The organism is Altibacter sp. (genome assembly GCF_019913785.1).
Lineage (GTDB): Bacteria > Bacteroidota > Bacteroidia > Flavobacteriales > Flavobacteriaceae > Altibacter.
Map to the genome: position 1 here is coordinate 115,344 of NZ_JAIOHK010000060.1, position 57,671 is coordinate 173,014.

At 41.2% G+C, this 57,671-nt stretch carries 56 protein-coding genes (2 of these 56 cut by a window edge); 27 read left to right on the forward strand and 29 right to left on the reverse strand.

What is annotated here, in order from left to right; genetic code table 11:
* The 10 genes from K8F54_RS10795 to K8F54_RS10840 form a co-directional block, all read left to right on the forward strand.
* Positions 1-541: the final stretch of an NADH:ubiquinone reductase (Na(+)-transporting) subunit B gene (locus K8F54_RS10795; protein WP_290790708.1), read on the forward strand. It extends 668 nt beyond the left edge of the window; the window shows 541 of its 1,209 coding nt (coding positions 669-1,209); its start codon lies off the left edge, out of view; its stop codon occupies positions 539-541.
* Positions 542-543: 2 nt separating this feature from the next.
* Entirely contained in the window at positions 544-1,293 is a 750-nt protein-coding gene (locus K8F54_RS10800; protein ID WP_290790710.1) for a Na(+)-translocating NADH-quinone reductase subunit C, read from the forward strand.
* Positions 1,294-1,296: 3 nt separating this feature from the next.
* Positions 1,297-1,944: an NADH:ubiquinone reductase (Na(+)-transporting) subunit D gene (locus tag K8F54_RS10805; protein ID WP_290790712.1), complete on the forward strand. Its 648-nt coding sequence runs from the start codon at positions 1,297-1,299 to the stop codon at positions 1,942-1,944.
* 27 nt (positions 1,945-1,971) lie between these two features.
* On the forward strand, positions 1,972-2,709 hold the full coding sequence (nqrE, locus tag K8F54_RS10810) for an NADH:ubiquinone reductase (Na(+)-transporting) subunit E (protein ID WP_290790714.1): 738 nt from the start codon (positions 1,972-1,974) through the stop codon (positions 2,707-2,709).
* A gap of 1 nt (position 2,710) precedes the next feature.
* Entirely contained in the window at positions 2,711-4,018 is a 1,308-nt protein-coding gene (nqrF, locus tag K8F54_RS10815; RefSeq protein WP_290790716.1) for an NADH:ubiquinone reductase (Na(+)-transporting) subunit F, read from the forward strand.
* 179 nt (positions 4,019-4,197) lie between these two features.
* Positions 4,198-8,958 (forward strand): S8 family serine peptidase, encoded by a 4,761-nt coding sequence (locus K8F54_RS10820; protein WP_290790718.1) that lies wholly within the window; start codon positions 4,198-4,200, stop codon positions 8,956-8,958.
* A 149-nt stretch (positions 8,959-9,107) separates the two neighbouring features.
* A complete protein-coding gene (locus K8F54_RS10825; RefSeq protein WP_290790720.1) occupies positions 9,108-13,130 on the forward strand; it encodes a T9SS-dependent M36 family metallopeptidase in 4,023 nt (1,340 codons plus the stop codon).
* Positions 13,131-13,230: 100 nt separating this feature from the next.
* Complete coding sequence (locus tag K8F54_RS10830; protein WP_290790722.1) at positions 13,231-14,103, forward strand: DUF4846 domain-containing protein; 873 nt, start codon at positions 13,231-13,233, stop codon at positions 14,101-14,103.
* Positions 14,100-14,462, forward strand: coding sequence for a Na(+)-translocating NADH-quinone reductase subunit F (locus K8F54_RS10835; protein WP_290790724.1), 363 nt, complete (start codon positions 14,100-14,102; stop codon positions 14,460-14,462). The genes K8F54_RS10830 and K8F54_RS10835 overlap by 4 nt, the downstream gene beginning before the upstream one ends.
* Positions 14,459-15,487 (forward strand): FAD:protein FMN transferase, encoded by a 1,029-nt coding sequence (locus K8F54_RS10840; RefSeq protein ID WP_290790726.1) that lies wholly within the window; start codon positions 14,459-14,461, stop codon positions 15,485-15,487. Before K8F54_RS10835 ends, K8F54_RS10840 begins: the two co-directional genes overlap by 4 nt.
* Here the strand turns inward: K8F54_RS10840 and K8F54_RS10845 are convergent.
* From K8F54_RS10845 to pepE, 7 genes are all read right to left on the reverse strand, one after another.
* A complete protein-coding gene (locus K8F54_RS10845) occupies positions 15,464-16,228 on the reverse strand; it encodes a class I SAM-dependent methyltransferase (protein ID WP_290790728.1) in 765 nt (254 codons plus the stop codon). The genes K8F54_RS10840 and K8F54_RS10845 overlap by 24 nt on opposite strands.
* A gap of 11 nt (positions 16,229-16,239) precedes the next feature.
* The gene (map, locus tag K8F54_RS10850; RefSeq protein ID WP_290790730.1) at positions 16,240-17,058 is read right to left on the reverse strand and encodes a type I methionyl aminopeptidase; all 819 of its coding nucleotides are present in this window, start codon (positions 17,056-17,058) and stop codon (positions 16,240-16,242) included.
* 9 nt (positions 17,059-17,067) lie between these two features.
* The gene (locus K8F54_RS10855) at positions 17,068-17,472 is read right to left on the reverse strand and encodes a BT0820 family HAD-type phosphatase (protein ID WP_290790861.1); all 405 of its coding nucleotides are present in this window, start codon (positions 17,470-17,472) and stop codon (positions 17,068-17,070) included.
* Between the two features lie 101 nt (positions 17,473-17,573).
* On the reverse strand, positions 17,574-19,088 hold the full coding sequence (gene gpmI, locus K8F54_RS10860; protein ID WP_290790732.1) for a 2,3-bisphosphoglycerate-independent phosphoglycerate mutase: 1,515 nt from the start codon (positions 19,086-19,088) through the stop codon (positions 17,574-17,576).
* Positions 19,089-19,161: 73 nt separating this feature from the next.
* On the reverse strand, positions 19,162-19,926 hold the full coding sequence (locus tag K8F54_RS10865) for a M48 family metalloprotease (protein ID WP_290790735.1): 765 nt from the start codon (positions 19,924-19,926) through the stop codon (positions 19,162-19,164).
* A gap of 24 nt (positions 19,927-19,950) precedes the next feature.
* Positions 19,951-20,694, reverse strand: a complete 744-nt coding sequence (locus tag K8F54_RS10870) for a M15 family metallopeptidase (protein WP_290790737.1) — start codon at positions 20,692-20,694, stop codon at positions 19,951-19,953.
* Positions 20,695-20,728: 34 nt separating this feature from the next.
* Entirely contained in the window at positions 20,729-21,436 is a 708-nt protein-coding gene (pepE, locus tag K8F54_RS10875; RefSeq protein ID WP_290790739.1) for a dipeptidase PepE, read from the reverse strand.
* A gap of 83 nt (positions 21,437-21,519) precedes the next feature.
* Here pepE and K8F54_RS10880 point away from each other — a divergent pair, with 83 nt between their 5' ends.
* The 10 genes from K8F54_RS10880 to K8F54_RS10925 all read left to right on the forward strand — a co-directional run bounded on the left by K8F54_RS10880 (position 21,520) and on the right by K8F54_RS10925 (position 29,898).
* Positions 21,520-22,329: a carboxypeptidase-like regulatory domain-containing protein gene (locus K8F54_RS10880; protein WP_290790741.1), complete on the forward strand. Its 810-nt coding sequence runs from the start codon at positions 21,520-21,522 to the stop codon at positions 22,327-22,329.
* A complete protein-coding gene (locus K8F54_RS10885) occupies positions 22,316-23,089 on the forward strand; it encodes a carboxypeptidase-like regulatory domain-containing protein (RefSeq protein ID WP_290790743.1) in 774 nt (257 codons plus the stop codon). Before K8F54_RS10880 ends, K8F54_RS10885 begins: the two co-directional genes overlap by 14 nt.
* 54 nt (positions 23,090-23,143) lie before the next feature.
* The gene (locus K8F54_RS10890; RefSeq protein ID WP_290790745.1) at positions 23,144-23,647 is read left to right on the forward strand and encodes a DUF6702 family protein; all 504 of its coding nucleotides are present in this window, start codon (positions 23,144-23,146) and stop codon (positions 23,645-23,647) included.
* Positions 23,648-23,714: 67 nt separating this feature from the next.
* The gene (locus tag K8F54_RS10895) at positions 23,715-26,021 is read left to right on the forward strand and encodes a M1 family metallopeptidase (protein ID WP_290790747.1); all 2,307 of its coding nucleotides are present in this window, start codon (positions 23,715-23,717) and stop codon (positions 26,019-26,021) included.
* An 83-nt stretch (positions 26,022-26,104) separates the two neighbouring features.
* On the forward strand, positions 26,105-26,392 hold the full coding sequence (locus tag K8F54_RS10900) for a twin-arginine translocase TatA/TatE family subunit (RefSeq protein ID WP_290790749.1): 288 nt from the start codon (positions 26,105-26,107) through the stop codon (positions 26,390-26,392).
* Positions 26,393-26,953: a phosphatase PAP2 family protein gene (locus tag K8F54_RS10905; protein ID WP_290790751.1), complete on the forward strand. Its 561-nt coding sequence runs from the start codon at positions 26,393-26,395 to the stop codon at positions 26,951-26,953. It abuts the gene before it with no gap.
* A gap of 435 nt (positions 26,954-27,388) precedes the next feature.
* A complete protein-coding gene (locus tag K8F54_RS10910; protein ID WP_290790753.1) occupies positions 27,389-27,874 on the forward strand; it encodes a hypothetical protein in 486 nt (161 codons plus the stop codon).
* A 7-nt stretch (positions 27,875-27,881) separates the two neighbouring features.
* Entirely contained in the window at positions 27,882-28,523 is a 642-nt protein-coding gene (locus K8F54_RS10915) for a hypothetical protein (protein ID WP_290790755.1), read from the forward strand.
* Positions 28,493-29,257 carry an ATP-binding protein gene (locus K8F54_RS10920; protein ID WP_290790757.1) on the forward strand — a complete coding sequence of 255 codons (765 nt, stop codon included), beginning with the start codon at positions 28,493-28,495 and terminating at the stop codon, positions 29,255-29,257. The genes K8F54_RS10915 and K8F54_RS10920 overlap by 31 nt, the downstream gene beginning before the upstream one ends.
* Before the next feature lie 2 nt (positions 29,258-29,259).
* Positions 29,260-29,898 (forward strand): response regulator transcription factor, encoded by a 639-nt coding sequence (locus K8F54_RS10925; protein ID WP_363299700.1) that lies wholly within the window; start codon positions 29,260-29,262, stop codon positions 29,896-29,898.
* On the opposite strand, the gene K8F54_RS10930 is transcribed toward K8F54_RS10925, so the two are convergent.
* The 7 genes from K8F54_RS10930 to kynU all read right to left on the reverse strand — a co-directional run bounded on the left by K8F54_RS10930 (position 29,899) and on the right by kynU (position 37,029).
* On the reverse strand, positions 29,899-30,540 hold the full coding sequence (locus tag K8F54_RS10930) for an O-methyltransferase (protein WP_290790759.1): 642 nt from the start codon (positions 30,538-30,540) through the stop codon (positions 29,899-29,901). It abuts the gene before it with no gap.
* On the reverse strand, positions 30,540-31,622 hold the full coding sequence (locus K8F54_RS10935; protein WP_290790761.1) for an amidohydrolase family protein: 1,083 nt from the start codon (positions 31,620-31,622) through the stop codon (positions 30,540-30,542). Before K8F54_RS10935 ends, K8F54_RS10930 begins: the two co-directional genes overlap by 1 nt.
* 9 nt (positions 31,623-31,631) lie before the next feature.
* Entirely contained in the window at positions 31,632-32,417 is a 786-nt protein-coding gene (locus K8F54_RS10940; protein ID WP_290790763.1) for an SDR family oxidoreductase, read from the reverse strand.
* 79 nt (positions 32,418-32,496) lie between these two features.
* Complete coding sequence (locus tag K8F54_RS10945; RefSeq protein WP_290790765.1) at positions 32,497-33,942, reverse strand: aldehyde dehydrogenase; 1,446 nt, start codon at positions 33,940-33,942, stop codon at positions 32,497-32,499.
* Positions 33,939-34,361: a RidA family protein gene (locus tag K8F54_RS10950; RefSeq protein ID WP_290790767.1), complete on the reverse strand. Its 423-nt coding sequence runs from the start codon at positions 34,359-34,361 to the stop codon at positions 33,939-33,941. Before K8F54_RS10950 ends, K8F54_RS10945 begins: the two co-directional genes overlap by 4 nt.
* 5 nt (positions 34,362-34,366) lie before the next feature.
* Entirely contained in the window at positions 34,367-35,767 is a 1,401-nt protein-coding gene (locus K8F54_RS10955) for an NAD(P)/FAD-dependent oxidoreductase (RefSeq protein ID WP_290790769.1), read from the reverse strand.
* On the reverse strand, positions 35,764-37,029 hold the full coding sequence (kynU, locus tag K8F54_RS10960) for a kynureninase (RefSeq protein WP_290790771.1): 1,266 nt from the start codon (positions 37,027-37,029) through the stop codon (positions 35,764-35,766). The genes K8F54_RS10955 and kynU overlap by 4 nt, the downstream gene beginning before the upstream one ends.
* A 117-nt stretch (positions 37,030-37,146) precedes the next feature.
* Between kynU and K8F54_RS10965 the strand changes: the two genes are divergently transcribed.
* A complete protein-coding gene (locus tag K8F54_RS10965; protein ID WP_290790773.1) occupies positions 37,147-39,303 on the forward strand; it encodes a T9SS type A sorting domain-containing protein in 2,157 nt (718 codons plus the stop codon).
* Here the strand turns inward: K8F54_RS10965 and K8F54_RS10970 are convergent.
* Both K8F54_RS10970 and K8F54_RS10975 read right to left on the reverse strand, forming a co-directional pair.
* Positions 39,300-39,641 carry a hypothetical protein gene (locus K8F54_RS10970; RefSeq protein ID WP_290790775.1) on the reverse strand — a complete coding sequence of 114 codons (342 nt, stop codon included), beginning with the start codon at positions 39,639-39,641 and terminating at the stop codon, positions 39,300-39,302. The genes K8F54_RS10965 and K8F54_RS10970 overlap by 4 nt on opposite strands.
* A gap of 6 nt (positions 39,642-39,647) precedes the next feature.
* Positions 39,648-40,325, reverse strand: coding sequence for a hypothetical protein (locus K8F54_RS10975; RefSeq protein WP_290790777.1), 678 nt, complete (start codon positions 40,323-40,325; stop codon positions 39,648-39,650).
* Positions 40,326-40,392: 67 nt separating this feature from the next.
* Here K8F54_RS10975 and K8F54_RS10980 point away from each other — a divergent pair, with 67 nt between their 5' ends.
* Genes K8F54_RS10980 through K8F54_RS10990 form a run of 3 tightly spaced genes read left to right on the forward strand, consistent with a single transcriptional unit; the run spans position 40,393 to position 41,919 of the window.
* Positions 40,393-40,809 carry a (4Fe-4S)-binding protein gene (locus tag K8F54_RS10980; protein WP_290790779.1) on the forward strand — a complete coding sequence of 139 codons (417 nt, stop codon included), beginning with the start codon at positions 40,393-40,395 and terminating at the stop codon, positions 40,807-40,809.
* Between the two features lie 2 nt (positions 40,810-40,811).
* On the forward strand, positions 40,812-41,102 hold the full coding sequence (locus K8F54_RS10985; protein WP_290790781.1) for a GNAT family N-acetyltransferase: 291 nt from the start codon (positions 40,812-40,814) through the stop codon (positions 41,100-41,102).
* Positions 41,103-41,121: 19 nt separating this feature from the next.
* Positions 41,122-41,919, forward strand: a complete 798-nt coding sequence (locus tag K8F54_RS10990) for a class I SAM-dependent methyltransferase (protein WP_290790783.1) — start codon at positions 41,122-41,124, stop codon at positions 41,917-41,919.
* Between the two features lie 6 nt (positions 41,920-41,925).
* On the opposite strand, the gene msrA is transcribed toward K8F54_RS10990, so the two are convergent.
* From msrA to K8F54_RS11005, 3 genes are all read right to left on the reverse strand, one after another.
* Positions 41,926-42,609 (reverse strand): peptide-methionine (S)-S-oxide reductase MsrA, encoded by a 684-nt coding sequence (msrA, locus tag K8F54_RS10995; RefSeq protein WP_290790785.1) that lies wholly within the window; start codon positions 42,607-42,609, stop codon positions 41,926-41,928.
* A gap of 107 nt (positions 42,610-42,716) precedes the next feature.
* Positions 42,717-43,499, reverse strand: a complete 783-nt coding sequence (locus K8F54_RS11000) for a C4-type zinc ribbon domain-containing protein (protein ID WP_290790787.1) — start codon at positions 43,497-43,499, stop codon at positions 42,717-42,719.
* 3 nt (positions 43,500-43,502) lie between these two features.
* Positions 43,503-44,618: a Nif3-like dinuclear metal center hexameric protein gene (locus tag K8F54_RS11005; RefSeq protein ID WP_290790789.1), complete on the reverse strand. Its 1,116-nt coding sequence runs from the start codon at positions 44,616-44,618 to the stop codon at positions 43,503-43,505.
* Between the two features lie 126 nt (positions 44,619-44,744).
* Between K8F54_RS11005 and lpxK the strand changes: the two genes are divergently transcribed.
* Positions 44,745-45,758 carry a tetraacyldisaccharide 4'-kinase gene (gene lpxK / locus K8F54_RS11010; RefSeq protein WP_290790791.1) on the forward strand — a complete coding sequence of 338 codons (1,014 nt, stop codon included), beginning with the start codon at positions 44,745-44,747 and terminating at the stop codon, positions 45,756-45,758.
* Here the strand turns inward: lpxK and K8F54_RS11015 are convergent.
* Genes K8F54_RS11015 through K8F54_RS11045 form a run of 7 tightly spaced genes read right to left on the reverse strand, consistent with a single transcriptional unit; the run spans position 45,755 to position 53,066 of the window.
* The gene (locus tag K8F54_RS11015) at positions 45,755-48,010 is read right to left on the reverse strand and encodes a response regulator (RefSeq protein ID WP_290790793.1); all 2,256 of its coding nucleotides are present in this window, start codon (positions 48,008-48,010) and stop codon (positions 45,755-45,757) included. The genes lpxK and K8F54_RS11015 overlap by 4 nt on opposite strands.
* Positions 48,011-48,061: 51 nt before the next feature.
* Positions 48,062-49,060 (reverse strand): type I glyceraldehyde-3-phosphate dehydrogenase, encoded by a 999-nt coding sequence (gap, locus tag K8F54_RS11020; protein WP_290790798.1) that lies wholly within the window; start codon positions 49,058-49,060, stop codon positions 48,062-48,064.
* Positions 49,061-49,065: 5 nt separating this feature from the next.
* Positions 49,066-49,938 (reverse strand): lipoyl synthase, encoded by an 873-nt coding sequence (gene lipA / locus K8F54_RS11025; RefSeq protein ID WP_290790800.1) that lies wholly within the window; start codon positions 49,936-49,938, stop codon positions 49,066-49,068.
* A gap of 41 nt (positions 49,939-49,979) precedes the next feature.
* Positions 49,980-51,188, reverse strand: a complete 1,209-nt coding sequence (locus tag K8F54_RS11030) for an Nramp family divalent metal transporter (RefSeq protein ID WP_290790802.1) — start codon at positions 51,186-51,188, stop codon at positions 49,980-49,982.
* Positions 51,185-51,757 carry a sigma-70 family RNA polymerase sigma factor gene (locus K8F54_RS11035; RefSeq protein WP_290790804.1) on the reverse strand — a complete coding sequence of 191 codons (573 nt, stop codon included), beginning with the start codon at positions 51,755-51,757 and terminating at the stop codon, positions 51,185-51,187. Before K8F54_RS11035 ends, K8F54_RS11030 begins: the two co-directional genes overlap by 4 nt.
* Entirely contained in the window at positions 51,748-52,842 is a 1,095-nt protein-coding gene (locus K8F54_RS11040) for a glycosyltransferase (RefSeq protein WP_290790806.1), read from the reverse strand. The genes K8F54_RS11035 and K8F54_RS11040 overlap by 10 nt, the downstream gene beginning before the upstream one ends.
* A gap of 20 nt (positions 52,843-52,862) precedes the next feature.
* Positions 52,863-53,066: a membrane or secreted protein gene (locus tag K8F54_RS11045; RefSeq protein ID WP_290790808.1), complete on the reverse strand. Its 204-nt coding sequence runs from the start codon at positions 53,064-53,066 to the stop codon at positions 52,863-52,865.
* A gap of 90 nt (positions 53,067-53,156) precedes the next feature.
* Between K8F54_RS11045 and K8F54_RS11050 the strand changes: the two genes are divergently transcribed.
* Positions 53,157-53,771, forward strand: a complete 615-nt coding sequence (locus K8F54_RS11050; protein WP_290790810.1) for a fasciclin domain-containing protein — start codon at positions 53,157-53,159, stop codon at positions 53,769-53,771.
* Here the strand turns inward: K8F54_RS11050 and murB are convergent.
* On the reverse strand, positions 53,768-54,784 hold the full coding sequence (murB, locus tag K8F54_RS11055; RefSeq protein ID WP_290790812.1) for a UDP-N-acetylmuramate dehydrogenase: 1,017 nt from the start codon (positions 54,782-54,784) through the stop codon (positions 53,768-53,770). The genes K8F54_RS11050 and murB overlap by 4 nt on opposite strands.
* Entirely contained in the window at positions 54,784-55,974 is a 1,191-nt protein-coding gene (locus tag K8F54_RS11060; protein ID WP_290790814.1) for a pyridoxal phosphate-dependent aminotransferase, read from the reverse strand. The genes murB and K8F54_RS11060 overlap by 1 nt, the downstream gene beginning before the upstream one ends.
* Positions 55,975-56,068: 94 nt before the next feature.
* Here K8F54_RS11060 and K8F54_RS11065 point away from each other — a divergent pair, with 94 nt between their 5' ends.
* Positions 56,069-57,421, forward strand: a complete 1,353-nt coding sequence (locus K8F54_RS11065; protein ID WP_290790817.1) for an aspartyl protease family protein — start codon at positions 56,069-56,071, stop codon at positions 57,419-57,421.
* A 53-nt stretch (positions 57,422-57,474) separates the two neighbouring features.
* Here the strand turns inward: K8F54_RS11065 and K8F54_RS11070 are convergent, their stop codons facing one another.
* Positions 57,475-57,671, reverse strand: partial view of a DUF1573 domain-containing protein gene (locus tag K8F54_RS11070; RefSeq protein WP_290790819.1) — the final stretch only. 199 nt of this gene lie beyond the right edge of the window; the window shows 197 of its 396 coding nt (coding positions 200-396); its start codon lies beyond the right edge, outside the window; it ends in the stop codon at positions 57,475-57,477.

The following is a 57,671-nucleotide window of genomic DNA, read 5'->3' on the forward strand; positions in this document are numbered from 1 at the left end:
TTTAGGTAGTCTGGCACAGAGTCAGCCAGTTGCTTACGATGTCATGGATATGTTCTTAGGATTTATACCGGGTTCCATCGGGGAGACTTCAACCCTCTTAATTGTATTGGGAGGCCTATTTTTATTATTTACGAAAATTGGCAGTTGGAGAATTATGCTTTCGTCTATCATTGGAGCCTTAGCAATGGGACTTATTTTTAACGGTGTGGTGGATGCCGGATGGATTGGTGAAACGAGTAAGTTTTACGGGTTGATGAGTTTAGATTTCTGGCAGCATTTACTAATTGGAGGATTGGCATTTGGTATTGTTTATATGGCGACCGATCCGGTTACCGCATCACAAACCAACAAAGGAAAGTGGATCTATGGATTCTTTATTGGGTTTATTTCGATCTTGATACGAGTGTTTAACCCGGCCTATCCGGAAGGGGTAATGCTCGCAATATTATTAATGAACGTCTTTGCACCTACGATTGATCATTATGTGTTGCAAGGAAACATTAAAAGAAGATTAAAACGTATAAAAGTTAAAACAGCTTAACAATGGCAATTAACACAGATAAGAATAGTTATACCGTCATTTTTGCCATTGTCATGGTAATAGTGGTTGGATCACTTTTAGCAGGATTTGCCAGCGGTTTAAAACCTTTGGTGAAAGCTAACGAGCGTTATGAAAAGCAGCAGAACATTTTGTACGCCATGGGTGTCAACAATAATGAAGGTGCTAATGATGTAAGCTTTATATCAACAGATAAGGTTGAAGCTGAATTTGAAAAATATATTACCAAGCAGCTGGTTATCGAAGGAGATAAGGTCACAGAAGATAGTAATGCCTACTTGATCGATCTTAAAAAAGAAGAGACCAAAGCAAAGGATAAAAGCTACACCAGAAGACTTCCGTTGTTTATTGGTGAAAAGGACGGTAATGAGGTCTATGTAATTCCTGTGCGAGGAAAAGGACTCTGGGATGCCATTTGGGGATTCGTTGCCGTGGATAAATCGATGACCGTTCAAGGCGTTTATTTTGATCATAAAGGAGAGACACCTGGATTGGGAGCCGAGATAAAGCAACGCTATTTCATGGACGATTTTACAGGAGAAAGTTTCTTGGTTGAAGGTAACTTTGAAGGGATTCGAGTGGCCAAAGGAAATAACGATCCGAAAAATACCGATACTACAGACAACGAGGTGGATGCGTTGGCCGGAGCCACAATTACCGGCGACGGAGTTTCAGCCATGCTTAAAAAAGATATTAGAATGTACGTGCCTTACTTTAAAAAATTAAACCAATAAGCGATGGGACTATTATCAAAGAAAGACAGCAAATTAATATTAGACCCATTAGCAGATAATAATCCGATTACCATTCAGGTATTGGGAATTTGTTCCGCATTGGCAATTACTGCACAATTAAAGCCATCTATTGTAATGGCCATTTCAGTAGTATTTGTTTTAGGGGTTGGGAATGTGGTTATTTCGCTTATGCGGAATATTATCCCATCGAAAATTAGAATCATTGTACAGTTGATCGTGGTCGCCACCTTAGTAATTATTGTGGATCAAGTTTTGAAGGCCTTCGCCTATGAATTGAGCAAAGAGCTTTCGGTATTTATTGGATTGATCATTACCAACTGTATCATTATGGGACGTTTTGAAGCCTTTGCACTAGGGAACGGCCCTTGGCGCTCTTTCCTCGACGGAATTGGAAATGCAGCCGGTTACGGAATCATATTGATCATCGTCGGTTTCTTTAGAGAATTGTTGGGGTCGGGTACCTTATTCGGATTTAAGGTATTGGGAGATCCCGTAGAGAAATCGGGATTGTACGCTATTGGGTACGAAAACAACGGATTTATGGTGTTACCTCCAATGGCATTGATAGTAGTTGGAATTATCATTTGGGTTCAACGTAGTAAAAATAAAGCACTAATCGAAGAAAACTAGTAGGCTGAAAGGCTGAAACCTAAGAATATGGAACATTTAGAATTGTTTTTTAAATCGGTTTTTGTAGACAACATGGTCTTTGCATACTTCCTTGGAATGTGCTCCTATCTTGCTGTTTCCAAAAAAGTGAGCACGGCAGTAGGATTAGGTGCTGCGGTTATTTTTGTATTAACCGTAACAGTACCACTTAACTGGCTTCTCGATCAGTATATCTTGCGCGAAGGTGCCTTGGTATGGTTGGGCGAAGGATATGCAGATTACGATCTAAGCTTTTTGTCCTTTATCTTGTTTATTGCCACCATTGCTACCATGGTACAATTGGTAGAGATTATAGTAGAGAAATTTTCACCGGCACTTTATAACTCGTTGGGTATTTTTCTTCCGTTAATTGCCGTAAACTGTGCCATCTTAGGAGGTTCCTTATTTATGCAGTCAAGAGACATTGAAAGTTTTACACTGGCATTGAATTACGGCTTCAGTTCGGGGATTGGCTGGTTCTTGGCAATTGTTGCGATAGCGGCAATTCGTGAAAAGATACGTTACAGCAATGTACCACCACCGCTTCGGGGATTGGGGATAACCTTTATCATCACCGGTTTAATGGCGATAGGATTTATGAGCTTCGGAGGAATGTTAACCGGAGGTGACGAACCCGTAGAGGTTTCTGAAGTGAAAACAGCGGATGTAGAATATACTTCCGAAGAAAATAATGAAAATACAGCTTTGACCGAAGTGGTTGAAGCTTCAGAAAAAACACAACAATAATATGTTTTTAGCAGCGAGCACATTAGGCGTTATCATTGCAACCGTTGTTGCCTTCTTGGTTTTAACCTTGCTTTTAGTCGCGTTATTGCTTTTTACAAAGCAGAAGTTATCTCCTTCAGGTCCGGTAAAGATTACCATCAACGACGAAAAGGTGATCGAAGTGGAATCCGGCAACACCCTTTTATCTACTTTGGGAAATCAAAAAATATTCTTGCCCTCCGCTTGTGGAGGTGGTGGAACCTGTATTCAGTGTGAGTGTCACGTACTTTCAGGGGGTGGCGAAGCGCTACCTACAGAAACCCCGCACTTTACCAGAAAAGAGTTAAAAGAAGGTGCGCGCCTGTCCTGTCAGGTAAAAGTAAAACAGGATATGAATATTCGTATTCCGGAAGAAGTCTTCGGAATTAAAAAATGGGAAGCAACTGTCGTGAGAAATTATAATGTGGCTTCTTTTATTAAGGAATTTGTTGTTGAAATTCCGGAGGATATGAATTACAAAGCAGGGGGTTATATACAAATAGAAATTCCTCCCTGTGAAGTGAAATTCGCCGATATGGACATTACCGCGCATCCGGAAGAACATGAAACTCCGGATAAGTTTCAAGCCGAGTGGGATAAATTTGGTCTTTGGCCCTTGGTCATGAAAAACACCGAAACGGTAGAACGCGCCTACTCAATGGCTTCGTATCCTGCCGAAGGAAGAGAGATCATGCTGAACGTTCGTGTGGCCACACCACCATGGGATCGTACAAGAAACCAATGGATGCAGGTAAATCCGGGAATTGCGTCCTCGTATATATTTAATGCGAAAAAAGGTGATAAGGTAACGATTTCAGGGCCTTATGGTGAATTCTTTATCAATCCATCCGAATCGGAAATGCTCTACGTGGGAGGAGGAGCCGGAATGGCACCGATGCGTTCGCACCTGTATCATTTGTTTAGAACCTTAAAAACCGGTCGTAAAGTGACGTATTGGTATGGCGGACGTTCTAAAAGAGAGCTTTTTTATATCGATCATTTCAGAAATTTGGAGAAGGATTTTCCTAATTTCAAGTTTTATATGGCACTTTCTGAACCACTTCCAGAAGATAATTGGAAGGTGAAAAAAGACATTGAGGACGCAGGAGATGGGTTTGTAGGATTTATTCACCAGGTGGTAATAGACAACTATTTGAACCATCACGAATCTCCTGAAGATATCGAACTGTATTTCTGTGGTCCTCCATTGATGAACCAGGCCGTTCAGAAGATGGGAGAGGATTTTGGTATTCCGGATGAAAACATCCGATTCGACGATTTCGGAGGATAAACCACCAGTTTTATTAAAAAGATTAGCCGTTTCAGCCCTCTGAAACGGCTTTTTTTATGGAATATGTTAAAAAAATACGCATTTCATCGTATAAATATTGCTTTTATCGGATTAAATTATATTTTTGAAGATTATGTTAAAATAAAAATACGAAGTATAGTCCCCAAGACCCCCAACTTATGAAAAATTTTATTCTCTCCATTTTTCTGTTATCTTTTTTTATTGGCTTCGGTCAGCAACGTACCAGCACCCAAGTCGGTTTTCAAAAAATTGCAGATACCACCAAGTATGCAACAGCAGTTAATGCGATTGTCGCAGGTTACGATCAAGCCAAATTGAACGCGCTTTACAATACGTTTAGTGAACGACAAACTTCCGAAAAGGAGGAAGCCGTTGCCTATGCCCTTATCAATAATATTCCCATCGAAAAATACAACGAGGATGGTTCCTTTGATGAGTTACAACGAATTACGTCTTATGGCGCTCCTATCTACTATAAACTGCACAATGCCAATGCTTCCATATCTACTCGAGCCAACTATCTGAACACGGGTGGTGGTTTAGGCCTAACAGTAGATGGTGATAATTTAACTGCGCATGTTTGGGATGGTGGACCTACGCGGCCTACCCACCAAGAATTCGATGGTGCTGGCGGAAGTAACCGGGTGACTATCAATGATGGGGTAACTACCATAAATGGAAATAGTTTTCATGCACAACACGTTACAGGAACCATAGTTGCTTCAGGTTTTGTTGCAGCAGCAAAAGGGATGGCATGGCAGGCTAATGCCTTAACACATGACTGGAATAACGATTTAACCGAAGCCACCTCCGAAGCCTCTTCAGGAATGTTACTCTCCAACCACTCATATGGATTTGATGCAACTGCCATTCCGGATGCTTGGTTCGGTCAATATGGATCGGATGCTCGCGACTGGGATCTATTAATGAATAGCGCGCCTTATTATTTGATGGTGAATTCGGCAGGAAATGACGGTAATGATAATACCGCAAACGGAAATCCATTGGCTGGAAACGCTGCATTTGATAAATTAAACGGAACAGCAACCGCTAAGAATAATTTTGTAATTGCCAATGGTCAAGATGCCAGTATTGATGGAAGCGGTAATTTAATATCTGTCAATCGAAACTCAGGAAGTAGTGAAGGACCAACAGATGATTATCGAATCAAGCCCGACATAATGGGAAATGGTACCAGTTTGTATTCTTCGTTAGAGACCAGTAATAGCGCCTATGGAAACCTTACCGGAACCTCTATGTCGGCGCCCAATGTTACAGGGACTTTACTGCTGCTGCAAGAACATTATTTTGATATCAATGCAGCCTTTATGAAAGCGGCGACGCTTAAAGGCTTGGCACTACACACAGCAGATGATACCGCAGCCCTAGGGCCCGATGCCGAAACAGGTTGGGGCTTGTTAAATGCAAAATTTGCAGCCGAAACAATAACAGCCAATCCTGCGTCTGCAGTGATTTCCGAATTAACTATATCACAAGGTCAAACCTATCAAGTGACAATCCAATCTGATGGGGTGAATCCCTTAAAGGCTTCTATTTCATGGAATGATCCTGCGGGAGCCATCAATAGTGGAACCAATAGTAGTACGCCTGCTTTAGTAAACGACCTGGATCTTCGATTGAATAACGGATCAACATTTACACCATGGAGGCTCACTGGAGTGAACTCGAACGGTACCGGGGATAATACGGTGGATCCTTATGAGCGAATTGATATTAGCGGAGCTTCGGGACAATATACACTAACAGTAACTCACAAAGGGACACTTTCAGGTGGAGCTCAAGATTTCTCTCTGGTTGTAACCGGCGGGAATATTGCTGCGAGTACGCCTCAAATTTCGTATGGAACAACGACTTCTTCATTAACCGAACAAACCGATTGTAGTTATACAGATGTCACTATTCCTCTAAACATAGCCATGGCGCCTTCACAGGATGCCGATGTGAATTTTGCAGTAGCCGGTGGTACTGCCACTGATGGTGTCGACTTTGATCTTATCACAACTTCAGTAACCTTTTTGCAAGGTCAGACCACTTCACAAAATATGACGGTACGTATCTATCACGATGCCTTTGTGGAAAGTACTGAAACGGCTATCATCGAATTTACCGTAAATCCCAATGGAGGCGATGCAACGGCAAATACGAATGCAAATTCTTTGACCATTACGATTAATGATAACGATGTAGCACCAACAGTCACCCAAAATTTGAACATATTATTTGAAGATTTTGAAGTGCCTACAGGATGGACTAGCATAGATGCAGATGGAGATACCTTTGATTGGGTTATTTCCAACCTTGATGGTATACATGGTTATGTAGGAAATGCGGCTAGGAGTTTTTCGTGGAACGGTTCAAATTACACACCGAATAATTACTTGATGAGCCCACAGTTTACAATTCCAGCTGGAGCAACAGCGGCTTCGGTGAGTTACGAAATTGGATCAGCAACCGATCCAAATTTTTTTAGTGAACATTATTCGGTATACTTTGTAACAGACATTTCGAATGAAGCAGCCATATTGTCGAGTACCTTATTAGTCTTGGAAAATGACCGGACGATTCCAGCCGTTGGTTCTGAAACCAGAAGTCATAATTTAAATGCAGTAATTGGTACACCGGGTTATTTTGTGGTGAGACACCATAACGTAACGGGTGAATGGTATTTGGGTCTTGATACGGTAAGTGTTGACGCAACAGTCAATACAGCAGTGCAAACAGCTGTGAATAACGGAACGAGCGATCAAAAGTTGCTAATGGGTGCAGGGACAATCTATACTGCCGACGCTAGTAGTGGTGATGTCATGTTGGATATTACGAATAACAATTCGGAAAACTATGGCTGTGTAGATGTTGCTGTTACGAGAGCAGGAACAGGAGCACAACCCTACGATGGAAGTACTTCTCCAAATTTGGTGATGGATAAAACCTTTGCTATTACACCTGCAAATACATCTGGTGCCGGCAATACAAATGTTGCCTTTTATTTTACCGAAGCCGAAATTGCCGGTTGGGAGACCGCAGTGGGTGGCACGGTAGGAGTCACAAGAAATTCTTTGGTCATAGCCCGAGATGATAATGGTTCGCTGGTTGAAACAGCAACAGCGACCCTAGGCGCATTTGGTACAAATGTAACTTTATCGGGTACTTTTTCAGGACTGGATGGAACCTATCTGTTTGGACCAATAGGTGCATTTTTAACATGCCCGGGCGTTACCAAAACTTGGAATGGAACCAACTGGAGTCCGGCCGGAGCACCGGACACTACGAATCCCGTTATAATTTCAGGAAATTATAATACTTCAGCAGCTGCAGATGGTAATCTCGATGCCTGTACAATACAAGTCGATAATGGTGCCACACTTACCGTGGGAGCCGATAGTTATTTAAATGTGAACAGCAATATTGTGGTAAATGGCAATATGGTTGTGGAACATACGGGTAGTGTTGTCCAAATAGATACGGATGCAACTGTAACAAACAATGGTGGTAATAGTATCGACGTTGAGCTCACTACGCCAATATTACAGACACGTGATTTTATGGTCATGGGTAGTCCTATGGATGGAGAGACTCGCAACGGTGTTTTCAACAGTGCCTTTTTGGTGCTTAATCATACCCCTGCGAATTTCATTCCCCATCCCGGTGTTCCTCTTGGAGGAACCAATTTTGCCGATGAAAACGGTGATTTTTGGAATGCCTATTCCGGAAATATCAATAATGGTGAAGGCTTTATAGTAAGACCGCAGTCTGGTTATACCGATCCTGCCAATACCACCTACAATATGACCTATACTCAAGGGACACTGAACAATGGAGATATTAGTAGACCCATTGTTTTCAATGGTCTGGCAAGCAATGGTGATGGTACTCCTAACGTCATCGCTAACCCATATCCGTCGGCTATTTCGGCCTCTCAGTTTATTGCCGATAATTCTTTGGTAACTCGAATTTATTTCTGGGAACATCTAACACCACCCAGTAGTAGTATTCCCGGTGCAGGAAGTATTAACTTCAGTATGGACGATATATCCATGTATATTGATGGTGGCGCACTACCTGCTGCCAACGACCCAGGTACGAGCACCGAACCAAACGGAGTGATCTCTACCGGACAAGGCTTCGGATTCTTTGCCCAAGCGGCCGGAACTATTACGTTTACCAATTCGATGCGACTTACCACAGGAAATACCACCTTGCGAAAAGGCGTTGAAGTTGACAAGGTATTGCTTAAGGTGCGAAACGAACAATACAATGTCGGAAGTCATGCCTTGGTTGCCTTTAACCCACAGGCGACTCCTGGTTTGGATGAAAATTATGACGCAGACAGATTGGCCACCACAATATCGTTATACTCTCACTTAGAAGATGGAACAGAACAATTAGGTATACAGAGTCGTGAAGCATTCGATTCTCAGATAAAGGTACCAATCGGCTTTGCAAGTCAGGTAGATGCCGAGGTGTCTTATATTATTTCTATAGCCAATTTGGAAGGAACAAATATCGATCAAGCTACGATATTCTTAATTGACAATTGGGAAAACAGTATCCATAATTTAAGTGCAAGTGATTATGAGTTTAAAAGTGCAAAGGGCACTTTTAACCAACGGTTTACCTTGTTGTTTGAACCTGAAGTGATTTTAGGAACTCAGGATAATAGCCTAGAGCATATCGTGATTTTCCCCAATCCAACCTCCCATAACATTCAAATAGTGTCTCCTTATATTACTATTGAAAAGGTGGAAGTTTACGATGTACAAGGAAGAAAAATACAAGAAGTTGTATTTAATCCGCAAAGCAGTTATCAGGTAGATCTTTCAAAATTTGATGCTGCCATGTACTTTGTGACCTTATATACCGAAAAGGGAGTGGAAACAAGAAGTATTGTAAAGGAATAACGCGATACTTTAACATTTAGAGAAGAACCTATTGTAGTGATTCTATTTAAGTGGTTTTACTTTCGATGTAAATAGATAATTGCTTAAATTTGAATAATATCAAATAGAATAGCCATACCTACGAACTATTCTTTTATAATCCATCAATTATGAAGTCTACTCTCTTGTTTCTTAAACCATTTCTAGCTAATCTTTCGCTTTCGGCCCTAGTGCTTTTGTTCTCCCTATTCATATTTCAAACCGCAGAAGCACAGACGACTAAGGCTTCTCAAAAAGAGAACAAATCTGTGCTTAAGGATTTGATACAAACCGAGAATTCCAATTATGTGATAACCGATGAACATATAAGTTCCACCAGTGGCATTCGGCATGTATATGTAAGACAGGCCATTGGAGGAATAGAAGTAGTAGGAACCGAATCCAGTGTACATCTTGACAATGAAGGAACTGTTATTGTTGAACACAATAATTTATTACCAAATATTTCAGCTACAATAGTAAATGCATCTGCGTTAATAACCGCTGAAGAGGCTATTGTTTCGGTGGCTGGACAGATGGGGTATGTTATTTCAGAATTAAACCAAATCGAGCAGAAAAACAATAGAGAATTTGTTTTCAATAAGGCAGGAATTTCTACTGAAGACATCCCGGTAAAGCAATTGTATTATTATCGACCAACAGCAGGCACTAGTATGATTTATGAGTTGTCGATTCAGGAAACAACAACTTCCGACTGGTGGAATTTTCGGGTAGATGCTTCCACGGGATCCATTATCGACAAAGACAATTGGACGGTCTATTGTGAACTGCCTTCAAAAATTAAAAGTGATGATGCCAAAACGGTTTCAGAAAACCATAACACGTTTAATTTGTTCAAACCACAGACTACATTGAGTTTCGCAGGTAGTTATAATGTGTTTCCAATGCCTATTGAATCACCAAATCACGGTTCTCGAAGTATAGTGAGTAATCCGGACGATGCAAATGCTTCGCCTTATGGGTGGCACGATACCAATGGAGCAAGTGGCCCCGAATATACCACCACCAGAGGGAATAATGTTTTGGCGCAGGAAGATGTCAATGGAAATAATGGAACGGGTACCATGGCAAATGGTGGAGCGGGATTGAATTTTAATTTTCCACTGGATCTGAGTCAGCAACCTATCGTTTATCAAAATGCAGCCCTTACCAATTTATTTTTCTGGAACAATATTATGCACGATGTGTATTATCAATACGGTTTTGATGAAGCTAGTGGCAATTTTCAGCAAAACAATTATGGAAATGGAGGTCTTGGAAATGATTATGTACTAGCCGATGCGCAGGATGGAAGCGGTATCAATAACGCAAATTTTGGGACACCTACTGATGGTAACAGACCCCGTATGCAGATGTTTTTATGGGATCCGGCACCGCCTATGATTCAACTTACCATAAACGCTCCGGGATCTTTGGCAGGAACCTACAATGTCGTTCAAGCTGGTTTTGGTCCCGATGTTCCTACAAGTCCAATCACAACCAATTTTGCACTTTTCAATGACAATACAGCGCCAGATAATTATGATGGCTGTCAAGCTGCTGTGAATGCTGGCGCGTTAAACGGAAAAATTGTTTTAATTAGAAGAGGAAATTGCAATTTCACCGATAAAGTAGTCCGGGCCGAAAACGCGGGAGCAGTTGCCGTTATTGTTGTCAACAATGCACCGGGTGCCCCAATTATCATGGGAGGAACCGATCCCGGAATTGGAATCCCCTCGGTTATGATATCTCAGACCGATGGAGAGGCTATGATCACCGCGTTACTTAATACCACCACCGTCAATGGAACCTTGGTCGGGACAGCTGCGGGAACCGTCAATATTGATGGCGACTTGGATAATGGAATTATAGCTCACGAATACGGACATGGAATCTCCAATAGATTGACAGGAGGTCCCTCCAATACAAGCTGTTTGGGTAATGCCGAACAGATGGGAGAGGGTTGGTCCGACTTCTTTGGATTAATGCTTACCATCGAAGCCGGTGATACGCGAACCGATGCTAGAGGCATTGGAACCTATGCCATTGGTGAATCGATTGCCGGAAACGGAATTCGTCCGGCTCCCTATAGCACCGACTTTGCCACGAATCCCTTTACCTATGCCGATACAAATGATACCGGGACTATTTCTCAGCCCCACGGAATAGGATTTGTTTGGTGTACCATGCTTTGGGATATGACGTGGGACCTTATAGATAAATACGGCTATGACCCCGATGTCTATTACGGAACAGGAGGAAATAATATTGCGATGAAGCTTGTTGTTGAAGGATTAAAGCTGAATCCGTGCAACCCCGGTTTTGTTACGGGTAGGAATGCTATTTTAGCCGCCGATCTAGCCCTGTACGGAGGTGCAAACCAATGTTTGATATGGAATGCATTTGCGAAAAGAGGGCTGGGAGCGAGTGCTTCACAAGGGTCGAGTAGTAGCCGTACCGACCAAACCGAAGCCTTCGACTTGCCATCTACAACATACAACGGAAGTTGGAGCAATGGAACACCAGCGCTTGGGAAAATTGCGATTTTTAATCAAAATTACAATACCACTGCTGGAAATATTGAAGCCTGTTCTTGTGAAATTAACAGCGGCAGTACCGTAACCGTTGCAGCCGATGATTATATGCTCATTGAAGGTGATATTACCGTCGACGGAGCACTAATCGTAGAACACACCGGAAGTGTGGTACAAATTGATAAAGATGCAGTGGTTACCAAAGCAGGTGGAGCCACCATCAATGTGGAAGTAGACACTCCGATCTTACAAACCCGTGATTTTATGGTCATGGGTAGCCCTATGGATGCCGAAACACGTACAGGTGTATTCAACAGTGCCTTTTTAGTGCTCAAACACACCCCTGCGAATTTCATGCCCCATCCCAGCGTTCCGCTAGGAGGAACCAATTTTGCCGATGAAAACGGTGATTTTTGGAGTTCCTATTCCGGAAGTATCGATGTAGGAGAAGGATATATTGTACGTCCCCAATCGGGTTATACCGATCCGGCCAACCATTCTTATCCGTTAACATACAGTTTAGGGACACTAAACAACGGGGATGTTAGCAGATCGATCATTTTCAATGGTCTGGGACCTAACCCGGATGGCACGCCTAATGTGATTGCAAATCCGTATCCTTCGGCTATTTCGGCCTCTCAGTTTATTGCCGACAATTCTTTGGTAACTCAAATTTATTTCTGGGAACATTTAACGCCACCCAGTAGTAGTATCCCCGGTGCAGGAAGTATTAACTTCAGCATGGACGATATATCCATGTATATTGATGGTGGCGCACTACCTGCTGCCAACGACCCTGGAACGAGCACCGAACCAAACGGAGTGATCTCTACCGGACAAGGTTTTGGATTCTTTGCCCAAGCGGCCGGTACCATAACGTTTACCAATTCGATGCGACTTACCACTGGAAATACCACCTTGCGAAAAAGTGTTGACGTTGACAAGGTATTGCTAAAGGTGCGAAATGAACAATACAACATTGGAAGTCATGCCTTGGTTGCGTTTAATCCAAATGCTACAGCTGACTTAGATGAAAATTATGACGCAGACAGATTAGCCACCACGATATCGTTATACTCTCACTTAGAAGATGGAACAGAACAATTAGGTATTCAAAGTCGTGAAGCATTCGATTCTCAGATAAAGGTGCCCATGGGCTTTGCAAGTCAGGTGGATGCCGATGCAGCCTTTATAGTATCTATCGAAAACATCGAAGGGCTTAATTTAGGAACTGCTACCGTCTATTTTATAGATAATCAGGAAAACACAATTCACAATCTTAGCAATGGACCCTACGAGTTTAGAAGCAGTAAGGGCACCTTTAATCAGCGTTTTACCTTGTTGTTTGAACCTGAGGTGATATTGGGCGATGAGGAGGATTCGTTAGAGCGAATTGTGTTATTCCCGAACCCTACCAACGACGTTCTGAATATTCATGCACCTCAATCACAGATAATGAGTATAGTAGTATACGATGTACGAGGACGGCAGATAAAGGCCGTGGATTTAGTTGGTCAAAGTAGTTACCAATTAGACCTTTCCCGATTGGAAACTGCCATGTATTTTGTCACCGTTAATACCGACAATGGATCGATCACCAAACGTATTGTGAAAGAGTAAGAATTTATTTAATCAATATAAACCGCCTTCTTTTTAATAGATGGCGGTTTTTTTATTTTTCTGAATTAAAATAAAGTAGTTCAATGCAAGTTATTTTAATATGAAGAAAATGATCTTCCTTTTGATAGTGGCTTCGGCGGTTGGTTATTTTTTCCTTTCAAAAAAAGGAAAAGTAATAAAAAACGTTGCCATGAGCTACATCATTTCGCCAAACTACGTCAATAAGGAAGGAATTACTTTGTCAACGAGAGTTCTGATTCCTGAAGGTTTTACAAGAGTTAATTACCCCGAAGGATCCTTTCAGAAATACATTCAGGATTATACTTTACTGCCCTTCCAAGCCAAGATTATTAATTACGACGGAAATGAATATATGTATCAAAGCGGCCATATAGGGATTTTGGATATTCCGGTTCCTTCAAATGGTTTACAGCAATGTGCCGATGCCTTGATACGAATTCGTGCTGAATATCTATGGGATACGCACCAAAAGGACAAAATTGGCTTTAATTTCACTTCGGGACATTACTGTTCCTGGTTGCAATATGCCGAAGGATATCGCCCAAAGATCAATGGAAGTAAGGTTGTCTTTCAGAAAACTGCTCAGGCAAATCATTCAAAAGCACAATTTTATAAGTACCTCGACCTTATCTATATGTATGCCGGTACCCAATCATTGTACGATGAATTGTCAACTGTACATACGATCGATGCCATTGAAGTTGGTGATATGCTCATAAATCCCGGAAGTCCGGGTCATGTAGTGCTCATTGCCGATATCGCGACCAATGCCGAAGGCAAAAAATTGTTTATTTTAGCGCAGGGAAACACCCCGGCTCAGAGTGTTCATATCCTTAAAAACTTGAACAACTCCGGAATTAGCCCCTGGTATGAATTAGAGTTAGATGCCTATCTCGAAATTCCCACCTATTACTTTAATAAAACACAATTTATTCGGTTTAAAGACCTATGAAGGAGGAATTAAGCTTACAAGAATTACACAATCTGGCTATGAATATTGTAGGGAAGGACCTTCAAGAGAATGGTTATGAGTTTTTAGGTGTAAATTCGAAATTGAAAAAGGATCCCCAATTTGTGGCTCTAAAGAACAAAGATTTACATTTTGTTATTGTAAGGGCCGTGCGATACCCAAAAGATGCCAATGTATACGATGCTGTTTTTATGCAGACCATCAGAGCACATGCATTGAAATTTGAGGCAAAAACATACTATGCCGGAGTAGGTTTGGGGCACGGAAGTGATTATGCCAAGCCGGTTGTTAAAAATGAAGACTACACCATGGTGTATAACGGATTACAAGAAATTCTATGAGAATAATTTATTCGGTGTTATTGCTGCTATTTGTTTCCTGTAACGAGAAGGAAGCACCGGTTGCCAAAGTATTGCAAGGAAATGCCTTCGGGACCACCTATACCATTCAGTTTTATGGTGAGCACGAAAACACCATTGAAAAAGGGATCGATTCGGTTATACATGCCGTAAATAAATCGGTGAGTACCTATATGCCCAACAGCGATATTTCAAAAATAAACCGCGGCGATACAACCGTAGTCGTGGATGATATTTTTAAAGAGGTGTTTCGTATCTCTGAAACGGTTCACAAAAATTCGAAGGGATATTTCGATCCAACTGTGGGTGTGCTTCGCAATGCCTACGGTTTTGGTGATACGAAACCGCTTCAGCATATAGATCAAAAAACGCTAGATTCTTTGATGCAGTTTGTGGGCTTCGACAAGGTAAAGTTATTAGCGAATGGCAAGGTTGTCAAGGAACACCCGGAAATCTATTTCGATTTTAATGCGGTGGCAAAGGGCTATGGAATTGATTGTTTAGGACGATATTTGGAGGGAGAAGGTATTACCAACTATATCATCGAGTTGGGCGGCGAACTTTTGGCCAAAGGAATGAACATTTCAAAACAACAGCCTTGGGTGGTGGGTATTGAATCTGTCAATTCGAATCTCAATGACCGAAGCTATGATGTTACCCTCAAATTAGAGAATATGGGTATGGCTTCTTCGGGCAACTATCGAAAATTTCGGATCGATTCCCTAACGGGGAAAAAGTACGTTCACACCTTAAATCCACTCACCGGATCGGCCGAACAAAGTAATGTGACAAGTGCGACGGTGGTTGCAAACAGCTGTGCTGAAGCCGATGCTTATGCCACTGCCTTCATGGCTTTGGGCCTAAACAAGTCTAAATTGTTGTTAAAGGAAACGTCAGGGATATACGCCTATCTTACCTATACCAATAAAGATAATAACCCACAGGTATTCATGACCGGAAATTTCCGAAAATTATTGGTCGAATCACTTGCTGCAAACGGGGAGTAATTCTCCTTTTGCCAATCTGAATGTGTCGATTTCTGCTTCGGAAAGGGTTTTGGTGTAATCAACAGCCGTTACTATAAAACCAACAGCAGCTAATTTTTCAAAATAATCCATTCCGTACACCCGAACATGATCGTATTGCCCAAATATTTTGGCGCGTTCTTTAGGGTCGGTAATCGAATCATCTTCAAAAGTGATCTCTCTATTCGCTTCGTATGGAACTTGTAAAATAGCGGTCCCCCCTGGCTTTAAAACCCTATATACCTCCTGCATTGCTTGGGTATCATTGGGGATGTGTTCCAACACATGATTACAAATGATAAAATCGTAGGTATTACTTTCAAAAGGCAATTCACAGATGTCTGCCTTTACATCGGCCAAAGGTGAATTGAGATCGGTTGTAGTATATATTATATTTTTCAACTTCCGAAATCGTTTGTAAAAGGCTTGCTCAGGGGCAAAATGAAGGACCTTATGTCTTTCTGAAAAAAAGGTCGTTTCATTTTTAAGGTATAGCCAAAATAATCGATGTCTTTCTAAGGAGAGGGTACTTGGAGACAGCACATTTTCTCGCACTTTTTCATAGCCGTAGGGTAAAAACTTTCGGAAGGATCTGCCATCTATGGGATCTGTGTATTTTTTTCCTTTTAAAAAAAATGCAACAACAGGCCGCACCACATAACTCAGACGAATTAAGAGGGGTCTTGGAATTAAATTCAGAAAAAACCTAAAGAGTTTTTGCATTGTGAAACCAATTACAACACAAGTGCTTTTTGACGAAATTCGTCTTCTTCATTACTTTCTATTCCCAAAGCTTCGTATATGTAAGCAAAGGTGGAAAGCAGTTCGGGTTTTCCGTTTACCAGAGCGACGTTGTGTTCAAAATGGGCACTCGGTTTTCGGTCTAAGGTTAGGATTGTCCAACCGTCTTGCAACTGTTCAATGCGTCGGGTTCCCAAATTGATCATGGGCTCAATGGCCACGGTCATCCCTTCGACAAACTTCTTTCCTTTCCCGCGTCTTCCATAATTGGGCATTTCAGGATCTTCGTGCATCTTTCTGCCAAGGCCGTGTCCTACCAATTCGCGTACCACACCATAGCCGTGTTCTTCACAGTATTGTTGAATGGCAAAGCCTACATCTCCGGTACGGTTGCCGGCCTTAAATTCTCGTATCCCGACGTAAAGCGATTCCTTGGTGACTTTCAGTAATTTTTTTATTTCTGAAGAGACTTCACCTACTTCAAAAGTATAGGCATGATCCCCGTAGAATTCATTTTTAACAGCACCACAGTCAATAGAGATAATATCCCCTTCTCGCAAAGGTGTGTTGTTCGGAATACCATGAACCACCTGTGCATTCGGACTCATACACAGGGTATTGGGAAAGTCATAAAGACCTAAAAACCCGGGAACGGCTCCGTGATCACGAATACATTCTTCGGCTAGTTTGTCCAGATAAAGCGTAGTAACACCGGGCTGTACCTCCTTGGCCAAAATACCCAAGGTTTTGGAAACAATCAAAGCGGATTCCCGCATTAACTCTATTTCTTCGCTGGTCTTAGGTATAATCATAATTCTTTATTAAAAGGAAAACCATCCCTTTTTCTTTTTCTTATAGTTCAATGCAGCAGGTTTTTCCTCACCAATCAATTCTTGATAGATCTCGCCCCAACTTTTTAAACCGCCAATATTCCGATCGTCTATAAAGAAGTCGGCATTTATCTTCCGACTGTATTTGGGATCGAATTCTTCTTCAGGAAAACTTTTATTCACCGCATAAAAAACAACGCCATGCTCCTTACAAAACGCCACTGCCTCATCCAATGTCCTGCCATTTCGATAGGTCCACAATATCAATCGGTGTCCCTTTTCTTGTAATTTTTTCAAAGTATCAAAGGCGAAAAGGATGGGTTTTCCAATTTTAGGATACTCATCTTCGACAATCGTGCCGTCAAAATCTACCGCTATGGTATGTGTCTCGTGCATCATGGGGTTTTAAAAGTGCAAAAATACGAAGAATATTGGCATTCCTAAAGTTTTGGGTTTTGGATATGCCTTAAAGCGCCTCTAAAATTGAAAGACCACAATTAAATCAAGGATGTTTGCGTCATGGTTTGAGGTTGTTCAATACCCATGAGTTTGAGAATTGTGGGCGCGATATCACCTAAAATTCCTTCTCGTACTGCCCTTATTTCGTTGTCGACAATAATTATCGGTACCGGATTGGTAGTGTGTGCCGTATTGGGTGAACCGTCTGGATTGCGCATGGTTTCACTATTTCCGTGATCGGCCAGGATGATGGTGGTGTACCCATTTTCGATGGCCGCTGCTACAATGGCTTTACTGCAGCCATCAACGGTTTCACAAGCTTTGATGGCCGCGTTGAAATCGCCGGTATGTCCTACCATATCCGGATTGGCAAAGTTGAGACAGATAAAGTCAGCTGTTTTCTCTTTTATTTCCGGGAGTATCTTATCCCGAACTTCAAAAGCGCTCATTTCGGGTTGTAGATCGTAAGTAGCTACTTTCGGAGAGGGACAAAGAATTCGTTTTTCACCCTCAAATGGTAGTTCTCTTCCACCGTTAAAAAAGAAGGTGACATGCGGGTATTTTTCGGTTTCGGCAATACGAATCTGAGTTTTTCCGTTTCGTTCCAAGACTTCACCCAGTGTATCGTGCAGGTGTTCCTTGTTGTAAACCGTTTTAATGTTTTTGTATGAATCGTCGTAATTGGTAAGCGTTACATAATACAAGGGAAGCGTCTTCATTCCGAAGCTTTCATAGTCTTTTTGCGTTAATACTTCGGTTAACTGTCTTCCGCGATCCGTTCTGAAATTGAAAAAGATCACCACATCATTTTCTGAAATGGTTGCCACCGGCGATCCGTTTTCTGTCATGGTTATGGGTTCCATAAATTCGTCTGTAATTCCTTCGGAATAGCTTTCTTCCATACTTTTTACAGCATTTTCTGAAGCTTTTCCTTTTCCGAAGACCAATAAGTCGTAGGCTTTTTTAACGCGTTCCCATCGTTTGTCACGATCCATAGCATAATAGCGCCCTACCACCGAAGCTAATTTCCCCGTAGTTTTTGAAAGATGTTCTTGTAATGCCTGTATATGTCCGATCCCCGATTTCGGATCGACATCCCGACCGTCGGTAAAGGCATGAACAAAAACCTCCGTTAACCCATAATTGTTTGCGGCCGTTAACAACCCTTTTAAATGATCTATATGAGAATGCACGCCACCATCCGAAACCAATCCTAAAAAATGCACTTTTTTATGGTGGTCCTTGGCATGTTGGAATGCTGCTTTTAATACAGGTTCATCTTTTAAGGTATTGTTTTGAACCGCCAGATTCACCTTGGCCAAATCCTGATATACAATACGTCCCGCTCCTAGATTCATATGCCCCACTTCGCTGTTTCCCATTTGGCCGTCCGGAAGCCCTACATTCATTCCGTGGGTTAGCAATTGGGCATGTGGATATTTTTTGTAAAGCGAATCTATAAAGGGCGTATTGGCTTGTGCAATGGCCGAAACCGCCGGATCTTGCGTAATTCCCCAGCCATCGAGGATCAGTAAAAGGACTTTTTTATGCATGCTTTTTTATATGGTGCAAAGATAAAAACAAAATCCCGCCTAGCGGGATTTGGCCTTAGAATTAGCAATAATTTTATCCTCCGTATTTCTTGATGGATTCCTTTATTTTTTCAATGCGATTATCCGGATCGGGATGTGTGCTTTGGAATTCGGGTGCTCGACTGGGTCCTGCTGCGGCTTTTAGAATTTCCATGACCGCAATCATCTCGTAGGGATCGTAGCCGGCTTTTATCATAAATCGAATTCCCAGATCATCGCTTTCCAATTCATCATCGCGACCGTTACCGAGTAATACATTTTGTCCAATCCCGGCGACCAAACCACCGGCATCGGCACCTACAGAGGCACCTTGCGACAGCGTTTGCCAAAATTCACTGTTGGCAATGCGCTCGGCTGAATGACGCCCTAGCACATGTCCTACCTCATGGCCCAATACCCCGGCAAGTTGATCTTCGGTATCTAGTTTCGACAGGAGGGCGTAGGTAATAAATATTTGTCCGCCGGGTAACGCAAACGCATTGATGGTTTCCTGATCTGCCAACAGGTGAAAATCGTATTGATAAGGCGTTTCACGAGCCATGGTGTTATCCACTAATTTTTGCCCTACCATGTCGACATAGGCTTGCAAACGATCATCTGCGTAGAGGCCACCGTATTCCTGTGCCATTTGAGGAGCACTTTGTAATCCGATAGCAATTTCCTCTTCGGTGGTTAACGAGATGGCTTGTTCTTTACCGGTATACGGATTTTCTTCGGTGTTGGCACACTTTCTGAAAAAGGCAAAGGCCACAATGGCCAATCCAATTAAAATTCTAATTTTCCAGCTGCTTCTTCGCATGATTTGAAATTTACTGACTTAAAGTTACGAAAGTAATTCGGGATTGATATCCAATATATTTTCGGAGCGATATCTTGTTATAAAGGCTTCAGAAAAATATTCGGCTCCCAAGATCTTTTCTTCTAAAAGCACTTGTTTCAGATCCAATTTTTTATAGGCTTCTAGCATTGGTATTGAAACAGGCGCATAGCTAAAGTGCCAGGGCTCGTACTTAAATCCTTTTCGGTGCGCATTATCTGTGTAAACTTCAAAAAAGCCAAAGGAATTGGCACGTACATTGAGCCAATCTTTTAATTTGCAAAAGGGGCCATTACCGTGAAAATGCTGAGGTTGTAACACACTTTCCGGGCGCGTTGCATTGGCATCGATAAGGTCAATATCGGTGCCCCAATGATGTCTTGAAGTACCGGGAATGGTCGAATATTCAATAATCTTTTCTATGGCTTCGGAAGGAGATAAACCCGCTGCGGTAAAGCCTTTATACTTGCCTTCAAAAATCTCTTTTTGCCGCTGAAAACTTCGGTAGGCCGAAACTACTTCAATTTGAATACCCGCCTTGGCGGCTGCCGTTTTCATGTTCAGAAAGGCCGTTTTTGCTTCCTTGTGCATCTTTGAAGTATAGGAATCGCCCACAATATCGGGATTGCCTTTTCCTATCAACTGATCGCGCGAGTAGCTTTGTGCGGTTTCAGCAAAAGTAAAACCCGGCAATACGGAGACGGCTATTCCCAAGAGGGCGGTTTGCTTTATGAAATCTTTTCGATCCATATAAAATGGTGTGTTTCTTAAAAGTACTATTATTTTAGAAAAGGGTGGTCAATGCGGTTCCGGTCTCTACTTCAAACGGCTCTTTATTTTGCTGAAAAATTCGCGCCGTCAGCGTTCCTTTCAATACAATATTATCTCCGGAGACTTGCAACCAACTCCCTTCTCGCAACCCTACCACCGGAACGGTATTTTGCGTATGGTATTCTTTAATTCGGGTTTCACGGGTTTCGCCCATGTGTTGGCTGGTTGGATCCGGATCTAAATAATGCGGATTGATATTAAATGGCAGAGTGCCCAGGGTCTTAAAAGACGGTGGATATACAATGGGCATGTCGTTGGTGGTTTGCATGGTCACGCCGCAAATATTACTTCCGGCACTGGTTCCCATATAGGGGAGTCCGTTAAAAATAGCCTCCCGAAGTGGTTGCATCACCTGGTTGGCATACAATTGAGCTACCAATAAAAAGGTGTTTCCTCCCCCCGTAAAAACACCCTTTGCTTGGCGTATGGCTGTTTCGGGATTGGGAAGGGTATGAATGCCTATTAATTTCTTATCTATTTTCGAAAACGCTTCGGCAGCTTTCGCTGTATAGGAGTCGTGTGATATTCCATTGGGTCTTGCATAGGGAATGAAGAGCACTTCGGTGGTGTTGTGAAAAAGTGAGGCCATTTCTTCAGCAAGGTAATCGAGGTAGTTTCCGCCAAAAACGGTAGAGGTGCTTGCCACAAGGAGGTTTTTCATATTTTGGTATCTAAAGTGTAAATTTAACAAATAGAGGCAAAACCTTAAGATTTTACTAAGAAAACAATACGTACTTTTAAAAAATGGTTAAGGTTACTGCAGCATTATTACTACTTCTCTTACCGGTAATTGCATTATCTCAGGAGATAGAACGCAATAAGATACAAGGTATTATAACAGCTCCTGTTGGTGAAGATGTGGAAAATGTAAGCGTTTATAATATTTCTTCGCAAAAAGGAACTATTACCAATATAGCTGGTGCATTTGAGTTAGAAGTGGTTGAGAACGACCGTATTCAAGTAACTGCATTACAATTTCAAAGCTTTACGATTATTGTGGATAGTGGGGTGATCGAAACCGGTCGTATGGCTATTTATTTGAATCCATCGGTCAATCAATTGGACGAAGTGATTGTACGACCCTATGATCTTTCCGGAAATATCATTGCCGATGTGGGCCGGATTAAAACTGCCAATATGAATCCCCAATGGGACCTCTCATACGAAACTCTTGAATTTGGTTACGAGTTTTCTGACGATCAGTATACGTCTATCGTCGGAAATAAGGCTGAAGAGGCTTTTTATAACGGACAGAAGCAGGCAAGTTTAAATTTTATTGGACTTGCAGGACTTTTCTTTCCGAAGAAACCCAAAAAAGAAGTTGAAAAGATAACAGACCGAGCCGCATTGATCCGTGCAATGCGACAGCGATTTAGCAATGCGTACATCACCGAAACTTTTGCCATTCCCGAAGAACGAGTGAATGATTTTATCTACTTTTTAGAGGAAAACGGAGTGGATGCTCACCTTTTAAAGTTGGAGAATGAACTGCTTTTATTGGATTTCCTAACCGCGCAAAGTATCATCTACAAAGCAGATCTTGAGACAAAGTAGGTATCTTATACTGGGCTTCTTTGTATTCTTTACGGTATTAGGATACAGTCAGGAACAACTGTTGCGTGGCAAGATCACCAATAAAAATGATGTGGAAGGTATCCACATTATGAACAAAACAACACGTTATAGTAGTGTTTCCGACCAAAATGGGAATTTTAGTATTTTAGTTAATGAGCGTGATACCTTGTTAATCTCCTCTGTACACTATGTGCCTGATCGAATTCTAATTACTTCAGAAATCTACGAAAAAGGCGTGCTTCTGATTACACTTGAAGACCTGGTCAATGAACTCGATGAGGTTGTATTGGGTACACATCTCACCGGAAATATTGCCACCGATATTAAGAATATAAAAACGGTAGATACGATCAATTTTGACGATGTTGGCATCTCGGGATTTAAAGGAGTTCCCGAAGAAAAGATTGTGCCCATGGTGCCCTATTTCGGACTGGCAACTGCGGTAGACTTAGAAGCGATGTACAAACATTTAAGCGGCTACTACAAAAAACTGAAAATAAAGCGAAAATGGGAGGGGGAGAATAGGTTGGTAGCGAATATTATTCACCATTATACAGCTGCTTTTTTTGAAGAAGCCTATCAAATCCCGAAGGATAGGTTATACGACTTTTTATTGTACTGTAATGAATCAACCGATTTGAAAAAAAATTATGAAACTGAAAATTATGCGGGAGTGCTGCAAATTTTTAAAATCAGGAGCGAAATTTATGTGACACGACTTCTGGAAAAAGACGAATAAAAATGTAATATTTGTAAAATCTTACGACCAATCTACTTCGAAAATACTGCTTCAATGAAGTTTCCTAAAATCCTATTCTTTTTATTTCTTTTCCCAATTATAACAGGAGCTACACTGCATAAGTTCTATGTGAGTACCACAAAGATTGAATACGTTAAAGAGAAACGATCGATTCAAATAATTACCAAAATATTTATCGATGATATCGAGGATGTATTACAGCAACGCTATGATCCTGATATTTCACTGGCATCTCACAAGGAAAACGCAGAAGATGTGGCTTTTTTAGAAAAATACATACTTCAAAAATTTCGATTAGCGGTTAATGGGAAGCCGGTAACGCTTCAGTATATAGGAAGGGAATACGAAACAGATATTGTTAAAATATACCTTGAAGTAACAGGTGTTGCCCAATTAAAAACCCTCGAAATTGAAAATCAAGTATTGCTCGATATGTTTGACGATCAGCAGAATATTATTCATTTAAAAACTTCAGAAAAGAGAAGGAGTATAGTCTTGGATAAGGACAATCCTAAAGGAGTGTTAAACTTCGATTAATCAGATAAATAAACATAGATAAAAGTTATTTTTAGCGACTCATTTTTAATTAAACCAATCTTATTGTATGAAATTAGCAAAATATCTCACCCTCGTAGCATTGTTCTTGGTAGCAGGAATGACGTATGGTCAGAACGAGAGTGAATCCCCAAAGCGAGAACCCGGACATTATAACAACAATCGCTTTAAGCAATTGTATGAGGAATTTTCTACTCCCAACGTCTTTCGGACGGCGAGTGGGGCACCGGGACCTCAATATTACCAGCAACAGGCCGACTATGTGATGGACATTGAACTAGATGATACCAATAAAAAAATATATGGGTTTGAGACCATTACTTACTCGAATAATTCCCCCGATGTATTAGAATATCTTTGGGTGCAATTGGATCAGAATAAAAATGCTAAGGATTCTAAATCTCCTTTGATTGAGCCTAACGGCACAGTGCCTGCCGATATGGCAAGTAATTTTGTTGGGCAGTATATGGGAGCTCCTTTTGATGGAGGTTTTAATATCGAGCAAGTAAAGGATGCCAAAGGGATGAATTTGTCTTACACCATTAATCAAACCATGATGCGTGTTGAGATGCCCAAACAACTAAAACCGGGAGAAAAATTTACATTCTCAATCAAGTGGTGGTACAATATTAAAGATCATGTTGTAGACAGAGAACGCAGTGGATATGAAACCTTCGACGATGGAAATCGCGGCTATGTTATTGCGCAGTTCTTTCCAAGAATGGCGGTTTATAACGATGTAGAAGGTTGGCAAAACAGTCAGTTTTGGGGTCGAGATGAGTTTGCATTGCCATTTGGTGATTATGAAGTGAATATTACAGTCCCGGCAGATCATATCTTGGATGCGACAGGTGAGCTTCAAAACCGAAAAGATGTTTTTTCGAAAGAAATGATGTCCAGATTCGAAAAAGCTAAAAAAGAGTACGACAAACCCGTAATTATTGTTACGCAAGCCGAAGCAGAAGCAGCATCAAAAGGATTTTCGACGGCAAAAAAGACCTGGCGTTTTAAGGCTGAAAACGTTCGTGACTATGCCTTTGCTTCTTCAAGACGGTATATTTGGGATATGATGGCCGTAAAGATTGGAGGCAAAGATGTGATGGCTGTTTCCTTATATCCGCCTGAAGGTAATCCCCTTTGGGAAGACTATTCTACGATAGTGGTTGCCAGTACCTTAAAGTCGTATAGCCGAATGACCTTTGATTATCCATATCACAAGGCGATTTCGGTACATGCGAAGAATCAAGGGATGGAATATCCAATGATTTGTTGGAATTATGGAAGACCCGATAAGGATGGAACCTATAGTGAGCGTACTAAATACGGAATGATGAGTGTAATCATTCACGAAGTAGGTCACAACTATTTTCCCATGATTGTGAATAGTGATGAACGTCAATGGACCTGGATGGACGAAGGTTTGAATACCTTTGTGCAATTTGTGGCTGAACAAGATTTTGGCGAATGGTATCCCGATGCCATTGCACCAAATAAAAAATATCCTTCTCGTCGTGGTCCGGCGAAGGCAATTGTTGATTATATGGCCGGAGATCAAAATACCTTAGCACCTATTATGACCAAGGGTTTGAACACTTATAACTTTGGGGCGAATGCCTATTCGAAGCCGGCAACCGGTTTGAATATCCTTAGAGAAACGATCATGGGCCGGGAGTTATTTGATTATTCGTTTAAAACCTACGCCCAACGTTGGATGTTCAAACATCCTACACCCGAAGATTTTTTCCGCACCATGGAAGATGCTTCAGCAGTAGACCTGGATTGGTTTTGGCGAGCATGGTTCTATACCACAGATTATGTGGATATAGGTGTGAAGGAAGTGAAAAAATTCTATGTAACCTCAAAGGTGAACAAAGAAGTTCGCGAATTGATGGAAGCACGTGGTTTGAGGGAAAGTGATTTACCTCCTTTAGTGTATCTGGTAGAAGAAGGAAGTGAAGATTATGAAGATAGTATGCGCACCGCAACGCTCAACGATGTTACTACGCTTCAAGAATATATTATGGATAATGTTCCGGCCGATGAGCGTGCCAAACTTAAGAATCCAAAATATTTTTACGAGGTAACCTTCGAAAAACCGGGAGGTATTCCAATGCCGATCATTGCTGAATATACCTATAGTGACGGTTCTTCAGAACGCATTACTTATCCGCCTCAAATTTGGAGAAAGAACGACGAATCGGTTGCCAAAGTAATTGCTTCAGAAAAAGAAATTACAAGGATTGTGGTTGACCCCGATGAAGAAACCGCCGATATTGATGTGACCAACAATACATGGCCAAAGCGTAAAAAATTAGGAGAGTTTGATACGTTCAAAGAAAATGTAAAAGGGCAATAAGACGTACAATTAATTTATAGAAGGCCTCGTTACTTTAACGGGGCTTTTTTACAGATACATCGAAACTTCATTATATTTGTAATATGATAGCGACAACTTTCTTCCTTTTTGTAAGTGGTGCAGAGATAGCCTTTATTCTCTTCATTATTTTGATGGTTTTTGGTGCAGATAAGGTGCCGGAAATCGCTCGTGGATTAGGGAAAGGCATGCGCCAGATCAAGGACGCAACCAACGATATTAAAGGGGAAATTACCAGAAGTGCCGAAAAACAAGGATTAGATTTAGACATCACGAAGGATGTCCGGAAAGAGATCGATAAGGTAAAGGAAGATGTAGACGAAATTACCGGCCCCGTTAAACGGAAATTTTAAATGTGGGAAACCCTCAAAGTATGGGATCGGGAATTATTTGTTTTTCTGAATAGCCTCGGAATTGAACAATTTGATGGCTTTTGGATTTTTATAACTAAAATAGAATCCTGGATTCCACTCTTTATATTTCTCACATTTCTTGTATTCTACTATTACAAACGCAGGAAAGGTGCTGTTGTCTTTGGGTTTGTATTGCTCACTTTTTTTATAACACTCTTCCTGACGGATGCTACGAAGGAATTTGTTTCCCGTTTGCGCCCCAACAACGTGGAAGCTTTTTCTGAATTGATACGCATACTTCAAACACCAACTTCATACAGCTTTTTCTCGGGACACGCCTCTTCCGGTTTTGCTATTACCACCTTTGTAGTACTCGCACTTCGGAACTATAACAAATGGATTTACCTTACCTTTTTATGGCCTATTCTATTTGTGTTAAGTAGGATCTATGTTGGGGTGCATTATCCCAGTGATATTTTAGTCGGAGCTCTGGTTGGAACCACTATCGCGTTTCTTTTTTATGCCCTCTGCAAGCAGATCTTAAAAAGATTTGACGGGTAGAAATAAAAAGTTCGGAGTCGCAATACTCCGAACCTTTCGGTATATTTCTATACGCATGAAAAAAAATATTTTTAATCAAAACCCTCCCCAAAGCTGCTTACGTCTTGAAGAGGGCTTTGTAAATAGATCATAGATTCTTACTTCAAATTTGGGGATTATTTTTCTACGCCGCTAGAGTGAAACACCTATTTTATCTTGATACTATCATCCTTATTTCAATAGGAAGAATCTTAAATTCATTACTATTTTCCTTCACTATCGTGAGGGATAATCCCTCTTTAACAATAGGGAAACCCCTATTTTTTGTGAATCCGATATTCGTAAAAGCCTGATATACAGTGATATGAAGAACTTTTATTATTGTATTTAATAACCCACCTTCCTTTTGTACGATTTAAATACCTAATTTTACATAAACCGTAAAATCAGTGTATTATGAGATCAAAAATCATTTCAGCAGTAGCAATTGTTTTCACAGTATTGCTAGTTATTAGCATTTCTTCCTGTGATCATCAGGCCGTTCCTCCCCAACAAGTTCTAACCTATGATGAAGCCAATGCTATAGAGGAACACTATATTGAAACGAGGTATAATATATTGAACGATACCCTTGGGTTTGAAGATACGCGGGAGTTTTGGTTCTCATTGGATTCCTTGAAAAAATATATAGAATATGTCGAATATGAGGCAAAAAAGCAGAGCCTACAAAATTTAGGTGTTCGTATTTATTTTGGAGCCTATCCTCCAAATAGTAATTATCCCGATGCCGGATATTCAACCGTGTTTATTGTCCCAACGGCTCAAAGTTCACCATCTCCCCTAAAACAAGGTTTTGTCCCAATACAACCTACTAACGATAATATAGAGGGATTAATGCCATTAAATTATGGACACGGTGGGCAGCCACCTACCGGGTTTTAACAACTAAATGAAAGTAGAGAATTTATTATTTATTACCACTCTGTTAGAATTGGTGGCAGCAATTCTGGCAACTGTTCATTTTAAAAAGTATGAAAATTCAACCGAACGATATTTTTTGTATTTTTTATGGTATACCTTTTTCGTCGAAATAGGGGGCGCTGTTATCGCCTATGTATTCGAAGTGAAGAATTTTTGGCTCTATAATGCATTTACAATTACCAGTTTTCTGTTCTATTTTTATTGGTACTCTACTATTCTAGAAAAAAAAATATTTAAACGGGCTGTTTTAATCTTTACCCTGTTGTTTTTATGCGTAAGCTCCATAAGTCTATTTTATCAAAGCTGGTTGGAATATCATACCTATACGTTGATAGCAGGAGCTGTCTTTGTGCTTATCTTGACACTGTTTCATTTCTATCAATTGTTGAACAGCAATGAGGTGCTTATTGTAAAGTACAAACTAAGTTTTTGGATATCGACAGCCTTGTTGCTTTTCTATATGGGGATTATACCACTGTTTACCCTCTTGGAATATATTAATATACAAGGACTGAGTTATATTTTAATTTTAGTGGGGCTAAATATGATTCTCTACGGCTGTTATATTATTGGATTTATATGGACGAAAAAGAAGTACAATCGTTTTTAGTTATTTTCTCGATCATTGCATTTTGTTTAGCACTGACGGTGATTCTGCTCTTTGCACTTTTTCAGAAGCGGAAGAATAAGCTTATACTTGAACAGCAAGAGGCAGAAAGCAGGTTTAAGGAGGAAATTATTGAAACACAAATAGAGATCAAAGAAGACACCTTGCGAAATGTAAGTTGGGAATTGCATGATAATATTGGGCAATTGCTCACACTGGCAAAAATTCAGCTTCAGAACGCCAAGGGAAATCCCGAAGTTATTGAAGAAGCCATTACAACCATTGGCACTAGTTTGAACGAATTGAGAAACCTATCCAAACTTATCAACCCAAGTGCGTTGAGTAACCTTACTTTGGTAGAAGCCTTGCAACAAGAAGTAGAGCGATTTAATCGTCTGAAATATCTAAATGCTTCCATAGATTATACAGATGCTTCATTTTCAATTGATAATAAAAAAGAGATCATTATCTTTAGGATGCTGCAAGAGTTTTTTACCAATACAGTGAAGCACTCCAAAGCCTCCAAACTTATAGTAGATGTTGCTTATAACAATAAGGTCTTGTATATAAATGCACAGGATGACGGAGTTGGTTTCGACACGGAGAAGGTATCTTCAAAAAAGGGAATTGGTCTGACTAACATTATCAGTAGGGCGAAATTGATTGGTGCCGATGTGAAGATTACCTCAAGACCGGGAGAGGGAACCCAACTTTCTCTCGCTTATAAAATAGATTAATTATGAAATATTCAGTAGTAGTGGTAGACGATCATAATTTACTCTCACAAGCCATTGGCGCACTGATTGATGACTTTGAGCAGTTCACTGTGTTATATCTGTGTAATAATGGACAAGAATTACTCGAGAAATTCAAGAACCCTAAAAATATCCCGGACGTTGTCCTAATGGATGTAAATATGCCTATCCTCAATGGTATAGAAACTACCGAGCAACTGCGCCAACATTTTCCCGATGTGAATGTACTGGCCCTATCCATTGAAGAAGATGAAATGACCATTTTAAAAATGCTACGCGCTGGTGCCAAAGGGTATCTCATGAAGGATGTAAAAAAATCGGAACTGGAAAATGCCCTGCTGGAAGTGTTGAAAAAAGGATATTACCATACAAATACCGTTGCCAAGATTTTAGTAGAGTCTCTGGTGCCCAAAGAAACGAGTGTTTCTTCTTTGAAAGAACGGGAAATTGAATTTATTAAACACGCCTGTTCCGAAAAGACCTATAAGGAGATCGCAGACGATATGTGCCTGAGTTATAAGACCATTGAGGGGTATCGAAATGTCCTTTTTGAAAAACTGAATCTTCGGAATCGTACCGGATTGGTAATCTATGCCATCAAAAACAAGATTTTCACACCTTGATCACAATACCCTCGAAATTGTAAGTCCATCCCGAATTGGCAATAAGACCGTTTCTAATTTTGGATGTTCGTTCAATAATTTATTGTAAACCAACAATGCTTTGGTATCCATATCATCTTCTTTCACCTTCTCAACCACTTTACCACTCCATAACACATTATCACTTAAAATGACAGCCCCTTTTGATAGCTTCGGAAGCACGAGTTCCAGATAGTTCGGATAATTGTACTTATCGGCATCTATAAATACAAGATCAAAAACTATATCAAACTTCGGAATGATCTCTAGGGCGTTGCCTGTATGCTGAATTATATGTTTTCCGAAGCCGGAAAGGTCAAAATATTTCCGCTGAAAATCGTGCAATTCTTCATTGATGTCAATGGTGTGTAATTCGCCTGATGCCTGCATCCCTTCTGCCAAACACAGGGCCGAATAACCTGTATAGGTTCCTATTTCTAGAATATTTTTAGGCCTTATCAATTTTGAAAGCATACTCAACACACGCCCTTGGAAATGACCACTCAACATACGCGGTTGCAATACTTTTTGCCAGGTTTCCCTATTTAATTGCTGAAGCAATTGAGGTTCAGCCTGAGAATGTGCGAGCACATATTCGTCAATCTTTTTTGGAAGAAAATCCATTAGCCCAGAATTCGATTTACTAATTTTTCCTTGGCCGCTGCATCATCACCACACAACCATTGGATCACGTTGTCTTCCCAGATCATGTCACATTGTTCCGAAGTTAAAATATTCCGTTCTTTCGCCAAATCCAATATTTTTCCGGGATAGGAGGATTGCTGGGCACTTTCCATTTCCCCAAGTGGATAGGGGTCATCAAGACCCATCAAGACTTGCTTCACCCCCTGATTTCTCACCAATAATTCTAAGCCTCCAGTATCGTGTACCAAGGTGTCGAAGAAAATATTTTTATGCCCCACACTCTTTCTGGGATGTACCTTCCCTTCAAATAGATCGGGGCGACCATCAAACCCTTGGATTCTTCGACCCAAATTGATTTGTGCCAATTGTCCGCCATGCGCGAAACAGGTCCTCATATTGGGAAATTTATCGGCATAACCATTCAGCGTTAGAAAGTGATAAGCATCGGCACATTGGGCCAACATCCAGATGAGATGAAATCGCCAAGAGGTATTCTCTAGCTTTATGAATTTTTCCCCGTCATAGGGGTGAATTTCAACCGCCAGATTGTATTTGCTGGCCAGTTCGAAGATGGGCTCGTTCTCTTCATCAAAAATACAACGCCATGTTCCAATGGTATCCATATAATGGGTGGGTAGGCAAAGTAATTGCAATCCTAATTCTTCTACACAGCGTTCAATTTCCCATTGTGCACCTCTTACAAAACCCGGATGTACTACAAAGCCACAGGTGAATTTTGAAGGATGATCGTGCTGTACCTTCGCATTAAAATCGTTCTGAAATCGCAACGCCTGCTTCATTTCTTCAACGCGAAGTCCGTTTCCGTATAACTGCGATAAATTGAGTACTACGGCATGGTCTATTTTAAATTGCTCCATCCATTCCAGCTTTTCATTCAGAAAAAAACTGGAATCGGTAACTGGTCGGCTCCAATCTTTCTGAAGCATGAATTTTCGATCCTTATCCACCCAAAAGATCCCCTTGTCTTTCATAAATTGAGGAATCTCTTCGGGATAGGGAAGCAGATGTGAGTGACCGTTGATGCGAAGTTTACGTTTCATAGCCGAAAGTTACAAAGATTTTGTGCGTCCACCATCCACAGGAAGATTTATTCCGTTGATATAACTGGCAGCTTCACTTGCCAAGAATGCAACAGCATTGGCCACTTCACCGGGTTGGGCAAAACGGCGTGCCGGAACCAAGTTTTTCATAAAGGCGGCAGCTTCTGCTTCGGTCTTCTTCATCTTTTTTGCCGCATTGCCCACGATATCGTCCAGCCGGTCTGTAGCTGTAAAGCCCGGTAATACATTATTGACTGTAATTCCGAAGGGTCCCAGTTCGTTTGCCAGCGTCTTGCTCCAACTCGCCACGGCACCTCGTATCGTATTACTCACCCCTAATCCATCGATAGGTTGCTTCACCGATGTAGAGATAATGTTGATAATACGACCATAATCGGCTTCTTTCATACCGGGCACGACGGCCTGTGTTAATATCTGATTGCAAACGAGATGTTGTGTGAATGCGTTTGTAAATTCTGAAATATCTGCCGAAAAGATAGGCCCTCCTTTTGGACCTCCGGTGTTGTTCAGCAGAATATGAAATACCTTACCTTCGACCGCTTTGGTTATTTTTTTACGCAATTCGTCGGGGTTGGTAAAATCGGCTACCAGGTAATTGTGTTTTTGTCCGTCCTGAAAGGGAAGTTCCAGCAAGGTATTCTTCAGTTTTTCTTCGTTGCGTGCAACCAGAGTGATAGTAGCACCCATTTCGGCCAGTTGTATAGCCGAAGCCTTTCCAATACCGGCTGTACTCCCGCAAATTATGGCATTCTTATTCTTTAAGTCTAAATTCATTTTATTGTCAGGTCGAGCGCAGTCAAGACCTATTGTTTATTACGCATAATGACCCCTCGACTGCACTCGGGGAGCCACTTTACTCATATTTAATACATATATTCTTCGCTTCTGTAAAAAAGCGCAGGGCTTCAAAACCTCCTTCACGACCCACTCCACTGTCTTTAACACCGCCAAAGGGAGTACGTAGATCGCGGTTCAACCAAGTATTCACCCATACAATTCCGACTTCCAATTGTTTTGAAACTCGCATGGTACGGTTGAGGTTGTTTGTCCAAACAGTTGCAGAAAGGCCATATTTTACACCGTTGGCCATTCGCAAGGCTTCTTCCTCTGTTTCAAAGGGCATCATGGTAACCACCGGTCCAAAGATCTCTTCCTGGTTCACGCGACATTGGTTGTCGAAAACCTCAATGACCGTTGGCTCCAGATAGTACCCGTTTTCGAATCCCTTTACTGAAACAGGGTTGCCCCCGGTTAAAATCGTACCGCCTTCTTTTTCAGCCAAGGCAATATAGGACTGTACTTTTTCTAAATGTGGTTTCGAAACCAAAGCTCCTAAATCGATTGCAGCTTCAAATGGATTCCCAACCTTTAGTTGTTGTACTTTTAAGACGAAGTCCATTTTAAATTTTTCGTAAATAGATTTTTCAACAAAAATCCGACTCCCACACAAACAGATCTGTCCTTGATTGGAAAAGGACGATTTTACGGTTACGGCCAACATCTTGTCGTAGTCGCAATCGGCAAAGATGAGATTGGGATTTTTTCCGCCTAATTCTAAAGAAAGCTTTTTAAACATGGGTGCGGCGGTACGAGCGAGGTGTTCCCCGGTCTTCGTTCCTCCTGTAAATGAAATTGCTTTAATCCCCGGATGCTCAACAATTGCCTGTCCGGCCGTAGGACCCATTCCATGGACAATATTCAAGACTCCATTAGGTAAACCGGCTTCAGTGCAGAGTTCACCGAGTAAATAGGCCGTTAGTGGCGTTACCTCACTCGGTTTGGCAACAACGGTATTTCCCGCTGCCAATGCGGGAGCAATCTTCCAGGTAAATAAATAAAGTGGCAGGTTCCACGGAGAGATACAACCTACAACCCCAATGGGTTGGCGCAGGGTAAAATTCATGGTATTCAAGCCTACACTTTCGTGTGCCTCACTGGAAAATTGCGTAATTGCATTGCCAAAGAAACGAAAATTGCTGGACGCTCTTGGAATATCCACCGTTTTAGCCAAACTCAGAGGTTTGCCATTGTCCTTGGCTTCTGCTTCTGCGAGTCGGTCTAGGTTGTCGTCTATAAGCGATGCTATCTTTAATAGAATTCGGGAGCGCTCATCAATCGTGGTATTGCTCCAACTTTCAAAGGCAGCCTTTGCCGCCTCATACGCATCGCCTATGTCTTTGTGGTTACTATTGGCGATTTGTGCATACACTTCGCCTGTGCTTGGGTTGTAATTATCCAACCATTCCCCTGATTGCGGTTCGGTATACGCTCCGTTTATGTAGTTTAAAATTTTAATCATTTTTTCTTCGGCTTATACGCCATCGCTTTGATTTCCACCACCAAATTAGGGTGGGGAAGTTGGTGCACAGCAACAGTAGTTCTCGCAGGACCCGTTTCCTTGTTAAAATATTCGGCATACACTTCGTTATAGCCTGCGAAGTCGTTCATATTTACCAAAAAGCTTGTAATGTCTACCACATCGGCCATGGTAGCACCTTCGGTTGCGAGATAGTCTTTAATGTTTTCAAGTACGGCTCGCGTCTGTTCCCGAACATCCAATCGCATGGTTCCCATTTCATCTACCTGATGTACTCCGGCAAACGAATTATCGGGTAAGCGTGAACTGGTTCCACTTACAAATATAAAATCACCTGCTCTTTTCACATGGGGGTACGCTCCTCTGGGGGTTGCTTTTCCTGATACTAATCTACTTTTCATATGTATTATTTTAAGTTACGAACTACCGCATCGTCATGAAGCATCTCCTTAGTTTCCTTCTTTACCAAGCTTAGCTTCTCTCGCAAGGTCATGGAATCCAAAAGCCTTTCATCTGCGAGTAAATTCAGGATGGCCTTATCTTGCGCACGACCTTTTCGCATGGCTTCATCATACGAAATGGCTTCGTTAAAGGTAACGAGCGAATATTTGGAGTAATATTCTTCAGGAAACTCAGCTTCAAAAGCAGTTTCCAGTTTTCTTTTTTGCTGAAATAAAGGACTGGCTGTATGTTCTTTCATTTCATGGAAATTGTCTACGGCAAGATCGGCTATGGCATCGGTATCCTTTTTTCTGGCTTTTTCATATTCAGTAAAAACTTTTTTCCAGTCACCTTCAAAACGATCTAATATTTCATCGAAGACCACCACATCTTCAAAAGAAGCATTCATGCCCTGTCCGTAAAATGGGACAATTGCATGGGCCGCGTCTCCAAGCAGTAAGGTTTTTCCGTAGCAATTCCAAGGCGAACATTTTACCGTACCCAAAGGTCCTGTTGGGTTTTCAAAAAACTCATCTACAAGTCGTGGCATTAGTTTCACTGCGTCGGGAAATTCTCTTGTAAAATATTCCAACACCTTTTCCGGAGTTGTAAGGGTGTCAAAACAATAGTCGGAATTAGCATACGGCAAGAATAAGGTAACCGTAAAACTTCCGTCCAAATTAGGCAAGGCAATGAGCATGTCCTCTCCGCGTGGCCAAATGTGCAAGGCGCCTTTGTCGGTTCGATATCCATTATTCTTGTCGGCCGGAATCTCAAGCTCTTTATATCCATGGGTGAGCCATTGCTGTGAAAAACTGAATAAGAATTTCTTATGTTCAAACATACTTTTCCGAACGGCAGATCCGGCTCCGTCTGTACCTAGTATAATATCTGCCTTTAAGATTTTTTCGGTCCCCGAATTGTAATCTTTAAAGGTCGCCGAAGCCTCTTCAAGGTCTACGCTCTTACAGCCGTGATTAAAGATTAGTTCCACATTTGGCAATGCTTCGGCCGTGTTTAAAAGTAACATATTCAAGCCCGGACGCGAGATGGAGTTGATATACTCGTCTTGTCGACCGCTGTATTTACTCAAAAAGCTGTTTCCTGCTCTGTCATGGATCATTCGGCCGTGCATAGGAATGCACAGTTTTTTGGCTTCGGCTTCAACACCCGCTAGACGAAGTCCGCGTAAGCCACGATCGCTCAACGCCAAATTGATAGAACGTCCGGCATCCTGGGTTACTTTCCGAAGATCGGGACGTTTTTCGACTAGTGTAATATTGTAACCGCGTTGTGCCAAGCGCACGGCGAGTAGACTTCCACAGAGTCCCGCACCAATAATTAGTATGTTTTCGTTTTTGGTCATTGCTGAAGTATTCTTTTCAATTTTTGAGAAAATTGATACACATCCTCAAAGTTATTATAAAGTGGCGCAGGAGCAACTCTTATTACATCGGGCTCTCGCCAGTCGCTTATTACTCCGGCTTTGGTTAATTGGGCGTGTAATTCTTTATTGGCATTTTTTACTTGAATTGAAAGTTGGCAACCTCTTTCTTCGGGATTTCTGGGTGTAATAATATTGATCCGGCTGTCCTTTATCTCATCGATCAAAAATTCCAAATATCCGGTAAGCTTCACTGCTTTTTTTCGAAGGTTTTCAAAACCAGCCTTTTCGAACGTATCCAACGAAGCCCTGATCGCGGCCATGGACAAAATAGGCGGGTTGCTGAGCTGCCAACCTTCGGCGCCCGGAAGCGCATCAAACTCGTGACGCATATTAAAACGCGTTTGTTTGTTATGGCCCCACCAACCTGTAAAACGCTTGAGCTGTTTATTGTTTGCATGACGCTCATGTACAAAACAGCCCCCCAAACTGCCCGGGCCGCTATTCAAATATTTATAAGAGCACCATACGGCAAAATCGGGACCGGTTTCATGTAAATTAGGCTGAATATTTCCTGCACCATGCGCCAGATCAAATCCAACCATACAATTATACCGATGTCCTAGTGCTGTAATTTTTTTAAGCGGAAAGGATTGTCCCGTATAATAATTAGTACTGCCAATCATGAGCAAGGCAATTTCATCGCCCTGGGCCTTCATTATATTTTCCAGATCTTCAAAGCGGCAAAGTTCTTCTCCTTTGCGTGGTTTCCATAAAACGAGACCTTCCTTTGGGTTGAAGCCGTGAAATTGCAACTGACTCTCCATCGCATATTTATCACTTGGAAAGGCATCGCTTTCAACTACGATCTTATATTTTGTTTTGGTAGGTCTATAAAACGACACCATCATTAAATGTAAATTGGTAGTCAATGTGTTCATCATGACCACCTCACCGGGTTTGGCGCCCACAATTTTTGCCATACTTTCGGTCAAAAGTTCGTGATAAGGTAGCCAGGGGTGATTTCCTTCGGTATGTCCTTCAACGCCAAGAGTCGCCCAATCGTTTAGCTCTTCCTTGATATATGCCGAAGTAATCTTGGGTTGTAGTCCCAGTGAATTTCCGCAGAGATAAATTAACGTATTTCCGGAGGTATCTTTAGGTAGGTGAAATTGATTCCTAAACGGTGCCAAATTATCTTCTGAATCACATTGCTTGGCAAATTCTAAACTATTTTGAAACATAGGTGTGGGTTCGTTTTTCAGCGCCTAACAAAAATAGGAATTAAAATTCGAAGTAAAGGCATCGAGGTAATTGTGATTATTTAACTGTTCGTAGTATATTTGATAAAACAATTTATTGTGAAGAAAGCCCTACTTTATTGTTTTATTTTCTTAGTTGCCGCCTCTTCATTTTCTCAATCGGTGGCCAGACAATGGAACGAAGAGATCCTTAACGGAATTAGAAATGACTTTGCACGACCTACGGTACATGCGCGAAACTTATTTCATTCATCGGTGCTATTATACGATATATGGGCCGTGTTTGATGACTCGGCCGACACTTTTTTCTTAGGAAAAGAGGTGGGAGGTTTTACCTGTGCCTTTGATGGTTTCAACCCCAATGAATCCACCGAAAGTGCCCGACAAAAGGCCATGAGCTATGCCATCTATCGATTGATGCGTCATCGCTTTAACAATTCGCCGGGAAGAGACGATATCTTTGCCTCGATAGAGGAATTGATGACCGGCTTCGGATATGATACCTCATTTTCATCTACCAATTATAGAGAAGGCGATGGTGCGGCACTTGGGAATTATATAGCCGAACAGATGATTGCCTTTGGATTGCAGGATGGCGCCAATGAGGCCGGAGATTATGAAAATCAACATTACGAACCTCTTAATGAGCCTTTAAACACAGATGTTTCGGGCAATCCCAATATGACTCACCCCAATAATTGGCAGCCCTTAAAAGTAGAATCCTGGGTGGATCAAAGTGGAAACACCATCCCCGGAGGGCAACCCCCGTTTTTAAGTCCGGAGTGGGGTGCGGTTACTCCCTTTTCGCTTTCAGAAGAAAATAAAACGACCTATCCGGTTTCCGGGTTCGATTATCAGGTATATCACGATCCGGGAGATCCATGGTATATTCAGGAGGGTTTAGGTATTGACGATCCTTATAAATGGCAGTTTGGATTGGTGGCTGTGTGGGGTTCGCACTTAGATCCTGAAGACCCAACCTTGATCGATATATCGCCCAAGGCGCTTGGAAATTTACCATTTGAAAGTTTTCCGCATTCCTTTTCAGAATATAAAAACTTTTACGACTTTGAGAATGGGGGAGATCCCAGTAACGGTAGAACGGTTAATCCGGTTACAGGAGAGCCTTATGCCGAACAATGGGTGCGTAGAGGTGATTATGCAAGGGTATTGGCCGAATTTTGGGCAGATGGCCCAGACAGTGAAACGCCTCCCGGACATTGGTTTACCTTGTTGAATTATGTGAGCGATCATCCTCTGGTGAAGAAGCAATTCAGAGGTGTAGGGCCGGTGCTCGATGATTTGGAGTGGGATGTAAAATCCTATTTTATTCTAGGTGGGACAATGCACGATGTGGCAGTAACCGCATGGGGGATCAAAGGATATTATGATTATGTACGACCAATAAGTGCCATTCGCTATATGGCAGATCGAGGGCAGTCAACAGATACAAGCCTTCCTAATTATAATCCACATGGGCTTCCTTTAGTACCGGGATTGATTGAAGTTATTGAAGCAGGCGATCCACTGGCGGGTGCGTTCGATGAAAATCTGGGTAAAATGAAACTGTACACCTGGCTAGGACCGGATAGAATTGTCGACCCTTCAATCGATATAGCCGGCGTGGGATGGATTTTGGCTGAAGAATGGTTTCCATACCAACGCCCCTCCTTTGTAACCCCTCCTTTTGCCGGATATATTTCGGGGCACTCTACTTTTTCGAGAGCGGCTTCGGAAGTGCTTACACTGCTTACCGGAGACGAATATTTTCCGGGAGGAATGGGGACATTTGATATTCCGAAAGATGTGTTTTTAAAATTTGAAAGAGGACCTTCTGTCGATTTTCAGTTACAGTGGGCCACCTATAGAGATGCCAGCGACCAAACTAGCCTATCCCGAATTTGGGGAGGGATCCATCCACCGGTGGATGATATTCCCGGTCGTATTATAGGAGAGGAAATTGGAAAAGAAGCCTTTGCCTTTGCTGAAAAATATTTTACCCGAAAATTGGCAGATGAAGGAATCTTATACCCCAATCCTGCTAGCGATGCCGTGACGGTTTTTTACGCTTCGGACGGAACCCTGCAATTATATGTCTACGATATTTTGAAGCGGATTGTTTTGGCTACTCCTGCAAGCTTTGATGCTGGGAATCGTTTTACCTTAGACGTTTCAACGCTCAGTCAGGGCATGTATATTGTGGTGTTACAAGATCATGGAAAGAACGTGATGACCAAAAAATTACTAAAAGATTAACTGCCTTGCTTCTTTTCGATAAATTCGTCCATGCGCGAAAGCAAGCGCCACCACTCTGTTCCGTCATCACGATAGGTTCTAATAGCACCTGCACGCACTAAAATCTTTCGAAGTTCTTCATCATCGAATCCACCCAGATGCTTTTGTAGGGTCTCAAACGAACGGTCGGTATACGATTTATGGTTTAAAAAATGTTTGGCGGTGGACTCGGCCATGAATTCGGTCTTGTGTTCTTGCTGCAACATTTTTAATTCTTGCTTAAAACGTTGGTGTTGTAAAAAATAGGTGATGAGTCCTCCTACAACAGTACCGGCAAGTGTAAATAAGGCGGTTTCCATAAAGCGTTATTTTACTGAAATATTGGTGAAGTATAATCTAAAAGTATCGGTACTATCCCTGTGCATGGTTGCGATTTTAATTCCGTTGAAATCTCGATAGTCCTGCCAAGTGGTGATCAAAGAAGGTAGGCTATCATTGGCTTCCCGAAATATCCACTCCTCAAGGGTGTAATCCTCTGTGAAAAATAGATCGTAGGCATCACCCGGCGTATATCCACCTTCGCTACCGTAGAGAATGGTCATCTGGTTAAGGGTATCTTTCGATATAGGTGCTACCGCTTTTTTAGGGTTCGTAAAGGTAGTTCCGGTATCCCAAACAAGATGGAAGGGCGCCAATAGCCAATAGCTATCATTAATGAAGGAGGCATCTGCCTTCTTGGTGATACTGTCCAGCCTTGCCTGATTGTACGATACGGTGTCTGAACTTGTAATCATGGTAACATCTTGTTGCTTCGGATTCCAAATCCAGGAACGTTCAAAATGCCGTTCGCCCCGATCTACGTTAAAGGTGAATTTTATTTCTGAAAGCTTTGCCCAATGCTCATAACCGTTCTTATAGGCGATGGCTTCGGCGGTCGTTTGTGTTTTTTGAGGTAAAATTTCCTTTGCTTCAGAAGTGTTTTTATCATTTTTACACCCAAGCAAGAATACGCCTATCAATAAAATGAAAAGAATTTTCTTCATAGCGAATCGATTTTCAGTAAAAATACAGAAACTAATCTTGCTTCAATAATTTTTGTAAATTTAAGCTATGGAAAAGAAAATAGAATATTCGAATGGCGAGGTTACAGTGGTTTGGAAACCGGGAATCTGTATTCACTCTGCCAAGTGCGTAGGCAATTTACCCGAAGTATTTAAGCCCAAAGACAAGCCTTGGATCCAGATGGAGCATTCCAAGACCGAAGCGATTGTAAATACGGTAAAAAAATGCCCCAGCGGCGCCTTGACGTATTATATGAATGTTAGCGGGAAAGAATCAACAACTTCCGAAACTACTTCACAAAAGATAAAGGTGGAAGTTTTAAAGGACGGGCCTTTGATGGTGTATGGACCACTTTCGGTGATGCACGACGATGGTCGCGAAGAACAGAAGTCTCGGGCTACCGCTTTTTGCCGATGTGGTAGTAGTGGCAACAAACCTTTTTGCGACGGAACCCATAAACTGTAACGATGGATATAAAGATTTCAGAAAACAAAGATAGAAAGCGGTTTGAGATGGTAGTCGAAGGCAAAACGGCCTTAATTGAGTATATCCGAGCCGAAAATAAAATGTACTTGACCCATACAGAAGTTCCGAAGGAATTAGAAGGCAAAGGTGTTGCATCGTCAATGGCGAAACAAGTCTTGCAACAAATAAAGGATGAGGGATTGTTTCTGGTGCCATTGTGTCCTTTTATCGCTGCCTATCTGAAAAGGCATCCCGAATGGAAGGAGATTTTGGCTAAGGGTTACAACGTGTAACCTTTTTTATTGAAAAAATATGGATCGGCACAAAGCATTTGAGACCAATCGAGAAACCTGGAATAAAAAGGTCGCCATACATGCGGCCAGTGATTTCTATGATCTGAAAGGGTTTAAAAAGGGAACATCTTCGCTGAATGCGTATGAACTTGATGCGCTGGGTGATGTTTCCGGAAAATCCTTGTTGCATTTACAGTGTCATTTTGGACTGGATACGCTGAGTTGGAGTAGGATGGGAGCCAAGTGTACCGGGGTGGATATTTCGGAAGAGGCGATCCGATTGGCACAAGCACTTAACGGCGAACTTGACTTAGATGCTCAATTTGTGTGTTGTAATGTTTTGGATACCTCTGAACATATTTCAGAAACATTTGATATTGTGTTCACCAGTTATGGGACCATAGGATGGTTGCCTGACCTTCGACCCTGGGCGAAAATGATTGCTGAACGATTGAAACCGGGTGGTACTTTTTATATGGTCGAATTTCATCCCATTGCCTGGATGTTCGACTATAAAGTCTCACCTCCCAAACTGCAATATGGTTACCATCAAAAGGAGGCCATTTATGAAGAATACGAAGGCACCTATGGAGACACAAACTCAAAAATGCTGAGTAAGGAATACGGGTGGAACCACGGATTGGGTGAGGTAATTACTTCGTTGACTGAAGCCGGATTACAAATTGCTTATCTCAATGAATACGACGCTTCGCCCTATGATATTTTTCCCGGGTTGGTTAAAAATAGCAAAGGGATGTTTGAACTGCCCGATAAAATGTACCCGCTAATTTTTGAAATAAAGGCAATTAGGAAATAAAGATTCCTAATGATCCTTAGGCTCCTTTAATAAATGTGGAAACTTCTCTTGGAATCGGCGTAGCCTCGGAATGGAAACATTCTGTATATAGGGATTGTTGGGGTGTAGCTTTTCATAATTTTGATGTTCCGCTTCGGCCTCCCAGAATTTCTGAAAAGGGAGTACCTGTGCCGCTACTTTATAATCTTCTAATTGTTCGTTTAAGGATGCTATTTTCTCGTCGATGACCTTTTTTTCTTCTTCGTTCTGATAAAAGAGTATAGAACGGTATTGCGAGCCGCGATCGGGGCCTTGGCCATTCACCTGTGTGATATTCTGCGATCCGAAATACACATCGACCAAGGTGGCAAAACTCACCACTTTTGGGTCGTAAATAACTTCAACGGCTTCGGCATGCCCTGTTTTACCCGTATTACTCGATTCGTAGGTGGGGTTTTTGGTGTGACCTCCACTGTAACCGGAGATTACTTCTTTTACCCCTTTCACACTTTCATAAATCGCTTCTACACACCAGAAACAGCCACTGGCGAAGTAGGCACGTTTCATTCCGTTGATGGTTTCCACTTCAACTGGAATCAGTTCTTTTTGTGCAGTGGCTTCGGTGGCCTTATTATTTTCATTTGAAGGTTTACAGGCTGCGGAGATTGATAGTAAAAGACTAACAGCTATAAGTAAGGAGTATTTCTTCATAATATGTTTTTAAAAAAGGTCGGAATGAGCTATGAATCCTTTCAGTAAGGTAATAAAAAAAGCCCTCACGAATTGTGAAGGCTTTGTTATAATTTACAGGAAACAACCTATTTTACTTTCGCAAAAAGTTTTTCCATTTTTTCCTTTTCTTCAGTAGCCAGTTCGGGATCTACCAAAATTCTACCACTATGCTCATCGGTAATGATCTTTTTACGAGATGCAATTTCCATTTGCACCTGTGGCGGAATGGTAAAGAAGGATCCTCCTGAAGCACCGCGTTCCACGGCAACTACTGCAAGTCCGTTCTTTACATTAGAACGAATTCGCTTATAGGCTTGGACTAAACGATCTTCGATCTGCTTTTCGTAATCTTCCGATTTTTTGATAAGTGCTTTCTCTTCTTTTTCTGTTTCGGAAAGGATTTCATCCAATTCACCCTGCTTGTGCTTCAAGTGTTCTTCACGAGCCTTTAGACGTTCCTTGGTTTCTTCGATAACCACTTTCTTCTGTTCGATCTGCGCCTTGAATTCCTTAATGTGTTTTTCGGCTAACTGAATTTCAAGTTCTTGAAATTCAACTTCCTTACTCAAGGAGTTGTATTCACGGTTGTTGCGAACGTTATCCTGTTGGGTGGTGTATTTTTTGATAAGACCTTTGGCTTCTTCAATAAGGTTTTTCTTTCCCTTAATGTCGTCTTCAATTACCTCCAGGTCACTTTTCAATTTGTCAAGCCGTGTGTGCATTCCCGTTACCTCGTCTTCCAGATCCTCCACCTCTAAAGGCAGTTCCCCGCGTACGTTACGTATCTCATCAATACGAGAATCGATCAATTGTAGATCAAACAATGCTCTTAATTTTTCTTCTACAGTGTTTTCTGTTTTTGTGGCCATATTCTAATAATAGCTAATAGGATTGGTGTTTGTTTTTGATAAAACAACCCTGCCTGCCGGCAAGGCAGGTGCAAAATTAGTGATTTTTTTGTTAAGCAGGGCAACTAATAGTTCTTTTGTGTATTGTTCGCTCTCATAATGACCAATATCCGCCAAAAACAGGGTGTTTTCAGACTTAAAAAAATCGTGATACTTTAGATCGGCAGTTACAAAGGCATCAGCCCCAGCCCGTTTGGCAGCTTCGATGGCAAAACTGCCACTGCCACCTAAGACGACAACTTTGTGTATTGGTTTACCTAGAAAAGCTGAATGCCGGACACAATTTGTATTCATGTTTACCTTCAGCATTTGTAAAAATTCTTTTTCTGAAAGGGCCTTTTCAAAAGCACCTATCATCCCCATTCCAATATGCTGATTCGTATTTTCAAGGGTAGTTATCTCGTAGGCCACTTCTTCGTATGGATGTGATTTAAATAAGGCTTTTACTACCGAAGCTTCCAAATGCTTATGAAAGGTAATTCCTATTTGCACTTCTTCCTCAAAGTTGATCGTTCCTTTTTTTCCAACAGTAGGGTTGGAGGCTTCATTTCCGTTAAAACTACCGCTACCCACAGTATTAAAGCTGCAGTTGGTATAATTGCCAATTTCTCCGGCACCTACCGAAAACAAAGCAGATCGGACGGTATCAGCATTTGCAGTAGGGACATAGGTGGTGAGTTTTTTGATGGTCTCTTTCTGTGGAAGCAATACCTTGCGATTTGTCAACTTCAGTTTTTCACAGATCATTGCATTTACGCCATTCCAGGCATTGTCCAAGGCTGTATGAATTGCATAAATAGCGATGTCGTGTTTGATGGCCTTTTGAACTACACGCTCAACATAGGTTTTTCCGGTAAGTTTTTTCAGTCCCGAAAAAACAATAGGGTGAAAACTAACGATTAGGTTACATTCTTCTGAAATAGCCTCATCCACCACATCTTCCAGCGTGTCTAGCGTAACGAGGATTCCCGAAACCTGCGTATCGAGATCGCCTACCAAAAGTCCGGTATTGTCAAAATCTTCGGCATATGCCAAAGGCGCGATCTCTTCCAATAGTTGCACTACGTCTTTTACCTGCATGAGTTTGTATTTTTCGTAAAGATAATAGAATATGAACTTTTCTTGGAAAATGATCTTATAAACCCTTCTATTTTTTATTCTTTTGAAAGCAATACACTTTTTAGTTGGAATTAGTACATTCGTGTTATGAAGTTTTTGCGGCAACTCCTTTTTCCTTTTTCTATCCTATACGGTGGTATTACCGGACTACGGAATTATTTCTACGACAAGGGTTGGTGGGAAAGCAGAAGCTATACAACGCCTATCATCTGCGTTGGGAATCTCTCTACCGGAGGCACGGGAAAATCGCCCATGATACAGTTTTTAGCCTCATTTTTAGAAGCAGATTATAATTTGGCCGTTTTGAGTAGAGGTTATAAGCGCAAAACCAGCGGCTATAAAGAAGTCTTGCTTGATAGTACGGCGGAGGAAGTAGGGGATGAACCACTTCAGTTCAAACAAAATTTTCCAAATTGTAAGGTTGCCGTTTGTGAAGACCGTCGGGAAGGGATTGAGAAGCTTCAGAAATACGCCGATGTAATTTTGTTGGACGATGCATTTCAGCACAGAAAAGTAAAGGCTTCAACCAATATTTTGTTGACTCCTTTTGACGATTTATTTTTCAATGACTATATGCTTCCCACCGGGAATTTGCGAGAACCGCGAAGTGGGGCAAAGCGCGCAGATATCATTGTGGTGACCAAATGCCCGGATGGAGTGGCCTATGCAAAACTTCAGGAAATACAATTTCGAATGGGACTTTTACCACACCAACGAGTTTATTTTTCCAGAATAGGATATGACAAGCAGATATTTGGTAAATCCGAAACATGGGCCTTGGACTATTTGCTGGATAAGAAATTTACCTTGGTCACCGGAATTGCAAATCCCGAACCCTTGGTCGCCTATTTGAAGCGAAGAGAATTTCAGTTTACACATAAAAAATATCCGGATCATCACAATTTTAATGACTGTGATGTTAATACGCTGCGCAAAGAGGAAATTATTCTTACCACAGAGAAGGATTATATGAGATTGCAACCTAAACTGGGAAAATTTGCCTTATACTATCTTCCTATCAAGACCCAAATCTTAAACGAACAGGAAACATTTTTTAAGGATGCCGTTGTGGCAAGTATAGAGAAGCAGCGAGATGCTTAGCTGCCAACAGGGGATTTTCTACCTTCTAAGGTTCGGTAGATTTTTTCGAAGAATTCTTCGGTCTTAAAAGGTTTTGGGATAATTTCATTGAAACCGGCACGATAGAAATCGTCTAGATTTTCATCAATCGTAACGGCGGTCAAGGCTATAATGGGTAGATGTTTATCGAATTCCCGAATCTTTTGGGTAGCTTCAATTCCACTAATCCCCGGCATGTGAATGTCCATTAGAATAACATCGAAATCATTTTCTTTGATCAATTCGATGGCATCCATCCCATTGTCTGCCACCTGACAGTTCATCTTATTCTTCTCAAGGATCTTCTTCGTGATCATTTGATTGATCTTATTGTCTTCCACCACTAAGACTTTGCGGTTTTCTAAGGCTAGGTAATCTACATCGTAAATAATATTCTTTGGGTTGAGATCTTCTCTAACTTCTTCAGAAATGTCGAAATTAATATTGAACCAAAACTTCGACCCTTTTCCCAACTGACTTTCCAAATGAATCTTACTGCCCATTAGTTCGAGTAGGTTCTTAACAATAGACAAGCCGAGCCCGGTACCGCCAAATTTTCGATTGATCTGAAGCGATGCCTGTGAGAAGGTTTCGAAAATACTTTTCTGTTTCTTTTTTGAAATCCCCACCCCATTATCTTCAATTTCGAAGTGAAGTGACACCTTAGTACCCTTTTGGTCAATTTTGCCAATGCGTACCCAAACGTCGCCATTTTGTGTAAACTTGACAGAGTTTCCAATTAAATTGATAAGCACCTGTGATAGTTTCAATGGATCTCCCACCAACTTTTCGGGGATGTTTTCGTCGTATTCCAAATGCAGGTTGTTCTTTCGGTCATCGGCAGACTTTTTCAAGGCAATCAAGACATCGTTGATACGTTTTTTCAACGAGAAGGTTGTTTTTTCAATTTCCACCTTGTTGGCCTCTAATTTATTCAGGTCCAAAATATTATTGATGAGCGATAACAAGTATTCTCCCGAAAATTTTAATGAATTGAGGTGTTCCTTCTGGTGTGGTTTTGGGTCTTCTTCCAATAAGAGATGTGTGAGTCCGGTGACCGCATATAACGGGGTTCTCAATTCGTGTGTAATTGTAGAAAGGAACTGTGCTTTGGCCAAGGAGGCTTTTTCGGCTTTTTCCTTCGCCAAAAGTAACTCGTTATTCTTGTCTTGAAGTAATTCGTTGGCTTTGGCTCGTAAATTATTGTTCTTGTAAAGTGATAAGGTCAATAAAGATAGAATAACTATTAACGCAATACTCAATCCGGTGGTCATTTTACCAAAGTTGATCGATTTTTGCTTCTTGTCCAGATCGTCCTTTTGAGCGGTGATGATCTCAGTTAAATTCCCAACATTGGATTCGGCATCAACCCCTTTTGAAATTGCCTTTAAATAAACCTGATAAATAGAATCGTTGCTGCTTTCATAGATTTCCAGATTCCTTTCCGCTAATAGAAAGTCGTTTTGTTTTAAAGCGAGATAGGAGGCAATTTTATAACTATCAATTTTGATCTTTGAATAATTATTTGCCGCACTTAGGGCAATAGCCTTGTCCAGCGTAAATTTGGTTTGCTCTAAGGTATTATAATTTACTTCTTCTTGCTTAAGGTATAATAGGGCCTCTGCCTTATGTAGGTACGCCATAGCTTCAGGATACGGAAGTTTATAGTTTTGGAAAAGGGGAATTGCTGCGTCAAAGTAGTTTACAGCAACCTTATAGTTTTTCTTTTTTAATTCCAAAATCCCCATGCCGAGTACAACATTTGCCTGGTTTTTTTCATCACTTTTTTCTGTAAAGTATTTATCAGCCTCTTTGAGATATCGCTCGGCTTCTTGATAATCGCCCGCACTTGTTAAAATAAGTCCGTAGAGATTATAGGCAATTGCCAATTTTTCTTGATTTCCATTTTTGGTCAGCAGCGTAATCGCATTGTTTGCTTCGGTTGCTGCTTTTTCAAAATTATGGAGGTGATAATTGAGTTCCGAAACACTTAGAAGAATTTCAGATTTTAAGCGTATATCGGTAGTTGAAGAAAGGAGTTTGTTGGCCTTGTTTAAATTAACAATGGCCGTTTCAAAATCTTGGTTCTTTAAAGCTTCTCCGGCATTCGTTTGGTGCTTTTTGACAATAGAAATAGTATCCTGTTTCGACTCCTGTGCTAATGTGAAATTAGTCAGGAAAAAACAGAATAAGGCGGGGATTAATATCTTGTATTTGAATGAGATACTATTCATTATTCTTATGTACTTCGGCGATAAATATAGTCATTTACTCGATAATGGTGCCTATTTTTTGTAAATTTGTAGGATTAAATTTACAATTCTAGAGGAATATCCTGTTTCATTATCGTACCAACCAATGATTTTTACCATTTTGCCGATTACGGAGGTCATTTCGGCATCGAAAATACAGGAATGCGTGTTACCCACTATATCTATGGAAACAATAGGGTCTTCGGTGTACTGAAGAATTCCTTTTAAGCTGTCTTCTGAAGCGCTCTTAAAAGCAGCATTTACGGCCGCTATGGTCACTTCTTTTTTAACGTTTACTGTGATATCGGTTAACGATCCATTGGGGACCGGTACACGAATCCCACAACCACCAATAACTGAAGCCAATTCAGGAAATATTTTGGTCAATGCCTTAGCAGCTCCCGTAGTAGTTGGAATAATGGATTGTCCGGCAGCACGTGCTCTTCGCAAATCGCGGTGTGGTTGATCGTGTAGGCTTTGGTCTGAGGTATAGGAATGTATCGTTGTAATATACGCCTGTTCGATCCCGCAGAGCTCGTTGATTACCTTGAGCATGGGCGCTGCATTGTTAGTAGTGCAGGAAGCATTTGAGATAATGTTGTCCTCCGGTGCTATGATGTGATCATTAACGCCGAGTACTACTGTTTTTATATCATCATCGAGGGGAGGAACCGACAGGATGACCTTTTTCGCTCCATTGTTTAGATGACTTTGCAGCAGGTTTCGGGATTTAAATTTTCCTGAACACTCTACTACAATATCTACATTTTTCCATGAGATCTTGTCAATATTCTTTTCTGAAGAAAAACGCACCGGTTTTCCGGCTACGATAATTTGCTGATCCGAATAGGAAATTTCTTCTTGTAATATTCCGTGAATACTGTCATACTTTAATAGATGCGCCAAGGTTTTAGTATCGGCAATATCATTAACGGCTACTACTTCAATTTGTGGATGGTGGATCAATAACCTGAAGAGATTCCGGCCTATGCGACCAAAGCCGTTGATCCCTATTTTAATGGTCTTCTCCATGTGGTTTAGGTAAGATGCTTTTGTGCTTTATATGAAGATCGCACCAAAGCACCACTCTCCACATGACGAAAGCCCATTTCAAGGCCAATCGTCTCGTATTTTTTAAACTGTTCAGGAACAATAAACTTCTTTACGGGTAGATGCCTTTTGGACGGTTGTAAATATTGACCTATGGTAACGATATCCAGACCTGCATTTCGAAGGTCCTTCATGGTTTGTACAACCTCTTCTTCTGTTTCACCCAAGCCTAACATAATACCGCTTTTGGTGCGCTCAATGCCTTGTTCTTTTAAATACCTAAGTACTTCCAGACTTCGTTCATATTTCGCTTGGATACGCACCTCGCGGGTGAGGCGCTTAACGGTTTCCATATTGTGGGAAACTATTTCAGGTTTTACAGTGATTATCCGATCAATATTGCGTGTCACTCCTTGAAAATCGGGAATCAGTGTTTCCAAGGTGGTTTCAGGGTTCATACGGCGAATCGCTTTCACGGTTTCGGCCCAAATAATAGAGCCCATGTCCTTGAGATCATCTCGATCTACGGAGGTGACGACCGCGTGTTTAATATTCATAAGTTTGATAGAACGCGCCACTTTTTCAGGTTCATCCCAATCAATCGTATCGGGTCTTCCGGTTTTAACCCCGCAAAAGCCGCATGAGCGGGTACAGGTGTTTCCGAGGATCATAAACGTAGCAGTGCCTTCGGTCCAGCATTCTCCCATATTAGGACAACTTCCTGAAGTGCAAATGGTGTGTAACTTATATTTATCTACCAGACCTCGTAATTCGGTATATTTTTTACCGGTAGGCAATTTTACCCGAAGCCATTTTGGTTTTGGTACAGGTTTTTGGATATCTAATGATTCAGTTTGCATAAGCAGCGACAAAGTTACAAAGAATACCTAGAAAAATAGCATTATAATGTGGTGAGAAACCAAATACTAAACGCAATCAAAATAACGATTGAAAACAGACTGTACACCTTCATAAAATTTGAAGGTCGGGCACTTTCCGGCGTGTGCTTTCCCGTGAGCAGTTTAAAATTAAAAATAGCATAAAATGGAGCCGTTAAGAACGATAAAATGGTTGCAATTTTTATAAGTAATCCCATTTCAGAAATAAAAAAGAAGAAAATAGCAAGTGTTCCTAGAGTTAGCACGATGAGCCATATAAAATAGCCGTGTTTTATAACCCCTCCGCGCCAGATCTCGCTGGTGGCATGCATTACTCGTGGCGAGGCATCCAGAGTTGTCAATGTAGTGCTAAACATGGTGGTGAGGGCCGCAACACCAATAATTATTTTGGTACCCTCACCCAAACTGGATGTATACATTGATATAAGTTGGTTGGCAAAAGTGCCTGCTTGGGGAGAAAAGGTCGCTCCGCTTCCATAAAGCACCAAAGCTCCCAATGCCACAAACCCAATCCCCAACACAATGGTGGTGATGAATCCAATGTTAAAATCGAAACGCGATTGTTTGGGCGTTATAGATGGATCTAATTTTTTCTTTTCCACCGTCCACATAGAATGCCAGATAGAGATATCCAATGGGGCCGGCATCCATCCCATAAAAGCTATTAAAAAAGCCACCGAAACAGCATCGGTAGGCAATACCTGCGCAAAACTTATCGAAGTTTCGGGTTTAATGGCCAACACTACAGCTAAGATTGTACTTAACGTTAAACAAAGCACAATGACTTTCATCAGGGAATCCAGGATTTTGTAGCGGCCAATTATTAAAATAGCGAAGCATACTGCGGTAATAATAGCTGTCCACAAAACAACCGATCCACCTCCAAAAAGGTAGGAGGCAATACCGGCAGTTACAATGGTCACCGCTGTTTGAATGGTAAACATGGTGGCGAAAGTGATTGCGAAATAGGCAATAAGCACGCCTTTGCCCATTTTCTCGTAACCTTTTAACAAGCTCTCTCCGGTGGCCGCCGCATAGCGCGGTCCAAATTCAAAAAAGGGATATTTTACAGCATTGATAAGCAATAAAGCCCAAATTAAACTAAATCCGAAATCGGCTCCGGCTCTGGTGGACTGTACCAGGTGGGAGACCCCTATGGCCGCTCCGGCAAAGAGAAAGCCGGGACCCAATCTTTGCAGCAAGCGTATCAATGTGAATGGTGTTGTGTAATAATTTCCGACAATAATTTACGGGCTCGGAGGAGCCGGACCTTTACATTGTTTAAAGGTTCTTCTAGTGCCTCAGAGATTTCGTTATAACTCATTTCCTGAAAATACCTCAGATTGATTATCTCCTGGTAGTGAGGTTTTAATTCCTTGATATATCGTAACAATTCGGCCAGATTCTGCTCGGTGATGAGTTTATCTTCCGGGGTAGGATTCCTGTCGGCGATCCTCTTGATGTGCTCCTCACTGGCATCGGTGGTTTGTAGATAAATCGAAGCGTTTTTCTTTCGGCTTTTATCTATTTGGATGTTTTTTGAAATGGTGATAAGCCATGTGCTAAAGGTGTACTTTTCATCAAAAGTATCGATCTTGTCGAAGGCCTTCGAAAACGCTTCAATGGTAATGTCCTCTGCTTCGTATTCATCCTTCACCCGTTTTAGCTGAAAGCCATACACTTCGTTCCAATAGTAATCTAATAGAAAACTGAAAGCACTTTGCTTGCCTTTTTTCGCTTTTTGGACTTGGTGTAGAATTTCTTCTTTGGCTATTTCCAACGGACTTGTTTTGAATTTCTATTGGAAATAAAGATACTCAATTGAACGAATACTAAAAACAATTCAAGAATAGGAATAAATATAATAAGATCTTTTTCTCGTAATTTCGAAGCAGCTTTCCCAAAAATAAATCCTTGTAGTACACATCTAAAGAGCACAAGTGCCAGTGGAATTTTCCAATCAACCCATATCATTGCGATAGGAGCTAATACCCAAAATAAGAGATTTGAGAGGTAAAAGAGTCCCAAAAGCAATCGATGTATTGGCTTGTACAATTTAGCCGTAGAAGTATGTCTTTTTTTCTGAAGAATCCAAGATTTCCACGTCTTCTTCGGAATAGAATACGTAAAGGCCTTTTCAGTAAAGCAGAGGGCAGTATTCTCTTTTGAAGCGACTTCGTTTACAAAGAGATCGTCATCTCCCGAAGCCACTTTCATATGCGACATAAAACCTTTGTTGTCGTAATAAAGGTTGCTGGTGTAGGCCAAATTCCTTCCCACACCCATATAGGGTATACCGGCTCTGGCATACGAAAAATACTGAAGGGCCGTCAGGACCGTTTCGAAACGGATTAGTTTATTTAAAAAACCGGATGCTTTCTCGTAGGCACCATAGCCTAGAATTAATTGTTTTGTTTCCGAAAAAGGGGCGGTCATCTCTTTGATCCAATCGTCACTCGCCGGACGGCAGTCTGCATCGGTAAAGAGCATGCGCTTGTGCTTTGCTTTTTTTATTCCTAGGGTAAGGGCGTATTTTTTACTGGCCCAAAAGGCTTCGTTATTCTCAACATCTACAATTTTAATACGCGAATCGGTTAAGGCAAAGGCTTCCATTATATCCAGTGTCTCGTCATATGAAGCATCATTAATGAGGACAAGTTCGAAGTCGGGATAGTTTTGCTTCAGCCAAAGCGGAATGTGTTTTTTTAAATTTTCGGCTTCGTTCTTGGCACAGACAATAAGGGATATTGGAAATTTTTCCGAAGCTTCTATTTCCGAAAGCTTTAAAAACGAGAATTTAGAAAAGAGTAAAAAATACAGACAGTTTACAAAGACCACCGCTGCAAAAATGTAAAGTAGCACCATAGGCAGAGGAGCGGGTTATTTTACTTATGAGGTGGTTCGTTACAAGAGTCAAACTGGTCCGGTGTCTTTCCACAAAAACCACAAGCTTCTCCATCTTTGTTTAAAAATGGACTCTGACTCGCACATGTCCCGGCAAATTTCCCATCTTTTTTACCCCAAATTTTTATAGCGATTCCGGCAAAGGCGAGGAGTAATAATATAAAGGTGATTATTAAAAGTCCCATACGATTAATTTAAGTTACAAAAATACAATCTTTCTTGGTGATGTACTTGTAATTTGATTATTTTTAGCATCCAATTTTTCAACATTTATTATGAAATATATCTATCGATCATTACTTGTTTTTACAGTATTCGCTGCTTTTATTGCTTGTAAGAATGACGCGAAAGAGCCCGCCATGGAAGATGGACAGGTAAAAACCGATACCGTCGTTAAAAAGGTGCGTAAAGTCCCAACCGAGGAGGAAAAAGCTCAGGCGAAAAGTGTTATGGCAGTAGTTATGATGAATCCCGATCTAAAGGCATTTGCGAGTCATTTGGTTACCGTTGGGATTACCGATATACTTCTAAAAGAAAAGGGACCCTATACTGTTTTTGCCCCGACCAATGCGGCTTTCGAACAATTAGATGAAGCAAAAAAGAAGCGCTTTTTAAATCCTAAAAATAGAGAAACCCTTATGGCCATTTTAAAAAGCCATGTGGTGCAAGGTAGTTTTGACTCGGCAACTTTACTTGAAAATATAAAGTCGAATAAAGGATCTTTTGTATTGCAAACCATATCGGGCGAATCGCTTACCGTTTCGAAAAGCGGGCGTAATATTGTGGTTACCAATACGACCGGGGCAAAGGCAATGCTGTTGGACAAAGGGGATATTTTGGGCTCAAATGGTATGGTACATACCGTAGGCAGCCTGTTGATGAAGGATTAGAAAATGTTTACTTCCGGTTCGATATAGATACCGAATTTCTCTTTTACTGATTTCTGAATCTGTAAGGCCAATTGCCATATTTCATTTCCGGAAGCGCCGCCGTGATTTACCAAAACCAACGCCTGATTTTTATGAACTCCGGCATCACCCATGCGTTGTCCCTTAAATCCGGCTTGTTCAATAAGCCATCCTGCGGGAATTTTAAACTCGGTTGGTGAAACTTCATAAAAGGGAGCTTCCGGGTATGTAATTCGGAACCCCTTAAATGCCTCCGCATCGATTATAGGGTTTTTAAAGAAACTACCGCTGTTACCCAGTTCTTTGGGGTCCGGGAGTTTGGAACGACGAATAGCGATAACTGCATCCGAAATATCCTTGATGGTGGGCGTTTCAATCTGCGCCGCTGCCAGTTTTTCCTGAATCGCTCCGTACGAGGTACTAAAGGAATGATTTCCCTGTTTCGTAAGTCGTAAGGTTACGCTGGTAATAATGTACTTTCCTTTCGCCTCATTTTTAAAAATGGAATTCCTATACCCAAATTGACAGGCTGTTTTACTGAATTCCTTTTCCACCTGTGTGGCGATTTCAACAGCATTACAGCTTTCAAAGACGTCTTTCAGTTCAACACCATACGCACCTATATTCTGAATGGGGGCCGTTCCTACATTGCCGGGAATTAAGGATAAGTTTTCTACGCCACCATAGTCGTGATCGATGCAATACATAACAAATTCATGCCAGTTTTCACCTGCCATTACCTTCAAAGTCACATGGTCTTTATCTTCAGAAACTTTAGAAATACCCTTTAAATTTAAATAGAGTACCAAGTCATTGATATCTTGGGTGAGTAACATATTACTGCCGCCACCTAGGATGAAAAGTGGTTCATTGGGCCGCATGGAAAGTACTTTTCTAAGATCTGAAGTAGTAGTCACTTCAACAAAATAACGTGCCTTACAATCAATTCCGAAGGTGTTAAATTCTTTCAGTGATTTATTTTCTTCGATCTGCATCAATCCTCGTATTGTTCTAGGGCAATGCGTAGAATTTCAACTGCTTTTATCAAACTTTCTTTTTTAAGAACATATGCAATCCGCACCTGATTAAGCCCTACTCCGGGACTTGAATAGAATCCGGCAGCGGGTGCTACCATGATTGTTTCCCCCTTATGGTCAAATTTTTCGAGCAGCCATTGGGCAAAAGCGTCACTATTTTTTACGGGTAGTTCTACGATACAATAAAAGGCTCCTTTTGGGAGTCCAACTTTAACTCCGGGTATTTTTTGAAGGTGTGAGATTAATGTGTCACGACGATCCTTGTATTCGGAGATCACTTCGTCAAAATAACTCTGAGGTGTGTCTAAGGCGGCCTCGCTCGCAATCTGCGCAAAAGTGGGCGGACTAAGACGTGCCTGCGCAAACTTTAAGGCCGTTTTAATGATGTCCTTATTTTTCGATACCAGGCAACCAATTCGCGCGCCGCACATACTGTATCTTTTGGAAACTGAATCGATAATGATGCCGTATTCAGCCATGCTCTCCTCTTGAAGAATCGAATAGTGTTCGTATCCATCATAGGTAAATTCACGATACACCTCATCGGCGATTAAAAAAAGATCGTGTTTCTTTACAATAGCTGCCAGGGTTTGAATTTCCTCTTTCGAATATAAATATCCGGTAGGATTTCCCGGGTTACAAATTAGAATCGCCTTTGTTTTCGGGGTGATGAGTTTTTCAAATTCTGAAATAGGAGGAAGGGCAAAATTGTCTTCAATCTTAGAAATTACAGGAACTATATTTACACCCGATGCGGTGGCAAAACCATTGTAGTTGGCGTAGAAGGGCTCGGGTATAATGATCTCATCTCCAATATCGGCTACACTTCCCATAGCAAAAAGTAGAGCTTCACTACCTCCAGTTGTTACTATGATTTCGTCTGCGGTAACATGAATATCATTCTTCTTGTAATAATTGGCAATTTTCTTTCGGTAGTCTTCAGAGCCTTCCGACCTCGAATAGGCTAGCACATCTAAACTGTGCATGGCCACAGCATCCATTGCGATCTGAGGGGTTTTAATATCGGGCTGACCTATATTTAAATGGTATACGGTCTTGTTTTCCTTATAGGCTTTTTCGGCAAAAGGAACCAACTTTCTAATAGGTGATTCCGGCATGTTTTGTCCTTTACGTGATACTGAAGGCATAGCGAAATTGTTTAGCAGCAAAGTTGCGAAATATATTTTATAAATCCACACAGTAATGTGTTACATTCGGCAAATTTTTATATCTTCAATTCCATTGAAAACAGAATATAAAATAATACGGTTAGCCCTTTTCTTAGGTGTTTTTTTTGGTATTTTCGGCACCGCGCTTTCACAAAATGGATTTGCACTACCAGAAGGATCCAAGCGGGATAAGGTTCGTTTCGAATTGGTAAATAATCTGGTAGTAATCCCGGTTGAAGTGAACGGCACCAAACTTTCATTTCTTTTAGACACCGGTGTTAATGCCACTATATTGTTTGGAGTATCTCAAGAAGATTCATTAGAGCTAAAAAACGCTAGGCCCTTAAAGATACGGGGATTGGGGGATGGAGGCAGTATTGAGGCACTTCGAAGTAAAAATAATACCCTTAAGATTGGCGATGCGGTGGATACAGATCATACCATCTATGTGATCTTTGAGCAATCCCTGAACCTCTCACCTCGTATGGGGCTACCTGTTCACGGAATTATTGGTTACGATTTCTTTAAAAAATTCATTGTAAAAACAGATTATGTCGTAAAAAAGATAACGTTTTATGACCCTGCACATTTTGAACCAAAAATCTGTAGATCGTGCGAGGTATTGGATATTACGATGTACGAGAACAAGCCTTACATAGATATTTCGGTCACGACTTCGAATTCACCAAAAGAAGTAACTATGTTGATTGATAGTGGATCCAGTGATGCGCTTTGGTTGTTCGATGAGAATCATGGTATTTCAGAATCACCAAAAAACTATTTCGATGATTTTCTGGGTTTAGGATTGAGCGGAAATATTTACGGAAAGCGATCCCGACTTAAAGAAACGCGCTTAGGCGATTTTAAATTACAGGATGTGAATGTTGCTTATCCCAATGAAAGTGCTATGGACAGTGTGAAATTTTATAAGGAACGCAACGGAAGCTTAGGCGGTGATATTTTAAAACGCTTTACGGTAATCATGGATTATCCATCGAATAGAATGATACTTAGGAAAAACTCAAAATTTAATGATCCTTTTTATTACAATATGAGCGGATTGACTATAGAGCACGACGGATTGGTTGTTGTTAAAGATGAGAAGGAAATTTTGGATAATCTGTTGAATATAAATCAGGATACTGATTCCAACGGGGTGATTAGCATAAAAACTCAAAAAGTATTTAGTTTTTTTCTAGCGCCAAAGTTTATAGTGGCCGATGTGCGGGATGGCTCACCAGCAGCACTTGCTGGAATTGAGAACGGTGATGAGATTATTAGCATAAATAACAAGCTTTCCTATAGATATAAATTATACGAACTCGTAAATTTGTTCAGTTCAAAAGTGGGAAAAACTATTACCATGATAATCGAACGAAATGGCAAGCAAGCCAAAGTGAAATTCAATCTCAAAAAGGTACTATAAAAAAAACCGCCCACAATTTGTGAACGGTTTAGGGTTTCAAACTAAGTAATTTTTTATTTCGTTTTCTCTAAAACACTTTTTCCTTCTTCAACAACTTCTCCTTTTATCTTAAGCGCTTTGATAGGCTCATCGGCATTAGAATACACCGTTACTGTTTTACGGATGGGGCCAACACGATTGGTATCGTACTTCACCTCAATAGTGCTACTGGCACCAGGAGCAACAGGTCCATCCGGTTTCTTTGGGACCG

What these genes read in the sequence shown, in the direction of transcription:
- lpxK (WP_290790791.1), top strand. Translation starts at nt 44,745, where the DNA reads ATGAAGTTTTTGCGGCAACTCCTTTTTCCTTTTTCTATCCTATACGGT.
- K8F54_RS10915 (WP_290790755.1), top strand. Translation starts at nt 27,882, where the DNA reads ATGAAAGTAGAGAATTTATTATTTATTACCACTCTGTTAGAATTGGTG.
- kynU (WP_290790771.1), bottom strand. Translation starts at nt 37,029, where the DNA reads ATGTTTCAAAATAGTTTAGAATTTGCCAAGCAATGTGATTCAGAAGAT.
- K8F54_RS10825 (WP_290790720.1), top strand. Translation starts at nt 9,108, where the DNA reads ATGAAGTCTACTCTCTTGTTTCTTAAACCATTTCTAGCTAATCTTTCG.
- K8F54_RS11050 (WP_290790810.1), top strand. Translation starts at nt 53,157, where the DNA reads ATGAAATATATCTATCGATCATTACTTGTTTTTACAGTATTCGCTGCT.
- K8F54_RS10910 (WP_290790753.1), top strand. Translation starts at nt 27,389, where the DNA reads ATGAGATCAAAAATCATTTCAGCAGTAGCAATTGTTTTCACAGTATTG.
- K8F54_RS11045 (WP_290790808.1), bottom strand. Translation starts at nt 53,066, where the DNA reads ATGGGACTTTTAATAATCACCTTTATATTATTACTCCTCGCCTTTGCC.
- K8F54_RS10835 (WP_290790724.1), top strand. Translation starts at nt 14,100, where the DNA reads ATGAAGGAGGAATTAAGCTTACAAGAATTACACAATCTGGCTATGAAT.
- K8F54_RS10980 (WP_290790779.1), top strand. Translation starts at nt 40,393, where the DNA reads ATGGAAAAGAAAATAGAATATTCGAATGGCGAGGTTACAGTGGTTTGG.
- nqrF (WP_290790716.1), top strand. Translation starts at nt 2,711, where the DNA reads ATGTTTTTAGCAGCGAGCACATTAGGCGTTATCATTGCAACCGTTGTT.
- map (WP_290790730.1), bottom strand. Translation starts at nt 17,058, where the DNA reads ATGATTATACCTAAGACCAGCGAAGAAATAGAGTTAATGCGGGAATCC.
- K8F54_RS10935 (WP_290790761.1), bottom strand. Translation starts at nt 31,622, where the DNA reads ATGAAACGTAAACTTCGCATCAACGGTCACTCACATCTGCTTCCCTAT.
- K8F54_RS10925 (WP_363299700.1), top strand. Translation starts at nt 29,260, where the DNA reads ATGAAATATTCAGTAGTAGTGGTAGACGATCATAATTTACTCTCACAA.
- K8F54_RS10890 (WP_290790745.1), top strand. Translation starts at nt 23,144, where the DNA reads ATGAAGTTTCCTAAAATCCTATTCTTTTTATTTCTTTTCCCAATTATA.
- K8F54_RS11015 (WP_290790793.1), bottom strand. Translation starts at nt 48,010, where the DNA reads ATGAATAGTATCTCATTCAAATACAAGATATTAATCCCCGCCTTATTC.
- K8F54_RS10940 (WP_290790763.1), bottom strand. Translation starts at nt 32,417, where the DNA reads ATGAATTTAGACTTAAAGAATAAGAATGCCATAATTTGCGGGAGTACA.
- K8F54_RS10975 (WP_290790777.1), bottom strand. Translation starts at nt 40,325, where the DNA reads ATGAAGAAAATTCTTTTCATTTTATTGATAGGCGTATTCTTGCTTGGG.
- K8F54_RS10900 (WP_290790749.1), top strand. Translation starts at nt 26,105, where the DNA reads ATGATAGCGACAACTTTCTTCCTTTTTGTAAGTGGTGCAGAGATAGCC.
- K8F54_RS10970 (WP_290790775.1), bottom strand. Translation starts at nt 39,641, where the DNA reads ATGGAAACCGCCTTATTTACACTTGCCGGTACTGTTGTAGGAGGACTC.
- K8F54_RS11000 (WP_290790787.1), bottom strand. Translation starts at nt 43,499, where the DNA reads ATGGCCACAAAAACAGAAAACACTGTAGAAGAAAAATTAAGAGCATTG.
- K8F54_RS10805 (WP_290790712.1), top strand. Translation starts at nt 1,297, where the DNA reads ATGGGACTATTATCAAAGAAAGACAGCAAATTAATATTAGACCCATTA.
- K8F54_RS11005 (WP_290790789.1), bottom strand. Translation starts at nt 44,618, where the DNA reads ATGCAGGTAAAAGACGTAGTGCAACTATTGGAAGAGATCGCGCCTTTG.
- K8F54_RS10865 (WP_290790735.1), bottom strand. Translation starts at nt 19,926, where the DNA reads ATGCGAAGAAGCAGCTGGAAAATTAGAATTTTAATTGGATTGGCCATT.
- gpmI (WP_290790732.1), bottom strand. Translation starts at nt 19,088, where the DNA reads ATGCATAAAAAAGTCCTTTTACTGATCCTCGATGGCTGGGGAATTACG.
- K8F54_RS11040 (WP_290790806.1), bottom strand. Translation starts at nt 52,842, where the DNA reads ATGGTGCTACTTTACATTTTTGCAGCGGTGGTCTTTGTAAACTGTCTG.
- pepE (WP_290790739.1), bottom strand. Translation starts at nt 21,436, where the DNA reads ATGAAAAACCTCCTTGTGGCAAGCACCTCTACCGTTTTTGGCGGAAAC.
- nqrE (WP_290790714.1), top strand. Translation starts at nt 1,972, where the DNA reads ATGGAACATTTAGAATTGTTTTTTAAATCGGTTTTTGTAGACAACATG.
- K8F54_RS10855 (WP_290790861.1), bottom strand. Translation starts at nt 17,472, where the DNA reads ATGCACGAGACACATACCATAGCGGTAGATTTTGACGGCACGATTGTC.
- msrA (WP_290790785.1), bottom strand. Translation starts at nt 42,609, where the DNA reads ATGAAGAAATACTCCTTACTTATAGCTGTTAGTCTTTTACTATCAATC.
- K8F54_RS10840 (WP_290790726.1), top strand. Translation starts at nt 14,459, where the DNA reads ATGAGAATAATTTATTCGGTGTTATTGCTGCTATTTGTTTCCTGTAAC.
- gap (WP_290790798.1), bottom strand. Translation starts at nt 49,060, where the DNA reads ATGGAGAAGACCATTAAAATAGGGATCAACGGCTTTGGTCGCATAGGC.
- K8F54_RS10880 (WP_290790741.1), top strand. Translation starts at nt 21,520, where the DNA reads ATGGTTAAGGTTACTGCAGCATTATTACTACTTCTCTTACCGGTAATT.
- K8F54_RS10930 (WP_290790759.1), bottom strand. Translation starts at nt 30,540, where the DNA reads ATGGATTTTCTTCCAAAAAAGATTGACGAATATGTGCTCGCACATTCT.
- K8F54_RS10895 (WP_290790747.1), top strand. Translation starts at nt 23,715, where the DNA reads ATGAAATTAGCAAAATATCTCACCCTCGTAGCATTGTTCTTGGTAGCA.
- K8F54_RS10985 (WP_290790781.1), top strand. Translation starts at nt 40,812, where the DNA reads ATGGATATAAAGATTTCAGAAAACAAAGATAGAAAGCGGTTTGAGATG.
- murB (WP_290790812.1), bottom strand. Translation starts at nt 54,784, where the DNA reads ATGCAGATCGAAGAAAATAAATCACTGAAAGAATTTAACACCTTCGGA.
- K8F54_RS11060 (WP_290790814.1), bottom strand. Translation starts at nt 55,974, where the DNA reads ATGCCTTCAGTATCACGTAAAGGACAAAACATGCCGGAATCACCTATT.
- K8F54_RS10830 (WP_290790722.1), top strand. Translation starts at nt 13,231, where the DNA reads ATGAAGAAAATGATCTTCCTTTTGATAGTGGCTTCGGCGGTTGGTTAT.
- K8F54_RS10820 (WP_290790718.1), top strand. Translation starts at nt 4,198, where the DNA reads ATGAAAAATTTTATTCTCTCCATTTTTCTGTTATCTTTTTTTATTGGC.
- K8F54_RS10870 (WP_290790737.1), bottom strand. Translation starts at nt 20,694, where the DNA reads ATGGATCGAAAAGATTTCATAAAGCAAACCGCCCTCTTGGGAATAGCC.
- K8F54_RS10920 (WP_290790757.1), top strand. Translation starts at nt 28,493, where the DNA reads ATGGACGAAAAAGAAGTACAATCGTTTTTAGTTATTTTCTCGATCATT.
- K8F54_RS10800 (WP_290790710.1), top strand. Translation starts at nt 544, where the DNA reads ATGGCAATTAACACAGATAAGAATAGTTATACCGTCATTTTTGCCATT.
- K8F54_RS10845 (WP_290790728.1), bottom strand. Translation starts at nt 16,228, where the DNA reads ATGCAAAAACTCTTTAGGTTTTTTCTGAATTTAATTCCAAGACCCCTC.
- K8F54_RS10950 (WP_290790767.1), bottom strand. Translation starts at nt 34,361, where the DNA reads ATGAAAAGTAGATTAGTATCAGGAAAAGCAACCCCCAGAGGAGCGTAC.
- lipA (WP_290790800.1), bottom strand. Translation starts at nt 49,938, where the DNA reads ATGCAAACTGAATCATTAGATATCCAAAAACCTGTACCAAAACCAAAA.
- K8F54_RS10905 (WP_290790751.1), top strand. Translation starts at nt 26,393, where the DNA reads ATGTGGGAAACCCTCAAAGTATGGGATCGGGAATTATTTGTTTTTCTG.
- K8F54_RS10955 (WP_290790769.1), bottom strand. Translation starts at nt 35,767, where the DNA reads ATGACCAAAAACGAAAACATACTAATTATTGGTGCGGGACTCTGTGGA.
- K8F54_RS10990 (WP_290790783.1), top strand. Translation starts at nt 41,122, where the DNA reads ATGGATCGGCACAAAGCATTTGAGACCAATCGAGAAACCTGGAATAAA.
- K8F54_RS10945 (WP_290790765.1), bottom strand. Translation starts at nt 33,942, where the DNA reads ATGATTAAAATTTTAAACTACATAAACGGAGCGTATACCGAACCGCAA.